Source organism: Bacillus aquiflavi, from assembly GCF_019915265.1.
Classification (GTDB): Bacteria; Bacillota; Bacilli; order Bacillales; family Cytobacillaceae; genus Bacillus_BT; species Bacillus_BT aquiflavi.
This window is the reverse complement of record NZ_CP082780.1, coordinates 2,652,886-2,710,556: the sequence shown is the minus strand read 5'-3', so window position 1 is coordinate 2,710,556 and position 57,671 is coordinate 2,652,886. Positions and strand designations below refer to the sequence as shown.

49 protein-coding genes, 5 pseudogenes and 1 other annotated feature (1 of these 55 running past the window's edge) are annotated in these 57,671 nt (G+C 34.8%); of the genes and pseudogenes, 42 read left to right on the top strand and 12 right to left on the bottom strand.

Annotated features, from left to right (window positions below; genetic code table 11):
- The 12 genes and pseudogenes from K6959_RS13070 to ccpA form a co-directional block, all read left to right on the top strand.
- A protein-coding gene (locus K6959_RS13070; protein ID WP_163242353.1) for a PTS sugar transporter subunit IIC crosses the window boundary here: on the top strand, positions 1–531 show its 3' portion. 492 nt of this gene lie to the left of the window's left edge; only the last 531 of its 1,023 coding nucleotides appear in the window; the start codon falls outside the window, past its left edge; its stop codon occupies positions 529–531.
- On the top strand, positions 528–842 hold the full coding sequence (locus tag K6959_RS13065) for a thioredoxin family protein (RefSeq protein ID WP_163242352.1): 315 nt from the start codon (positions 528–530) through the stop codon (positions 840–842). Before K6959_RS13070 ends, K6959_RS13065 begins: the two co-directional genes overlap by 4 nt.
- 196 nt (positions 843–1,038) lie before the next feature.
- A complete protein-coding gene (locus K6959_RS13060) occupies positions 1,039–1,818 on the top strand; it encodes a DUF1444 domain-containing protein (RefSeq protein ID WP_262421791.1) in 780 nt (259 codons plus the stop codon).
- A 14-nt stretch (positions 1,819–1,832) separates the two neighbouring features.
- Positions 1,833–2,438 carry a YtpR family tRNA-binding protein gene (ytpR, locus tag K6959_RS13055; protein ID WP_163242350.1) on the top strand — a complete coding sequence of 202 codons (606 nt, stop codon included), beginning with the start codon at positions 1,833–1,835 and terminating at the stop codon, positions 2,436–2,438.
- A gap of 222 nt (positions 2,439–2,660) precedes the next feature.
- A complete protein-coding gene (locus tag K6959_RS13050) occupies positions 2,661–4,859 on the top strand; it encodes a DNA translocase FtsK (protein ID WP_223086715.1) in 2,199 nt (732 codons plus the stop codon).
- Positions 4,860–4,967: 108 nt separating this feature from the next.
- Entirely contained in the window at positions 4,968–6,065 is a 1,098-nt protein-coding gene (locus tag K6959_RS13045; protein ID WP_223088389.1) for a nicotinate phosphoribosyltransferase, read from the top strand.
- Positions 6,066–6,428: 363 nt separating this feature from the next.
- Entirely contained in the window at positions 6,429–7,733 is a 1,305-nt protein-coding gene (gene murC / locus K6959_RS13040) for a UDP-N-acetylmuramate--L-alanine ligase (protein ID WP_163242349.1), read from the top strand.
- Positions 7,734–8,021: 288 nt separating this feature from the next.
- Positions 8,022–8,501, top strand: coding sequence for a DUF948 domain-containing protein (locus K6959_RS13035; protein ID WP_163242348.1), 480 nt, complete (start codon positions 8,022–8,024; stop codon positions 8,499–8,501).
- A gap of 28 nt (positions 8,502–8,529) precedes the next feature.
- A complete protein-coding gene (locus K6959_RS13030) occupies positions 8,530–8,958 on the top strand; it encodes a YtxH domain-containing protein (RefSeq protein ID WP_163242347.1) in 429 nt (142 codons plus the stop codon).
- 110 nt (positions 8,959–9,068) lie between these two features.
- Positions 9,069–9,383, top strand: a pseudogene (ytxJ, locus tag K6959_RS13025) (bacillithiol system redox-active protein YtxJ); the annotation flags it as partial.
- A 354-nt stretch (positions 9,384–9,737) separates the two neighbouring features.
- A pseudogene (locus tag K6959_RS13020) lies at positions 9,738–10,812 on the top strand (bifunctional 3-deoxy-7-phosphoheptulonate synthase/chorismate mutase).
- A 315-nt stretch (positions 10,813–11,127) separates the two neighbouring features.
- Positions 11,128–12,129 (top strand): catabolite control protein A, encoded by a 1,002-nt coding sequence (gene ccpA, locus K6959_RS13015; protein ID WP_223086711.1) that lies wholly within the window; start codon positions 11,128–11,130, stop codon positions 12,127–12,129.
- Positions 12,130–12,291: 162 nt separating this feature from the next.
- Here the strand turns inward: ccpA and K6959_RS13010 are convergent, their stop codons facing one another.
- The 3 genes from K6959_RS13010 to K6959_RS13000 all read right to left on the bottom strand — a co-directional run bounded on the left by K6959_RS13010 (position 12,292) and on the right by K6959_RS13000 (position 14,847).
- On the bottom strand, positions 12,292–13,470 hold the full coding sequence (locus K6959_RS13010; protein WP_163242343.1) for an acetoin utilization protein AcuC: 1,179 nt from the start codon (positions 13,468–13,470) through the stop codon (positions 12,292–12,294).
- Complete coding sequence (locus K6959_RS13005; RefSeq protein ID WP_163242342.1) at positions 13,467–14,114, bottom strand: acetoin utilization AcuB family protein; 648 nt, start codon at positions 14,112–14,114, stop codon at positions 13,467–13,469. Before K6959_RS13005 ends, K6959_RS13010 begins: the two co-directional genes overlap by 4 nt.
- A gap of 100 nt (positions 14,115–14,214) precedes the next feature.
- Positions 14,215–14,847, bottom strand: a complete 633-nt coding sequence (locus tag K6959_RS13000; protein WP_163242341.1) for a GNAT family N-acetyltransferase — start codon at positions 14,845–14,847, stop codon at positions 14,215–14,217.
- Between the two features lie 375 nt (positions 14,848–15,222).
- Here K6959_RS13000 and acsA point away from each other — a divergent pair.
- Positions 15,223–16,940, top strand: a pseudogene (gene acsA, locus K6959_RS12995) (acetate--CoA ligase).
- A gap of 160 nt (positions 16,941–17,100) precedes the next feature.
- On the opposite strand, the gene K6959_RS12990 reads toward acsA, so the two are convergent.
- Positions 17,101–20,136 carry a transglycosylase domain-containing protein gene (locus tag K6959_RS12990; protein ID WP_223086709.1) on the bottom strand — a complete coding sequence of 1,012 codons (3,036 nt, stop codon included), beginning with the start codon at positions 20,134–20,136 and terminating at the stop codon, positions 17,101–17,103.
- Positions 20,137–20,284: 148 nt separating this feature from the next.
- Positions 20,285–20,505, top strand: a binding site (T-box leader).
- Positions 20,506–20,645: 140 nt separating this feature from the next.
- Here K6959_RS12990 and tyrS point away from each other — a divergent pair.
- Entirely contained in the window at positions 20,646–21,908 is a 1,263-nt protein-coding gene (gene tyrS, locus K6959_RS12985) for a tyrosine--tRNA ligase (RefSeq protein WP_316252552.1), read from the top strand.
- Between the two features lie 64 nt (positions 21,909–21,972).
- Here tyrS and K6959_RS12980 read toward each other — a convergent pair.
- A pseudogene (locus K6959_RS12980) lies at positions 21,973–22,838 on the bottom strand (DMT family transporter).
- Positions 22,839–23,440: 602 nt separating this feature from the next.
- Between K6959_RS12980 and K6959_RS12975 the strand changes: the two are divergent.
- Complete coding sequence (locus K6959_RS12975; RefSeq protein ID WP_262421790.1) at positions 23,441–24,586, top strand: erythromycin esterase family protein; 1,146 nt, start codon at positions 23,441–23,443, stop codon at positions 24,584–24,586.
- A 120-nt stretch (positions 24,587–24,706) separates the two neighbouring features.
- Here the strand turns inward: K6959_RS12975 and rpsD are convergent, their stop codons facing one another.
- Positions 24,707–25,309 (bottom strand): 30S ribosomal protein S4, encoded by a 603-nt coding sequence (gene rpsD / locus K6959_RS12970; RefSeq protein WP_163242337.1) that lies wholly within the window; start codon positions 25,307–25,309, stop codon positions 24,707–24,709.
- 368 nt (positions 25,310–25,677) lie between these two features.
- Here rpsD and megL point away from each other — a divergent pair, with 368 nt between their 5' ends.
- From megL to K6959_RS19685, 3 genes are all read left to right on the top strand, one after another.
- Positions 25,678–26,871: a methionine gamma-lyase gene (gene megL / locus K6959_RS12965; RefSeq protein WP_223086705.1), complete on the top strand. Its 1,194-nt coding sequence runs from the start codon at positions 25,678–25,680 to the stop codon at positions 26,869–26,871.
- Positions 26,872–27,104: 233 nt separating this feature from the next.
- Positions 27,105–27,362: a TetR family transcriptional regulator gene (locus tag K6959_RS19690; RefSeq protein WP_316252492.1), complete on the top strand. Its 258-nt coding sequence runs from the start codon at positions 27,105–27,107 to the stop codon at positions 27,360–27,362.
- Positions 27,363–27,365: 3 nt separating this feature from the next.
- On the top strand, positions 27,366–27,734 hold the full coding sequence (locus K6959_RS19685) for a hypothetical protein (RefSeq protein WP_316252491.1): 369 nt from the start codon (positions 27,366–27,368) through the stop codon (positions 27,732–27,734).
- Positions 27,735–27,738: 4 nt separating this feature from the next.
- On the opposite strand, the gene hisJ is transcribed toward K6959_RS19685, so the two are convergent.
- Complete coding sequence (hisJ, locus tag K6959_RS12955) at positions 27,739–28,533, bottom strand: histidinol-phosphatase HisJ (RefSeq protein WP_223086704.1); 795 nt, start codon at positions 28,531–28,533, stop codon at positions 27,739–27,741.
- A gap of 445 nt (positions 28,534–28,978) precedes the next feature.
- Here hisJ and ezrA point away from each other — a divergent pair, with 445 nt between their 5' ends.
- From ezrA to K6959_RS12935, 4 genes are all read left to right on the top strand, one after another.
- Entirely contained in the window at positions 28,979–30,676 is a 1,698-nt protein-coding gene (gene ezrA, locus K6959_RS12950; RefSeq protein WP_223086702.1) for a septation ring formation regulator EzrA, read from the top strand.
- A gap of 81 nt (positions 30,677–30,757) precedes the next feature.
- The gene (locus tag K6959_RS12945; RefSeq protein ID WP_223086701.1) at positions 30,758–31,903 is read left to right on the top strand and encodes a cysteine desulfurase family protein; all 1,146 of its coding nucleotides are present in this window, start codon (positions 30,758–30,760) and stop codon (positions 31,901–31,903) included.
- A gap of 1 nt (position 31,904) precedes the next feature.
- On the top strand, positions 31,905–33,095 hold the full coding sequence (thiI, locus tag K6959_RS12940) for a tRNA uracil 4-sulfurtransferase ThiI (protein ID WP_163242332.1): 1,191 nt from the start codon (positions 31,905–31,907) through the stop codon (positions 33,093–33,095).
- A gap of 85 nt (positions 33,096–33,180) precedes the next feature.
- Positions 33,181–33,384, top strand: a complete 204-nt coding sequence (locus K6959_RS12935) for an alpha/beta-type small acid-soluble spore protein (protein ID WP_163242331.1) — start codon at positions 33,181–33,183, stop codon at positions 33,382–33,384.
- Positions 33,385–33,457: 73 nt separating this feature from the next.
- On the opposite strand, the gene K6959_RS19280 is transcribed toward K6959_RS12935, so the two are convergent.
- Positions 33,458–33,727 carry a DUF5391 domain-containing protein gene (locus tag K6959_RS19280; protein WP_258561184.1) on the bottom strand — a complete coding sequence of 90 codons (270 nt, stop codon included), beginning with the start codon at positions 33,725–33,727 and terminating at the stop codon, positions 33,458–33,460.
- A 28-nt stretch (positions 33,728–33,755) separates the two neighbouring features.
- The gene (locus K6959_RS19275; RefSeq protein WP_258561183.1) at positions 33,756–33,878 is read right to left on the bottom strand and encodes a DUF5391 family protein; all 123 of its coding nucleotides are present in this window, start codon (positions 33,876–33,878) and stop codon (positions 33,756–33,758) included.
- Between the two features lie 177 nt (positions 33,879–34,055).
- Between K6959_RS19275 and mbcS the strand changes: the two genes are divergently transcribed.
- From mbcS to K6959_RS12870, 13 genes and pseudogenes are all read left to right on the top strand, one after another.
- On the top strand, positions 34,056–35,642 hold the full coding sequence (mbcS, locus tag K6959_RS12925) for an acyl-CoA synthetase MbcS (RefSeq protein ID WP_163242330.1): 1,587 nt from the start codon (positions 34,056–34,058) through the stop codon (positions 35,640–35,642).
- Between the two features lie 685 nt (positions 35,643–36,327).
- Positions 36,328–37,102: pseudogene (locus K6959_RS19890) on the top strand (reverse transcriptase domain-containing protein); the annotation flags it as partial.
- A gap of 15 nt (positions 37,103–37,117) precedes the next feature.
- A complete protein-coding gene (locus K6959_RS19260; RefSeq protein ID WP_262421993.1) occupies positions 37,118–37,618 on the top strand; it encodes a group II intron maturase-specific domain-containing protein in 501 nt (166 codons plus the stop codon).
- A gap of 401 nt (positions 37,619–38,019) precedes the next feature.
- Positions 38,020–39,027, top strand: a complete 1,008-nt coding sequence (gene sppA / locus K6959_RS12915; RefSeq protein WP_163242599.1) for a signal peptide peptidase SppA — start codon at positions 38,020–38,022, stop codon at positions 39,025–39,027.
- An 89-nt stretch (positions 39,028–39,116) separates the two neighbouring features.
- Positions 39,117–39,554 carry an RDD family protein gene (locus K6959_RS12910; RefSeq protein WP_163242639.1) on the top strand — a complete coding sequence of 146 codons (438 nt, stop codon included), beginning with the start codon at positions 39,117–39,119 and terminating at the stop codon, positions 39,552–39,554.
- An 85-nt stretch (positions 39,555–39,639) separates the two neighbouring features.
- Positions 39,640–40,344, top strand: coding sequence for a DUF2953 domain-containing protein (locus tag K6959_RS12905; RefSeq protein ID WP_316252490.1), 705 nt, complete (start codon positions 39,640–39,642; stop codon positions 40,342–40,344).
- A 14-nt stretch (positions 40,345–40,358) separates the two neighbouring features.
- Positions 40,359–40,823, top strand: a complete 465-nt coding sequence (gene ytfJ / locus K6959_RS12900) for a GerW family sporulation protein (protein WP_163242601.1) — start codon at positions 40,359–40,361, stop codon at positions 40,821–40,823.
- A 290-nt stretch (positions 40,824–41,113) separates the two neighbouring features.
- Positions 41,114–41,614: a thiol peroxidase gene (gene tpx / locus K6959_RS12895; RefSeq protein WP_163242602.1), complete on the top strand. Its 501-nt coding sequence runs from the start codon at positions 41,114–41,116 to the stop codon at positions 41,612–41,614.
- Between the two features lie 1,020 nt (positions 41,615–42,634).
- Complete coding sequence (locus K6959_RS12890) at positions 42,635–43,630, top strand: class I SAM-dependent methyltransferase (protein WP_223086698.1); 996 nt, start codon at positions 42,635–42,637, stop codon at positions 43,628–43,630.
- 571 nt (positions 43,631–44,201) lie between these two features.
- Positions 44,202–45,389 (top strand): acetate kinase, encoded by a 1,188-nt coding sequence (locus tag K6959_RS12885; protein WP_223086696.1) that lies wholly within the window; start codon positions 44,202–44,204, stop codon positions 45,387–45,389.
- Positions 45,390–45,624: 235 nt separating this feature from the next.
- Complete coding sequence (locus tag K6959_RS12880; protein ID WP_223086694.1) at positions 45,625–46,464, top strand: EcsC family protein; 840 nt, start codon at positions 45,625–45,627, stop codon at positions 46,462–46,464.
- Positions 46,461–46,988, top strand: coding sequence for a MogA/MoaB family molybdenum cofactor biosynthesis protein (locus K6959_RS12875; protein WP_223086693.1), 528 nt, complete (start codon positions 46,461–46,463; stop codon positions 46,986–46,988). The genes K6959_RS12880 and K6959_RS12875 overlap by 4 nt, the downstream gene beginning before the upstream one ends.
- Before the next feature lie 174 nt (positions 46,989–47,162).
- Complete coding sequence (locus tag K6959_RS12870; RefSeq protein WP_246234758.1) at positions 47,163–47,354, top strand: hypothetical protein; 192 nt, start codon at positions 47,163–47,165, stop codon at positions 47,352–47,354.
- A 241-nt stretch (positions 47,355–47,595) separates the two neighbouring features.
- Here K6959_RS12870 and K6959_RS12865 read toward each other — a convergent pair whose 3' ends face one another.
- The gene (locus K6959_RS12865) at positions 47,596–47,907 is read right to left on the bottom strand and encodes a hypothetical protein (protein WP_163242607.1); all 312 of its coding nucleotides are present in this window, start codon (positions 47,905–47,907) and stop codon (positions 47,596–47,598) included.
- 253 nt (positions 47,908–48,160) lie between these two features.
- On the opposite strand from K6959_RS12865, the gene K6959_RS12860 reads away from it, so the two are divergent.
- The 4 genes from K6959_RS12860 (at position 48,161) to K6959_RS19250 (ending at position 52,643) form a co-directional block, all read left to right on the top strand.
- A complete protein-coding gene (locus tag K6959_RS12860) occupies positions 48,161–49,366 on the top strand; it encodes an argininosuccinate synthase (protein WP_163242608.1) in 1,206 nt (401 codons plus the stop codon).
- Positions 49,363–50,733 carry an argininosuccinate lyase gene (gene argH, locus K6959_RS12855; RefSeq protein WP_163242609.1) on the top strand — a complete coding sequence of 457 codons (1,371 nt, stop codon included), beginning with the start codon at positions 49,363–49,365 and terminating at the stop codon, positions 50,731–50,733. Before K6959_RS12860 ends, argH begins: the two co-directional genes overlap by 4 nt.
- 1,076 nt (positions 50,734–51,809) lie before the next feature.
- Positions 51,810–52,217, top strand: a complete 408-nt coding sequence (locus tag K6959_RS19255) for a reverse transcriptase domain-containing protein (RefSeq protein WP_316252551.1) — start codon at positions 51,810–51,812, stop codon at positions 52,215–52,217.
- 150 nt (positions 52,218–52,367) lie between these two features.
- Positions 52,368–52,643 (top strand): reverse transcriptase, encoded by a 276-nt coding sequence (locus K6959_RS19250; RefSeq protein ID WP_262421788.1) that lies wholly within the window; start codon positions 52,368–52,370, stop codon positions 52,641–52,643.
- A gap of 77 nt (positions 52,644–52,720) precedes the next feature.
- Here the strand turns inward: K6959_RS19250 and K6959_RS12845 are convergent, their stop codons facing one another.
- Positions 52,721–53,170 (bottom strand): universal stress protein, encoded by a 450-nt coding sequence (locus K6959_RS12845; protein WP_163241809.1) that lies wholly within the window; start codon positions 53,168–53,170, stop codon positions 52,721–52,723.
- Positions 53,171–53,281: 111 nt separating this feature from the next.
- On the opposite strand from K6959_RS12845, the gene K6959_RS12840 reads away from it, so the two are divergent.
- Together K6959_RS12840 and ald are read left to right on the top strand one after the other, a co-directional pair.
- Entirely contained in the window at positions 53,282–53,443 is a 162-nt protein-coding gene (locus K6959_RS12840) for a hypothetical protein (protein ID WP_163241808.1), read from the top strand.
- A gap of 294 nt (positions 53,444–53,737) precedes the next feature.
- Positions 53,738–54,862, top strand: a complete 1,125-nt coding sequence (gene ald / locus K6959_RS12835; protein ID WP_163241807.1) for an alanine dehydrogenase — start codon at positions 53,738–53,740, stop codon at positions 54,860–54,862.
- A gap of 55 nt (positions 54,863–54,917) precedes the next feature.
- Here ald and K6959_RS12830 read toward each other — a convergent pair whose 3' ends face one another.
- On the bottom strand, positions 54,918–55,982 hold the full coding sequence (locus K6959_RS12830; protein WP_394373039.1) for a M24 family metallopeptidase: 1,065 nt from the start codon (positions 55,980–55,982) through the stop codon (positions 54,918–54,920).
- Between the two features lie 181 nt (positions 55,983–56,163).
- Here K6959_RS12830 and K6959_RS12825 point away from each other — a divergent pair, with 181 nt between their 5' ends.
- The gene (locus K6959_RS12825) at positions 56,164–56,844 is read left to right on the top strand and encodes a metal-dependent hydrolase (RefSeq protein WP_163241805.1); all 681 of its coding nucleotides are present in this window, start codon (positions 56,164–56,166) and stop codon (positions 56,842–56,844) included.
- Positions 56,845–57,671: the final 827 nt, after the last annotated feature.

Below are 57,671 nucleotides of genomic sequence, written 5' to 3'. Positions count from 1 at the left end.
ATTATGGGCATTGTTGTTGCCGTTTTAATGGGGCTTGCGTTAACGGCTCCGATTTCTAGTGCAGCGATCGCATTTATGCTTGATTTACATGGCTTGGCGGCAGGAGCAGCAACAATTGGTTGTAGTGCTCAAATGATTGGCTTTGCAATTAGCAGTTATCGGGAAAATAAATTAGGTGGTTTATTTGCACAAGGTATCGGTACATCAATGCTTCAAGTTCCTAATATTATTAAAAATCCACTTATTCTTGTTCCTCCGACAGTGGCTGCCGCTGTCGTTGCTCCATTTGGCACAACAATTTGGTTAATGGAAAATAATGCAGCTGGTGCTGGGATGGGAACGAGTGGTTTTGTTGGACAAATTATGACTTTTACTACGATGGGGTTTAATCTGACAGTCCTTGTCCAAGTTATTGTGTTTCATATTGTTGCACCAGCAGCTATAAGCCTGTTATTATCTGAGTATATGAGAAACAAAGGCTGGATTAAATATGGAGATATGATGCTGCAAATAGGAGGAGAGAGGAAATGAAACAATTAAGCTCTGTAGAAGAATTTGAAAAATTACAAAATAATGGTAAAATTATGTTTTTATTTTCCACAGATTGGTGTCCAGATTGTCGCGTAATAGAGCCGTTTTTACCAGAAATTGAAGCAAAATATAGTGAATTTACGTTTGTGTATGTTGATCGTGATAAATTTATCGATTTATGTTCTCAGTTTGATATTTTTGGAATCCCGAGTTTTCTTGCGTTTGAAAATGGCAAAGAGTTAGGCCGTTTTGTTAGTAAAAATCGTAAAACGAGAGATGAAATTGAACAATTTATTGAGAGCATAAGATAAACTCATCGTCACATTTCTTCAATTTTGTTCGTTTGTTCTATGTCCCCTCCGTCAATTTATTAGATGGAGGGTTTTTTTATTCGTTTGCTCATCATGATGAAGATAAATAGGTGAAAGAAGTTTTACTTTATTGTAAAATGAATAACGGAACATGCCCTTAAAAGGAAGGGAGTATTTAAAAAAGGATAATAACAAAATGAGAAGACAATTAGAGAAACGGCTTGCCCATCCAAATAGGGTGATCTCATATGATCGAGAGCAAGATGAATTACGAATTGAAAGTAAAGAAACAGGAAAAGGGGTTACAATCTCAATCCCTAATATTACAGCTAAATGGCACGAACTCAATGAAAAGGCAATCGAAGAAGTTATTTATTATGTCGAACAAGGTTTAGAAGCAATGAAAGAGCCTCTTCATTTTGCTGGAAAGGAAAGGAGTATTTTTCCTGTCATTCGTTCTACTTCATTCCCAAAGGAAGCTCGTGATGATGTCTCGTTTTTATTTGATGATCATACTGCTGAAACAAGGATTTATTATGCCCTTGACTTAGGGAATACATATCGGTTAATTGATATGGAGATGGTAAAACAAGAGAATTGGGATGTTGAGAGAATTAGGGAAACCGCATTGTTTAACGTACGCTCCCTACCAACGGAATTAAAGGAAGATCACGTTGCTAATAATATATTTTATTTTTTTAATACAAATGATGGATATGATGCCAGTAGAATCTTAAATGAGTCATTTTTGAAAAAGATGAAAGAAAAGGTCAAAGGGACAATGGCGATTGCTGTTCCGCATCAGGATGTTTTCATTATTGCTGACATTCGTAATGATATCGGCTATGATGTACTGGCCCAAATGGCAATGAGTTTTTTTGCTAATGGCCGTGTTCCAATTACAGCTTTATCATTTTTGTACGAAGATGATGAATTAGAACCTATCTTTATTTTAGGAAAAAATCGTAAAAGGTGAGAGGAGAAACAAGAATGAATGTGTTTTATAATTTTCATGGAATTGGTGATACGTTAATTATTTTTATGAAGGATATTGAAAAAAGTGTGTTAACATATGAAAAAAAAGGGGATGCTGTTCGTATTTTTGATACAAATACAAACGAAACAGCCGGCTTTAATTTATTTAATGTAAGCTCTTATTTTAAAGTAGAGGGAAATGGCAATATTGAGTTAAATGAAGAGCTTTTGCAAAACATAAATGATTCACTTGAGAAAAATGGATTTACAACTAAGTTAGAAGCTGATCTCTCTCCGAAATTTGTTGTTGGCTTTATTACAGAAAAAGAAAAACATCCAAATGCTGATAAGCTAAGTATTTGTAAAGTGAATGTCGGGGAGGAACAATTACAAATTGTTTGCGGTGCTCCTAACGTTGAGGCTGGCCAAAAAGTTGTTGTGGCTAAAGTGGGTGCTGTTATGCCGAGTGGAATGGTTATTAAAGATGCAGAACTTCGCGGTGTACCATCAAGTGGAATGATTTGTTCCGCCAGAGAACTTGAGCTTCCAAACGCACCGCAAGAAAAAGGCATTCTTGTTCTTGAAGGTGATGATGAAATTGGAGAGACTTTCACCTTTTAAGATAAGCATTTTTAATTTGTAAAAATAAATTTAAAATTGTTGATTTTATCTATAATCTTGGAATTGGTTTATTTAACCAATTCCTTTTTTAAAAAGGTTGACAGTTTAAACATAGTTATTTCAATTATTTTTTCTCGAATTATAATAATGAACTGTTAAAATAAAAAGGAGATCTTATTCATTTCAACAATCTCTAGAAGCTTAGCAGAAAGAGTGATAAATTTGAGTTGGTTTAAAAAGCTTTTTCAAAGATTTATGGATGACGGTGATCATGAGGCTAATAATATGAATAACCATAATGGAGAAAGCGATACATATAAACAATCTCATTATAAAAGTAAAGAGATCGATGCTCGGATCATGTATCAATACCCAAAAGGGAATTTCCGCTTCCCAATTAAACTTGACGAAGCACAGGGAAGTGAACGTCGTATCCAATCTGCCTCTATACTTAAAGAGGAAAATAATGAAGAGACGATAAGTATAAAAAGAAATGAGCCAGATCAGAAAATCATTAGTAAAAAGATTCGCAGCCCATTTCGGCCAACTGAAATTCCTTCTCCTATTCATGGTTTTGAACGACCGAAAGAAAAAAAGAAGATTGAATACGAATTAACAAGTTTTCAGTCTTTCGAAGAGCAAACTAATATGAAAAGCAGGGAAGAAGTACAGAAAGATCAAACAGCTTCAATAAGTCAGCAACAAAATGTTAATAAAAAACATGATAGTGATATCAAGCAAAGTGATTTTATTGAACAGACTTTACCAATAGAAGATGAGCAGAGTAAGGAGAATTTAAAGCTGTCTCAAAGTCAGATCAAATTGGAGAAAAAACAGGAAAAGTCAGTAACCCGTAATCAAGAGACTATTAAAGGAAGGTCTCATTTGCCTTTTAATGTAATAATGTTAAAGCAAGACAAACGTAGGCTTGAAGAACGGAAAAAAAGAAGAAGTGAAGAGCAAAGGATAAATAATAACATAAGTGAAAGGAAACAGAACTCAGCAAATCATTTTGTACATCATGAAGTGTCAGAAGGATACGAATTCCCCTATGTTCATTTTCTTCATCCACCTATTTTAAATAAACCTGACGCAAACTGGCTTAATGAGCAGGGGGAGCTTTTAAATGAAACATTAAAGAACTTTAATGTAAGCGCTAAAGTAGTGAATGTCACACAAGGACCTTCAGTGACTCAATTTGAAGTTCAACCAGATATCGGTGTAAAAGTAAATAAAATCACAAATTTGGCCGATGATATTAAACTAAGTTTGGCGGCACGCGATATAAGGATTGAGGCACCAATACCAGGGAAACATACAGTAGGTATTGAAGTTCCAAATAAAAATAGCCGCCCAGTACTTATAAGTGAAGTAATCAATAGTTCCGAGTTTAGAAATTTCTCATCTCCTCTTGCTGTTGTATTAGGGTTGGATATTTCCGGTAAACCAGTTGTTGCAGATTTAATCAAAATGCCTCACGGATTAATTGCTGGAGCAACAGGTTCAGGAAAAAGTGTTTGTATCAATACAATGCTTATTAGTCTTTTATATAAAGCTGATCCAAATGAGTTGAAATTATTGTTAATCGATCCAAAAATGGTCGAATTAGCTCCATATAATCGTATTCCTCATCTTATAAGTCCTGTTATTACGAATGTAAAGGCTGCTACAGCGGCATTAAAATGGGCTGTTGAGGAGATGGAGCGGCGTTATAAACTGTGTGCACATGAAGGTGTGAGGGATATTTCACGTTTTAATGCTGAGGCTGAAAATAAATTACCTTATATTGTCATTGTTATTGACGAATTAGCCGATTTAATGATGATGTCGCCAGCAGATGTTGAAGAAGCTATTTGTCGAATTGCTCAAAAAGCAAGAGCAGCCGGAATACATTTAATGATTGCAACACAGCGTCCATCAGTCGATGTTATTACAGGTTTAATTAAAGCAAATATTCCAACAAGAATAGCCTTTTCTGTTTCATCTCAAGTTGATTCTCGAACGATTATTGATATGAGCGGCGCAGAAAGATTATTAGGACGTGGCGATATGCTTTATATGGGGAACGGATTAGGAAAACCAGTTCGTCTACAAGGTACATTCGTTTCTGACGAAGAAATTGATCAAGTTGTTGCCCACGTTAGAAATCAACAGAAGCCAAACTATTTGTTTGAACAAGAAGAATTATTAAAAAAATCTCAGATAGCGGATGAAGAAGATGAATTATTTTTTGAAGCATGTGAATTTATCGTAAACCAAGGCGGTGCTTCCGCATCAAGTTTACAACGCCGCTTTCGAATTGGGTATAATCGAGCCGCCCGCTTAATTGATCTAATGGAACAACAAGGGATTATTTCCGAAGCAAAAGGAAGCAAGCCACGAGATGTGTTAATATCAGAATCAGATTTAGAATCAATATAATGTCTAGTACAATATTTAAATCCATGGTATTCTTTACATGCATAATTAAAATACGATAACCACATAAAAAGATATAGGGAATAATTGATACGAGGGGTCATTAGGATGATGAAGGAAATCGAACTTAAGCTACAAGGAAAAATCAAACGATTAACGAATAAAACATTTAAATTTGACGAAAGAATTAGAGATGGTTGGTTTTCTTCTGTATATTTTTTTAAGACCAGTGATATTATTCGTAAGTACCATAAAGACAATATTGTCACAATGCAATTTTTTCAAAAAGAACATGCGGTTTTGTGTGGAACAGATGAAGTAATTGCACTGGTAAAAACGTTTGCTCACAACCCTGAGGAACTTGAAATTTACTCTTTAAAAGATGGAGACAAAATAAAACCTTTTGAAACAGTATTAACGATTACAGGTCCATATCAAAACTTTGGTTATTTAGAAGGAATTATCGACGGTATTTTATCAAGACGCACTTCTGTGGCAACGAATGTATATAATGTTGCAAGAGCTGCTGGGATCTCTGGAAAGCAAAAGCCGATTATTTTTATGGGTGATCGTGACGATCATTATACTCAACAAGCGGGGGATGGCTACTCTGCATATATTGGAGGATCAACAGCTCAAGCAACTCATGCAATGAATGAGTGGTGGGGCAAACAAGGGATGGGAACGATGCCTCATGCGTTAATTCAACTGTTTAACGGTGATGTTGTAGAAGCTACAAAAGCATATGCAAATACATTTCCAGAAGATGAATTAATTTCTCTTGTTGATTATAATAATGATGTCATTACGGATTCTTTAAAGGTTGCACGTGTATTTGGGGACAAGCTTAAAGGAGTAAGAATTGATACTTCTAGAACGTTAATTGATCAATATTTTTTAAGAAATCAACATTTACTTGGCACGTTTGATCCACGCGGTGTAAATATAGAGTTAATTTTTGCATTACGAAAAGCGTTAGATGATGAAGGGTTTCATCATGTGAAAATTGTAGTCAGCGGGGGTTTTAATGAAGAGCGCATTCAGGAGTTTGAAGAACAGAATGTTCCTGTAGATATGTATGGAATAGGGAGCAGCTTATTAAAGATAAATATTGGATTTACTGGTGACAATGTGATGTTAAATGGGAAACATCAGGCTAAGGCTGGACGCAGGTATCGTCCAAATCCGCGTTTAGAAAAGGTAGAATAACTTTTCTTAAGAGAAGTTATTAGATTGTTGACATTTTTGTCTATCTCTCCCCACTAGAAAGTGGGGTTTTTTCATCACCGTTTAACTTTTACTCATTTTTTTAATTAAAAAAAGTGTAATAAATTGAAATGATACTAATGGTTTTATGGTTTATTTATCATGTTTTATGTACAAAGAAAAGTTATTTTTCTGTTTAGAAAATTCAGTAAAATAGTTTTTAAGGATGAAAAGTGATATAATATTAAATTGTGTAAAGATCAAATACATAATGTTCATCTAATGGGGGAAATATGTGCATCCTTACAAGCGTTTTTAGATGAATGTCATATACTGTTTACAGATAGATCGTTGGAGGTTCTTTATATGACTATTTACCATTTTGTGGGAATCAAAGGATCTGGAATGAGTGCATTAGCACATATTCTTCATGATATGAATTATCATGTTCAAGGGTCAGATGTGGAGAAGCGTTTTTTCACACAGCAAGCACTTGAACAATCAGGAATAAAGATCCTTCCTTTTCAAAAAGAAAATATAGAACCTGGCATGACAATTATTGCCGGAAATGCATTTCCAGATACACATGAAGAAATTGAAGAAGCGATGAAACTTGGTTTGCCTATCGTTCGATATCATCGTTTTTTAGGTGACTTTATGCAAAATTTTACAAGTATTGCAGTTACTGGTTCGCATGGTAAAACATCAACTACCGGTTTATTAGCCCATGTGATGAAGGGAGCAAAACCAACCTCCTTTTTAATTGGAGATGGAACTGGGAGAGGAGAAAGAGACGCTAAATATTTTGCTTTTGAAGCATGTGAATATCGACGTCATTTCTTATCATACTTTCCTGACTATGTCATTATGACGAACATAGATTTCGATCATCCTGATTATTTTGCTAATATCGATGATGTTTTTTCTGCCTTCCAAGAAATGGCTTGGCAAGTGAAGAAGGGTATTATTGCTTGTGGTGATGATGAGCAGCTCCAGAAAATCCAAGCTAAAGTACCAGTTATCTTTTACGGCTTTAATGAAGATAATGACTTTCAAGCTAGAAATATTGAAAAATCAGAAAAGGGTACAGTATTTGATGTATTTGTACGAAATACATTTTATGGTACGTTTTTGATCCCGACTTTTGGCAGTCATAATATCCTAAATGCATTAGGTGTGATAGCGCTATGTCATTATGAAGAAATTGATGTAAATGTTGTGCGTAAACAATTAGAATCGTTTCGAGGTGTAAAGCGCAGATTCAGTGAGAAAAAAATTGGCTCACAAATTATTATTGATGATTATGCGCATCATCCGACAGAAATTAAAGCAACTATCGATTCTGCAAGACAAAAATATAGTGATCGTGAAGTTATTACTGTGTTTCAACCACATACGTTTACAAGAACACAAACATTTTTAAATGAGTTCGCAGAAAGTTTGAATATGGCTGACAAAACATATTTATGTGAAATTTTTGGCTCAGCTCGTGAAAATCATGGAAAACTCTCGATTGAAGATTTGCAAAATAAAATCGAAGGCTCGGAAATATTGCTTGAAGAGGATACATCCCCATTAAAAGAACATGAGAACGCAGTGATCATTTTTATGGGGGCTGGTGATATTCAAAAGTTCCAAGGAGCTTATGAAAAATTGTTACAAGGAAAATGATCATTCTGTTAAATTTAAAAGTAAATCGAAAAGGATGCTGGGTGTGGTGTTACCTCATCCTTTTTTAGAATCGATTCTTCAATTATTATTACTGCGTAAGCGAATAAACTCTCAAAAGAAAGCGCCTTCAATTGTTTAAAAATGTGTTCTTTTTTTGATACCTCCCTCATTTTCTTTAAAACGCTAAAGCAGGAAATTTTAAATATTATTTTGAAAATATTTTATAAAATGAATTGTTAATAGAAAGTGATTTACTGTACAATCAAATAGAGGGGGAGGGAATGATAAGTGGAAATTATCTTATATGCGAGTATTGCATTAATTGCAATTGCATTTTTTATACTTGTTATTTATTTAGTTCCAGCATTAAAATCACTAAAATTAACAATGAATAGTGTTCCAAAGACATTGGATGGTTTGGAGAAACAACTGGAAGGTGTTACGAGAGAGGTTGCTGAGCTTTTACATAAAACGAATGCTCTTGCAGAAGACATTCAACAAAAGTCTAAAGATTTAAATACTGTTGTCTACGCTGTAAAGGACGTAGGACATACGGTTCAAAAATTTAATCAATCACTTTCTACTGTTTCTCAATCTATCTCTAACGGGATGGTGCAAAATAAAGAGAAAATTTCTCAAGTGGTGCAATGGGGTACTGTTTTAGCTGAACTTCGGAACAAATGGAAGAAAAATAAGCAAGAAAAAGAATTATCTAAACGTGACCACATTTATGAGCTAAAACGAAAACGGGAAAAAGCAAAATCATAAGAGCAAAGCTTATTAGGAGGAGATTTGTATGACGAAAAAAGAGCGAAATCAATTAGAAGAAAAAGAGGAGCGTAGTAATGCGAAAGACTTTTTAGTCGGATCTATAGTCGGAGCAGTTGTTGGGGCAGCTACAGCTTTGTTATTAGCACCAAAATCAGGGAAAGAACTCCGTAAAGATTTAAATGAACAAGCTAGTTTATTAAAAGAGAAAACAGAAACCCTTAAAGATACCGCTATAACAAAAGGAAGCGATCTTGCTGCAGCAGCAAAAGAAAAAACGAATACATTAACAAAGGCTGTTTCGGAACAATCGTCTCAATTATTGAATAAAGTAAAGAGCATTAAAAAGTCTGAGAGTAGTGAAACAACTGATGAAGCAACAGGAGCAGATAGTGATATTAAAACAAAACTAAAAGAGACACAAAAGGCATTTGAAGAAACTGAAGCGAATTTATAAGTATTATAAATTCTCTCAATATTTTGTTAAAGTATCATAAGTTTGAGTTACGAGCAGTGAAGTGATATTGTTGGCTTCACTGCTTATTAAATGGTGGGAGGAGATAGAAAATGGAAAAAATAGATTCAGTTACTCAATTCGAAAAAGTTCTAGAACAAAACGAACGGGTTATTTTGTTAAAACATAGCAATACTTGTCCGGTTAGTCAAGGAGCTTTTGAAGAGTATGAAAAATTTTTTAAAGAACATTCTAATTTAACAGGATATTATTTAGTTGTTCAGGAAGCACGTCCATTATCAAATCATATTGCAGAAACTTTTCATATTAAGCATGAATCTCCACAAGCAATCATATTTTTAAATCATCAAGTTGTTTGGCATGAATCTCATTGGAACATCACGTTTGAATCTTTGTTGGAGGCAATAAAAAAATCAATAACAATTTTTTATCATTTGAGGGCGTTCAGTGTGAACGCCTCAAATTTATCTACAAACTTTTTTAAAGTCAATATTTGAAGTGATGCTCTTAGATTGACAGTAGTAATAAAAAATATTTATTATTTGTAGCCAAATTGAAGATTGGTTTTAAATTGGTTGTTCCAAATACTTTATTACATAAAAGCGTTCAATTAATAAAGAAATTTGCGTGACAAGTAAACTCATTTGCTTTATAATGAATGCAATTATAAAAAATCACCATATCTCCAGACTTTATTAAAGATAAGACGTTCAATTAGAAATATTTCCCCAAATATTAAATTTGAAAGGAAGCGTTGAACTTTGAGTTTAAATGAATTAGATCAACTTCGAAACCGAGTAGATGAATTAAATCTTCAGCTTTTACATGCTATTAACGAAAGAGCAAAGCTTGTTCAAGAAATTGGAAGAGTCAAAGAAGGTTTATATCGTTATGATCCAGTACGTGAAAGAAAAATGCTTGACCATATTAAAGAGAATAACGATGGTCCATTTTTGAGATTCAAACGATAGAACATATTTTTTTAAAGAAATATTTAAGGCGGGATTAGAACTACAAAAGGATGATCACCGCAAAGCATTACTTGTGTCCCGCAAGAAAAAACCAGAAGATACCGTTATTGATTTAAAAGGTGAAAAAATTGGTAATGGTAATCCGAGTTTTATTTTTGGTCCATGTGCAGTAGAATCATATGAGCAAGTTGCAACAGTTGCAAAAGCTGTTAAGGATAAAGGCTTTCAACTTTTACGTGGCGGAGCGTATAAACCTAGAACGTCTCCATACGATTTTCAAGGACTGGGTGTTGAAGGGTTAAAAATTTTAAAACGAGTAGCAGACGAATACGATATGGCTGTGATTAGTGAAATTGTCAGCCCTAATCAGATTGAAACTGCACTTAATTATATTGATGTGATTCAAATTGGTGCACGCAACATGCAAAACTTTGAGCTATTAAAGGCTGCCGGCGCTACTAATAAACCAGTACTATTAAAACGAGGACTTGCGGCAACGATTGAAGAATTTATTAATGCTGCTGAGTATATTATGTCACAAGGAAACGGACAAATTATTCTTTGTGAACGAGGTATTCGTACGTATGAACGGGCAACCCGCAATACATTAGATATTTCCGCTGTACCGATTTTAAAACAAGAAACTCATCTTCCTGTATTAGTTGATGTCACTCATTCAACTGGTCGACGGGATTTGCTTCTTCCAGCGGCAAAAGCGGCCCTGGCTATTGGAGCTGACGGTGTAATGGCGGAAGTACATCCAGATCCAGCTGTTGCGCTATCTGATTCAGCACAACAAATGGATTTAAATCAATTCGATAAATTTATTAACGATTTAAAATCTGCATCTTTTGTTCATATTTAAAGTGGATATTTAAAATAGGTTTGTATGAATTGGAACTGACTAACTGTCAGTTCCTTTCTGTTATGCGAAAATTGGATCTGCTAGCTTTAAAAACTAAATTTCGAATAGGGAGGTTATTCTATTAGTGAACTTTATTTATTATGTAAACTTTTTTTAAATTTTCGTGAAAATAATGGGCTTTTCGTTGCGGGTTTTTTCCGTCTATAATATGATTAAATACATGATTATACAAGTTAATTACATCACAAACTTTGAAATATGATTAGTAATCCTTATCTTGAAGCAAAATAGAAAAAAATAAAGGAGTAGATCCGAATGAATATAACGATCTATGATGTTGCGAGAGAAGCAAATGTATCAATGGCAACAGTCTCTCGTGTCGTTAATGGAAATCCAAATGTAAAACCAGCAACAAGAAAGAAAGTATTAGATGTTATTAATAAGCTTGGTTACAGACCGAACGCTGTTGCACGCGGATTAGCAAGTAAAAAAACGACAACTGTTGGAGTGATCATTCCCGATATTTCAAGTATATTTTTTGCGGAGCTTGCTAGGGGAATTGAAGATATTGCGACAATGTATAAATATAATATTATTATAAATAGTTCAGATCAAAATAAGGAAAAAGAATTACGTCTGTTTAATACGATGCTAGGAAAGCAAGTCGATGGGCTCGTATTTATGGGAGATAATATTACTGAAGACCATGTTGCAGAGTTTGAAAAATCACCTGTTCCGATTGTTCTCGCTGGATCAATAGAGGAATCTGGAAAAATACCATCTGTAAATATTGATTATGAGCAAGCTACATTTGATTCAATCCAAACTTTTATTGAAAAAGGTCATAAAAATATTGCCTTTGTAATTGGTCCTTTACATGAACCGATTAATAAAAACAAAAAATTAGCTGGATATAAACGTGCCTTATCCCATGCAGGAATTGAGTTTCGCGAGGAGTTAGTCGTAGAAGGGGATTATACATATGACTCTGGAATTGAATCATTTGAAAAGCTTATTGAATTAGAAAATAAACCAACTGCTATTTTTGTTGGTTCAGATGAAATGGCTTTAGGGGTTGTTCACGGGGCTCAAGATAAAAGCTATGAAATCCCACGTGATTTTGAAATCATTAGTTCGGATAATACACGATTATCGTTAATGGTACGTCCTCAATTAACGACAATTGTTCAGCCTTTATATGATATTGGAGCTGTTGCTATGCGACTATTAACGAAATATATGAATAAGGAAACAGTGACGAATCATATAGTCGTTCTACCGCATCGGATTGAACAAAGAAGTTCAACATTGGGTTAAGAGTAAAAAAGAGTAAAACCTTATTTTATACATGGTTTACTCTTTTTTTAAAAAAAAAATAAAAGGATTTTAGTCGAATGTTACAGCTTGAAAAGTTAGGTCCTCTTTACAAGCTATCATAGCCAATGTAACAACAGTTAAAACTATTTAAGCGCTTTCCTTTTAGAATACTTCCTTTCTTGAATTTTTTTCATTCCTGATTAACGAAAGCGCTTTTTCAACTGTTCGAGCATTTTTTTCGGTAATTTCCGCTCTTCGAGGAATTGGTCGATATAAATCTATCGGATCATCCCATTCTTTCGGTAAGCTTACTGGTGCCTCTTTTTGCCATGTTTCTAACCAGCTTTCTGGCAAAGGGCCGTAGCAGTTTGAGTTTTCAGTCATTTCAAGCCATATTAATGCCCAGGCACGAGGAACAACGCGCCATATATCATATCCTCCACCACCTACAGCAATCCATCTACCGTCACAATATTTGTGTGCTATTTCATGAGCTAATTTAGGAATTTCGCGGTAAATATTCATCGTAGCTGATAAATGAGTTAATGGATCGAAGTAATGTGAGTCTGTACCGTTTTGTGTTAAAATTACATCTGGTTTAAAAAAGTCGGCTACTTCGATTAAGGCAGTTTTATAACAATTAAGCCAAGACTCATCTTCAGTAAAAGCATCTACTGGAATATTAAATGAATACCCATAACCATTTCCTTGTCCCCGTTCATTCACATTCCCCGTGCCTGGGAATAAATAACGGCCGGTCTCGTGGATTGAAAAAGTACAAACATTTGGATCATCATAAAATGCCCATTGAACTCCATCTCCGTGATGAGCGTCTGTATCAACATATAGAACACGAACATGATATTTTTTCTGCAAATATTTTATTGCAACTGAACTATCATTGTAAATACAAAATCCCGAAGCCTTGCCTCTAAAACCATGATGCAGTCCGCCACCAAGATGGAGGGCGTGTTTTGCTTTACCTGTCATCACGCAGTCAACAGCTGTTAGTGTTCCTCCGACGAGAAGAGAACTTGCTTCGTGCATATTTGAAAAGATAGGTGTATCTTCTGTTCCAAGTCCATAGTTTTCGGCTTCATCTTCAGTCAACTTTCCTTGACTAGCCAGTTTTACAGCATTTATATAGCTTGGATCATGAGTAAGATAAAGTTCTTCATCAGTAGCTGAACGTGGTGGAATTATTTGATGTTCATTAATTGCATTTATTTTTCTTAATAAATCTAATGTTAACTTGAGTCTATATTGATTAAAAGGATGATGGTTATTAAATCTGTAGGTTAACAAAGCATCTGAGTAAACAAATATTGAATCACCATTCATGATGATATCCCCGGCATGTTGGGCCATAGTACGTGAAAGCCTGCCTTTTGCAAGTCCTGTACTAAGCCAATGGGATTCATCGTTTGCACTCTAATGACAAGAATTTTAAAGTTCTCATCATTTTTGTCTGGATAAACAAGAACACTTTGGATATTTGCTTTTCGATTACGCATGACAGATGCTATGTTACAGAGCATTCCGGTTTTATTAGGAACCTTCACTTCAATTTGTGAGCCTGGCTGATGTGCACCAGTTAATTGAATGAGCGTATGTAATAAATCAGTTTCTGTAATAATTCCTACAAGCACGTGATCTTTCACTATTGGTAAACAGGAGATGTTATGTTCATAAAAGAGAGCGGCAACTTCCTCAACAAAATCTAGTGGATGACCGATAATTACGTTTGTTTTCATAACAGTTTCCAACGGTTTATTTAAATCTTCCTTTTGTTCTTCATAACGGAAGATAGATGGTTTTGCGTCACGGATATCTCGATCGGTAACAATACCCAATACATGATTTTCTGAATTAACGATTGGAAGATGGCGAATTTTTTTCTCGTTCATTAATCTGATTGCGTCAGCAATTGTGTTACTAGGAAAAAGTGTTTCTACATTTGTTTTCATAATTTCTTCTACAATCAATCGAAATCCTCCTTTAAATAGTTTTTAGACTTAGAAAAAGTTTATTAGTCATGTAAGGGCTTACAAACAATCATCCTTCTTTAAATCCTCTAATAGACTGCTAATACATAAATCTGTTCATAAAGCGAAGCTGATCAAACCGTTGGATAGAATCAAGATCAACTCTTTCACCAATCCTCACCATTAAACAATTTGCTGGATGGGAGCTAATTTCAGGATCATCAGTTGCATACCAAACAAGACCACCTGCATTCATCATTTTCTCCATCACTTTTCGATATTCCCAAACGTTTAAGCCAGTCCCTTTCAAATCCCAATGCCAATAATATTCTGTTGTAATAATGATATAATCTTCCATTGCATCATCCATCATTGAGACGATTAGGAGGTTTTTACCTACTGAGCATCCTCGGTATTCTGGAATTACTTCAATTGCGCCTAATTCTATTAAATTTTCCATATTACCTTCAGACCATCTTTCAAGAGGATCGGGATATAAAAAAGTAACATATCCAACGATTATATCTCTATTTCTAGCAACAATAATCCTTCCTTCAGGAAGTTCAGCAATTTCAATTAATGCTCTATGCTGTTGTTCAGGCGGACGAAAAGCTACTAAGTCTTCATGGAACTGGAAACTAGCTAACTTTTTTGGCGAAATAGGTCCCTCGATTATAAGGCTCCCTTTAGGGGTTTTTAATTCTTTCGCATTATACGTTTTTTTGTGTTCCATTTAACACACCCCCTTGAAATTTAAATTTCTAATAATTTATTTCTATTATACATAAAATATAATAAATTATATATCATCAAGTCAACACAATATTCACGTTAATTAAAATATCTTTCTTTTTAATTTAAAGCATTTGATAAACTTTATCGGGTTAACGGCTCATTTCCCTTTTAAACGATATGAATCGGAGATGAAAGCAAGCATTCTTTCTAGATACAAACGAATAAGACTAAAAAATATTGCCTAGCAGAGCAAAAATGATGGAAATCCCAATAATAGAAATAGTTTTTTATATTTTAAAAAATGAGAATTAACTATTTTTATATTATAATATAAAAAAAAATTGCTATTTTAAGGGGGATATGTTTCATGAAAATGATGGAAGCGTTATCAGCAACAAAGGGGAATCATAATTTAGAGAACTATGAAGAGATGTATGAAATGTTTAATTGGAGTGATGCTGAGAAAAAAATTTTTCATGGCATGAAACGGGACGTGTTAACATGGCCTATGAAGCGATTGATCGCCATGTAGAGACTTTTCGAAAAAATAAAGTTGCTTTATATTATGAAGACGGTTTAGAAAAAGAAAAATATACTTTTAAAGAAATGAAAGAACTATCAAATAAAGCAGCTAATGTTTTAAAAGCTTATGGAGATGTAGAAAAAGGAGATCGTGTTTTTATTTTTATGCCAAGAACGCCTGAGCTTTATTTTGCTTTACTCGGTACTATTAAATTGGGAGCAATAGCTGGTCCATTATTTGAAGCTTTTATGGAAGGAGCTGTTCGCGACCGTTTAGAAGATAGTGAAGCAAAAGTACTTATTACAACGCCTGATTTGCTAGGTCGTGTACCTATTGCTGATCTGCCAAATTTAAAGCATATTTTTTTAGTTGGTAATAACATAGAGGAAAAAGATCAATACATCGATTTTAACAAGCGAATGGAGGAAGCGAGCAAAGAACTTAAAATTGAATGGGTTGATCGAAATGACGGCCTCATTCTTCATTATACTTCAGGCTCAACTGGAAAGCCGAAAGGAGTATTGCATGTTCATAATGCAATGATACAGCATTATCAAACAGCAAAGTGGGTTCTTGATTTAAAAGAAGAAGATGTTTATTGGTGTACTGCCGATCCTGGCTGGGTAACTGGGACTTCGTACGGCGTCTTTGGCCCTTGGCTTACAGGGACATCTAATGTCATTATTGGCGGTCGTTTTAATCCTGATAACTGGTACAGAATGATCGAAGAGTATATGGTAACAGTTTGGTACAGTGCACCGACAGCTTTTCGAATGTTAATGGGAGCTGGAAATGAAATTGTTAAAAAATATAATTTAAGCAGTCTGCGTCATATTTTAAGCGTTGGTGAGCCGTTAAATCCTGAAGTAGTAAGATGGGGATTAAAAGTGTTTAATTTAAGAATTCATGATAATTGGTGGATGACAGAAACAGGCGCACAAATTATAAGTAATTTTCCGTGTATGGATATTAAGCCTGGATCAATGGGTAAGCCAATTCCAGGCATAACGGCAGCTATTGTTGATGATCAAGGGAACGAGCTTCCTCCGTATAGAATGGGTAACTTAGCTATTAAAAAAGGCTGGCCGTCAATGATGATTAAAATTTGGAATAACCAAGAAAAGTATGAATCTTACTTTATGCCTGGGAACTGGTATTTATCTGGTGATTCAGCATATATGGATGAGGATGGGTATTTTTGGTTCCAAGGCCGTGTTGATGATGTTATTATGACTTCGGGAGAACGGGTTGGTCCGTTTGAAGTAGAAAGTAAGCTTGTTGAACATCCATCTATTGCTGAAGCTGGAGTAATCGGAAAGCCTGATCCTGTACGCGGTGAAATTATTAAAGCCTTTGTGGCATTAAGAGATGGCTATGAACCTACAGAAGAGTTAAAAGAAGATATTCGTCAATTTGTTAAAAAAGGACTTGCAGCGCATGCAGCTCCTAGAGAAATTGAGTTTCGCGATAAACTTCCAAAAACGAGAAGTGGAAAAATTATGCGCCGTGTCTTAAAAGCATGGGAACTTGATTTACCAACAGGTGATCTTTCCACAATGGAAGATTAATATAAAAATTTGTCAAGATGAACTGCACTAAGTTGTTATGTATAATGAACAACTTAGTGCAGTTTTTTTAATTAAGAAACAAAAGAAAAGGATTGAACCCTGTACAATCCAGAGTTCAATCCTCAATCCTCTAAAATATTGATATGTTTACTTTACTTAATCAGTTAACTTCACCTTGAGGCGGCGGAGACGGTGGTACAGGGTCTTCTGGTTTCGGCTCAGGTTCAGGTTTCGGTTCAGGAGTTGGTTCAGGCTTTGGCTCAGGTTTCGGTTCAGGTTCAGGAGTTGGTTCAGGCTTTGGCTCAGGTTTCGGTTCAGGTTCAGGAGTTGGTTCAGGTTCAGGAGTTGGTTCAGGTTTTGGTTCTGGTTCCGGATTATTTTGATCATCTTTTGGTTTTTTTGCGTTTCCTTTTTTATCATCCGGATTCTTAGTAACAGGCTGCTCCTTAACATTACCAATTTTAACAACATTTGAGCGAGGTGATTCCTTTCCAGCGATATCTACAGCAGATACATAGTATTCTCCATTTCCTGCATTAAATGAATATGCCTTACCTGCTGGAATACTTCCTACCTTTTGTCCTTTGCCTCCGGAAAGCTTGTAAACTCTATAGCCAATAATATCATTTTCCGGATGTTGACCCCATGTAATTGTCGATCCTGATACACTAATCGAAAGGGCACTAGGAACTTTGCCGTTATCAGTCATTTTCGCACTAGGTACTAAAATACTTGCCCATTTTTCATTATTTGGAATGAGTTGCTGTAAGTCTTTAATATTTTTTCCGCCTAATTTTTCTATATAATCAGGGTTAAGCATTAATCCTGGGAATGAAAACTCATCAGGTGTTGTACTTAATGCTAAATATTTTTTATCACCAATTTGTACATATTTGCCACTTATTAGACTATCATCTACTTTCGTTGGGACAAACTTGGCATTAAATAAATCTGTTTGTACTAGCCCAACTTTAGAACATGCATCAGATGGAAGTAGGCCTGATATTAGACAATATGAGCGGCGAACGATGCCACCTGGCATTTGAAAACGTTCCTTTGGTGCAACGAGATTAGGATTAACTTCATAAGCAGCATTCATTAAATCGGCCCATAAATAAATATTTCTTACCCCGTATGAAATTCCTTTATAAGATTTTTCCAACGGTTTAGGTGTATCGTAACCCATCCAAACACCAAATGTAACATTAGGATTAGTGGCGACAAACCAGGCATCGTGATAATCTTGTGCTGTTCCCGTTTTTCCAGCCCAATCAGCTTTAAATTTCAGTCTTTTGTTAAGGGCTGTTGCCGTTCCTTGGCTAATAACGTCTCTCATCATATCGATCGTCAAATAGGCAGTTTGCGGACTAAATACAGTGACAGGTTCAGCTTTATGTTCGTATATCGTGTTCCCGTCGTGGTCCACTATTTTTTCAATCATGTATCCATCAATAAACTGTCCGTTATTACCAAACGTTGCGAATGCATTGACGTTTTCTTCTACAGTCACTCCGTTTGTAAGAGCACCTAGTGACAGAGCAGGGATTTGGTAGTCCAAATCAGCTAAAGATGTAAACCCCATTTTATCTAAAAATTGGACTGGTCGCTGATCAAGTATATCTAAATATACTTTTGCAGCAGGAACGTTATAAGATTTAGCTAAAGCAACGCGTGCAGTAGTTAGTCCATGGTAACGCCCATCATAGTTTTTTGGACTCCAAGTTTGCCCGCCACTGGTTGGGATACTCATATCAATATCAGCAATAACCGATCCTGGTGAAATTTTCCCTAATTCCATCGCAGGTGCATATACAGCTAATGGTTTCATCGTTGAGCCGTTTGATCGTTTTGCATATGTTGCATGATTCGTTTGCTCTCTCTTATGATCTCTGCCGCCGACAAAGCTAATAATCTTTCCTGTTTTATTTTCAATTAAAACAGCACCGAGTTCAACAGGCTCTTGAATTGTAATTTTTTCTCCAGTATCTTTATCTTTCACAACTTCATTTTTTGTATTTCCGTAATAAGGAAATTGATCTTTAACAGCTTGCATTTTATCATAAATATCTTTATCAATCGTTGTATAGATTTTGTAACCATTTTGACGAAGATTTCGATCAGCAAGTGTTAAATATTCCTTATTTAAGTTACTATCTTTCTTTAAATCACTTTCTTCATATCCGTCTTTTTCTGCTAAAATTTTTGATAATATTTCGACAGCTCTTTTTTCAACTTCAAAAGTTAAAAACGGATATTTTTCAAGAGGATTTTCATTTGCAGGAATAAAGTCTTTCACAATATCATAGCTTAAAGCTTCTTCATACTCTTTATCATTAATATAGCCTTTTTCATGCATTCTCGATAAAACAGTTTTCATTCTTTTTAAGCCGGGTGTAAGATCTTCCTTTACTTTCCCATCACGTGAAAATGGTGTGTATGCTGATGGACTTTGTGGAAGCCCCGCGATAAATGCAGCTTGAGGGATCGTTAACTCACTAGCATTAACACCAAAAATACCTTTGGCAGCGGTTTGAATACCAGCAATATTTCTTCCAGATGAATTTCTTCCAAATGGTGAAACATTTAAATATGCTTCAAGGATTTCCTCTTTTTTAAAAAAACTTTCTAGGCGTAACGCTAATAATATTTCCTTCGCTTTTCGATCAAAGGAAACTTCGTTTGTTAAAATTTGATTTTTTATTAATTGTTGTGTTAATGTACTTCCGCCTGTTTGAACTGAAGCGTTTGTTACTTCTTGATAAATTGCTCGCAAAATTGCTTTTGGAACGATTCCTTTATGTTCATAGAAATGTGCATCCTCAGTAGCGATTACTGCATTAATTAAGTGTTTTGAAACTTTATCAAGGCTTATTTCTTCACGTTCAAGATCTGTTCTAAGCTTTCCTAAATAAACTTCATTTGCAAAATATAGCTCAGAAGTTTCCTCGTAATTAATATTAGCCTTTTTCATGTCTTCGTAAGAGCGCAGTGGTTCATCTTTTACGAGAGAGGCAAAATATCCCGCACCAACACCGCCGGCAAATATGCCCCCAAGTATAAAAATGACTACGAAAAGAAGAAATATGTTCCAAGCAACTTGATATGTAATGCTTGCCCTTTTTACAGTATTTTTATTTGTAAAAAAGTCTTTTAACGACTTTTGCATTTCTTTCCATTTCTTTTTTAGATCTTTCATTGCAGCATCATTCCCCCTAAAATCACATTACATTATAGCATAAACAGCGTGCCGAAAAAGACACCGTTAAATATTTTTCTTAATTTTTCTATTTTATTTGACAAAAGATTTTTCTTATGATAAAAATGCTTTAAACTTAAAAATTGTAAAAATAGCTTTGATAGGAATTAGTAGTACTTCTGTCCCTGTTATAGAGAGCTGGCGGGTGGTGAAAGCCAGTACATACGGAAAGACGAATTACCTCCTTGAGCTTTCATTGTGAACTGTTATAAATGTACTAAGTAGCGATGAACGGGAAAACCGTTATTTTTTTAGAGTGGGGGTCTTTGTCCCCAAGTTGGGTGGTACCGCGATTTAATCGTCCCTTCGAGAGTTCTCGAAGGGATTTTTATTTTGGCTATGTTCACAATTTAATAGTTCAATCCTCTTTTACGATCTTTTTCGCAAAAGGGGGACTATCCATCACACAGATGAGCTTAAAACAACAATAAATAAAAAAGGAGTGGCGGCTGATGAACTTATTAGAAGATTTGCAGTTTAGAGGCTTAATTAATCAAATTACAGATGAAGAAGGACTTAATAAATTATTAGAAGATGAAAAAATCAACTTATATTGTGGCTTTGATCCGACGGCTAATAGTTTGCATATAGGTCATTTATTACCTATTTTAATGCTTCGTCGTTTTCAACTTGCAGGACATCATCCAATTGCTCTTGTAGGTGGTGCAACGGGTATGATTGGCGATCCGAGCGGAAAAAAAGCTGAACGTACATTAAACTCCACTGATACTGTTGCAAATTGGAGTAATCAAATTAAAAGTCAGTTATCACGTTTCTTAAATTTCGAAGCAAAAGAAAATCCTGCACAATTGGTTAACAACTATGATTGGATCGGCAAACTAGATCTAATTACTTTTTTACGTGATATCGGGAAAAACTTCGGTTTGAATTACATGTTAGCAAAAGAAACTGTCCAATCTCGAATAGAATCCGGGATTTCATTTACAGAATTTAGCTATGTGATTTTACAATCAATTGATTTTTTAAAGTTATATGAAGAAAAGAATGTGAGACTCCAAATTGGAGGAAGCGATCAATGGGGGAACATTACAGCAGGTCTTGAATTAATTCGTAAGTCAAAAGAAAATGCCAAAGCTTTCGGACTAACAATTCCGCTAGTTACTAAGGCTGATGGAACAAAATTTGGCAAAAAAGAAGGCGGAGCTATATGGTTAGATCCAGAAAAGACGACACCATATGAGTTTTACCAATTTTGGATTAATACAGATGATCGTGATGTTGTTAAATACTTAAAATATTTCACGTTTTTATCGAGAGAGGAGATTGAGCAGCTTGAACAAGAAACGAAAGAAGCCCCAGAAAAACGAGCTGCCCAAAAAGCGCTAGGAGAAGAACCAACGAAGCTTGTTCATGGAGAAGAAGCATTAAAGCAAGCTATGAAGATTACTGAGGCATTATTTAGTGGTAACATTAAAGAACTAACAGGTGCAGAAATTGTCCAAGGCTTTAAAGATGTCCCTTCATACGAGCATCGAACTAAGGAAGAGATCGGCTTAATCGATTTACTTGTAGCAGCAAAAATTTCACCGTCTAAACGACAAGCACGAGAAGATATTTCCAACGGGGCAATATATATTAATGGAGATCGTGTCACTGATTTACAATATATTCTCAGTGAAAAAGATCGAATTGAAGATCAGTTTACAATCATTCGCCGTGGTAAAAAGAAATATTACTTAATTAAATACTAATCGTTACAAAGGAGAGCACATATTAAATGCAATAATATGGCTCTCCTTTTTTTCAGGAATTTTATTAAGAAGTAGAGGCTGTAGATTTTTTATCTGATGTATCAAATGATATAAAGCAAATGGCGCCAATCACGAGTGATATACCTAATATATGGTAAAGTAAAATCTCTTCCTTTAAAATAAAAAAGGAAAGAATAATTGAACTTAAAGGCAATACGCTTGTCAGTGCTCCTGCTGAGGCGGCAGAAACTTTTGCTAAGCCTTGATAAGGATAAATGCTATTACTGTGACAACTACTCCGAAATATAAAATATTCACCCAGTCTAAAATACGAACACTAGAAAAATAAAAATGAAAAGCTTGATAAATAGAAAAAGGAAAAAATAGTATTAAGCCAAATAAATTTATAATCGTTGCAATGGTTAACGGCGATAATTTATTAGAAACTGTTTTCCCTAAAGTGATAAATAAAGCTTCTCCAATAACGGCTCCAAAGACTAATAGATTCCCGAAAAAGGAAGCCGAGCCATTAATGTCATTTTCACTTAGAAGATTCATTAGTAGAACACCTAAAACAGCAAATGTAATACCGAATCCTTTTTGGATCGTCAATTTTTCTTTTAAAAAGATAAAGGCGATCACACCTATGACTGCAGGAAGAGTACTTGTAATAATCCCTGCTTCAATTGCAGACGTGTACTTTAATCCATAAAGCATAAAAATATTAAACAAAAAAACATCTGTCAACGCTTGAAGAAAAAGAACGATTATATACTTTAGCTGAATCGAAGGGAAGCTCTTCTCTTTATAATATAATAGAAAAATAAAGATCACTGTTGAAATGATAAATCTCAGTTCTGATGCTAAAAAAACAGGGAAACTTGATGTAATTAACTTTCCAAAGACAACAGAGCTACTAACGATCGCCATCGCCAAACCTATTTTCATCTGTGCTATAAAGTGAGCTCATTTACTGCCTCCTTCGTTGACGAACGCCCGGAAAGGATTTTACCGTTTTTGTATAATACGAAATACTAAAGGATATCGAGGGGGGAAAAATGTTAGAGTGAAAGAATTTATAATTGTACAAGTTTTATAATTGAAAATTGAAATAAGTAAAGAATTGAAAGAAATACGTTAATAGGATATTCAGCAATATTGGGTCTGCTGGATGAATTGGTCGGTTCATGTTCATAAAGTTGGCAAGAGATAAATTTGAAAAAATAGCTATTAAAATAACTTAGAAAATCATTTTAAAAAATGAAAATAAATGTTAATATTAGTCTGCATGATATTTAAGATTATGGGTATAAAGGGAATAGATGTAAAATTTAATGAACCCTTTAGGATACTTCATTTTTTTTAAGTGATTAGTAGATCATATCGTTTTAAAGAAAACTACATCGTGATGTAATGTTCCATACTAATGAATAAATTTTAGATTTAAGGGGTGCAAGTTGTGTAAAATCAAGAGTTTGTTCATTTTTTACGATAGAAGTTTTGATAATACGGATACAACGAAGGGGTTAATAATGGATATTTTTATAAATGAAATTAAGAATGATAGTATAAACATCGGTCATCAAGATTATTATGACGATTTTCATTTTTTGAAACCAATTTTAGAAAAAAAAAAGTTTGTCTTTCTTGGAGAAAGTAATCCTTGCGTTAAAGAGTACGACGTGGCTAAAGTCAACTTAATTAAATATCTTCATCAACAATTAGGATTCAATGTACTTGCTTTTGAAGGTGATTTCGGTGATTGTATTATCGGCGACTTTCTTTCAACAGATCTTGATTCAATGAAGTTTATGTTCGGATCAATCGGGCGTATTAGGAGTAATGAGTATATCCTTGAATTATTTGATTATATTAAAGAAACGAAGCAGCAACAGCCTTTACAATTAACAGGTATAGATCTTAATCAAAATGAAGATGGACATCTTTCCTCCTTTTTACGATCACAGTTGCCAGATAATTTAAAGCTAATACTTTTGGAATTTGAAAAACGTGCAAATGAAATTATATTTGATACTCGTATGATGAAACGTCTAAGGCTACGGAAAGAAGTAGAAGAAATAGAGAGCATAGGTAATGAATTCATTAAAGCGCTTGAAAAAAACTCTTTTCCCACTATGACGTTGCGTAAAATCACCATTCGGACAGTGAAAAACAGGTTAAAATTAGTAAAAGGAGCGGTTAAAAAAAGTATTTTGAAGCTGTTCAACTATTGGGATGAATTAAAGGCTGAGAACCTAAAATATTTATCTCAAGTTTATCCTAACGAGAAATTTATGATTTGGGCTAATAATTTAGACATTATGAAAAAGGGTTCCGCAAGTTGTTTTCCTTCATATAAATCAACTTTTGAAAATCTCCCCCACTTTATAAAAGAGACTAGCTATGTTTTGGGATTATATGCAAAAGAAGGCCAGATGATAGATGATGATGAACATCATTATCCAATTAAAAAAGCTAGTAAAAAACATTTAGAATGGCTACTAAATCACACACCTCATCAAAACTGTTTTATCCAATGTGGACTAAAATGGGGACAAACTAAATGGAAGGCGTTTGAAGGAGGGAATTTACGTATTTCTTTTAAACCAGCTGAACAATACGATGGGATATTATATTTTAAAAAAGTAAGCCCTGCTTATTTCAGTATGAAAAAATAAATATGATAAATACAAAATTCTTCAGAAGGTTGAATTAGGTTATTACTAAATAGATATGAAGAGAAAAACCCTTAGAAACAGTATTGTTTCTAAGGGTTTAACAATAAGGAAACAAGTCATTTAGCGTGAGTAGAACTCAACAATTAGAGATTCATTAATTTCCGCTGGAAGCTCAGAACGCTCAGGTAAACGAGTGAACGTACCTTCTAGTTTTTCAGCGTCAAATGTAAGAAAATCAGGAACAAAGTTGTTCACTTCAATTGCTTCTTTAATGATGTCTAAGTTGCGAGATTTTTCACGAACTCCAATTACTTCTCCTGCTTTTACACGGTATGATGGAATATCAACGCGTTTTCCATTTACAGTAATATGACCGTGATTAACAAGTTGTCTCGCTTGGCGGCGAGTACGAGCTAAACCAAGACGATATACAAGGTTGTCTAAACGTGATTCTAAAAGAATCATAAAGTTTTCACCGTGTACACCAGTCATTTTACCAGCTGCATTAAACAAATTGAGGAATTGGCGTTCATTTACTCCGTACATATGACGAAGCTTTTGTTTTTCTTGTAATTGTAATCCGTACTCAGAAAGTTTTTTTCTTTGATTTGGACCGTGTTGTCCAGGTGCGTAAGGTCGCTTTTCTAATTCTTTACCTGTACCTGTAAGTGAAATCCCTAAGCGACGAGAGATTTTCCAGCTTGGACCAGTATAACGAGCCATAAATGACTCCTCCTTCTTGTTTTTATTTTGGTAAAATAAAAACAGTTGTAAAACAACAAATATGTCCATTTTGTTTTCATGTACCTTCGCCCTAGCAGCTAAGGGTTACACGATACACCTCTTATTTTAAAATGAAATATGAGATATTGAGGAACAAAATGTAAAACATAAAGGTGTTTACATAGGCTGCAATATTTTACACAAAGAACATTATATTATTATTCATGTATTAAGTCAATAACGATGTTTTCTTTATAATAAATATAAAAAATTTTACTTCCCAAAAAGACTAAATTGTCATATGCTGTAAATAATAAGAGAGTTTTTATAAACATTTTTGAAAGCGTTTACAAAGGGGAGGATTTAACATGGGAGAAAGAAAAACTTTTCAATTTGAAACAGAGGTTATACATGCAGCATATGAATCAAGTGAATATGAAGGTAGCTTGACACCTCCACTTTATCAGACCTCTACTTTTACTTTTAAAGATGCGCAAATAGGTGAAAAACGATTTGCTGGCGAAGAGCAAGGATATATTTATACTAGATTAGGAAATCCGACTGTTCATGTATTGCAGGAACGTATGGCAAAACTTGAAAATGGAGAAGCAGCGCTCGCGTTCAGTTCTGGAATGGGGGCTGTTTCAGCTATACTTTTAGCTCTTACGAAAACAGGCGATCATATCCTTTGTTCACAAGGAGTGTACGGCTGTACATTTGGATTATTACAGCTAATGAAAGATAAGTATAAAATTGACCATGCTCTTTCGTCCATGGCAACGAAAGAGCAGCTGCTGGAAAAAATTCGTCCAGAAACAGTCTGTATTTATGTAGAAACACCGATTAATCCGACGATGAAGCTTGTTGATTTACAGATGGTAGCAAATGTTGCAAAGGAAGCTGGAATTCCTGTCGTTGTTGATAATACATTTTGTTCTCCATACTTACAAACTCCTCTTTCGTTAGGGTGTGATATTGTCGTTCATAGCGCAACAAAATACATTTGCGGTCACGGTGATGTAATTGCAGGTATAGCTGTAGGTAAAAAAAAGTTTATCGATCATGTTTCCATGACGACGCAAAAAGATATTGGCGGTGTCATTTCTCCATTTGACGCATGGTTATTATTAAGGGGATTAAAAACCTTGCCCATAAGGATGGATCGTCATTCTGACAACGCGAAAAAAATAGCAAAATTTCTTGCTGGTCACCCTAAAGTTGAAAGTGTTTACTATCCTGGAGATGAACAGAGCGATGATTACGATATTATGAAACGTCAAATGAAAAAACCAGGAGGGTTAATATCCTTTACACTAAAAGGGACGAAAGAAACAGCGCAAGCGTTCATGAATCAGTTAAAGTTAATTAAAATTGCAGTTAGTTTAGGTGATGCAGAAACGTTAATTCAACATCCTGCCACAATGACTCATGCAGTTGTTCCGAAACATGCCCGTGAAGAAATGGGGATTCTGGACGGACTGTTACGGTTATCAGTCGGTCTAGAGGCGTGGGAAGATATTCAAGCTGATTTAGCGCAGGCACTAGAACAAATAAAGAAGTGACATTTAAATCGTGGGGCTTCAATTAGAGGAGAGGTATTGATCTTCTCTAATTGAAGTGAAGAAGATTCGACTATAAATCATATTTTTCAACGGGCTCTGTTAAAAAATAAATTTTATTATATCAAAAGAAGCTGATTAAGGAGTGACTTTGTCGGAAAGTTTTTACAGGAAATAGTACATTCATAAAAGAATATTTATTAATAAAAGCAGTAAGTGCTTTAAAAGAGGTGAGGATGAAGATGCGGAAAAACTCTAAAAAACATATCGTGGACGTAGCCGTCTCCCTTTTTAATATGAAAGGGTATAGCGGTACATCTGTAAGAGATATCGCAGGGAAAGCGAATGTGAATGTAGCGAATATTTCGTATTATTTTCAAAGCAAACACGGATTGTTGGAATATTGTTTAACATCTTTTTTTGAAAATTATTTGTCCGAGATTGAAAATGGATATTCTTTGCTAGGTCAGAAGGAGGCAAGTGAAGTTTTATAAGTGATGGCAAAAAACATTCTCTACTTTCAAACGGCTCATCTTCAGTTAACACGCTTCGTATTAAGAGAAGTCTCTATCGATTCACAAGTCATTCGAGAAATTATGTCGACATACTTTATGAAAGAACGTTACTATTTTAAAAAAGTTTTAGAAAAGGGAATAAACGAAAAAGAGTTTAAACCTATTTCTATTAATTATATCATTATGCAGTTGAAAGGACTTCTCACGATGCCATTTTTAAACACATATTACGTGACTGAAGTACTTCACGTGCTTCCTTACGAACAATACTTTGCCGAGAAATATTATCTCGAAATTGAAAGCTGGATTGATCAAGTTTTATGTGAAAAAGATGTTCATATGGTTGTTTAAGCAATTAAAAAAAATGCATTTTGTCCCTTCCTTGGCCTAGTTCTTTCACTTGATGAGCATCAGATCCATAAATAAGGGGGATCCCGAGCTTAAAGGCTTCCTCTGCAATTTTTGCAGGTGGATAAGGTTCGCGGCAAAGAGGTTTCGCTGTTCCTGCCCCGTTATAATCTAACTCGTAATGATGTTTTTTTTTCGCTAATAAAATGGATCGTATTTCTTGATTAAAATTTTTCGAAACAGGAAATCGATGTTGAAATTTGTGGATTAATGTTATATGACCGATCCGCTTTGGTTTATTGTGGCCTAAATTAGAATGAACAGATAGAGCAACTGTACGAAAATAGTTTTCATACACGGCTTCTACAGACCCGTATTTTTTTGTCATCGTTTTAAACAAATCTGGACTATAATCAACACAATCATACTCATCCCCGATTTTCAAGAAATGAACAGAGAGAATTGCATCGTCAATAAAAGAATTGAATTGATTAAGAAAATCCGTCGTTTCTTTCTCAAATCCTTCAATATAATCAACTTCTAGCCCCGCGTTAATTTTTATATATTTTTCGTATTTTCTTTTTATTTTGTTAATATCGGCAAAATAATTTGGTAAACATTCTATTTCCATCGCACTGTCTTTTGTAGGAGTAGAATCTTCAAAGCCTTTTGGTAAGGGGGCATGTTCGGTAAAAGATATTTCTTGAAACCCAAGAGATATCGCTTTTTCTATATATTCCTCAAAAGAATTATTTGTGCCGTGCGGGCAATAACGAGAATGAATATGGCCATCTTTTTTCATTTTATTGTGAACCTCCTTGAAAGTATCTTAAATTTAATGGTGAATTAGTTGAATTCTCCTAGTTTCTATAGTTCAATTATGTGTAAAGGCATTTATCATAGTATTTATTCAAACTGACAAACGCTCGCATTCTCGTTCAGTTCGAAACGGCAGTTGATAAATTACTTAAAAAGACCAAATTAATAGTTAAAAAATGTCGTTTACATGTTATCATAAAAACATTGAAATGAATATTTATTAAGATGGTTATGTTATAAAATTGTGTTGATTTAACGGCTTATATTACCAGAAGGATCCTCCAGTCATAGCTGATAGGATCTCATACATTAAGCCTAAAACAACAATAATGTTTAACATAGCCCCATTAAAATAAAAATGCAATAAAAAGTGTCATATTTTAAAATTGCAATACATATAATCTTCGGCTATGAACAGGGGGCTTAACATGCTATACTACATAATTGGTGTTATCGTACTCTTGCTAAGCTTATTTTTAGTAGGATATATAACGAAAAAAAAGCATACTAAAGAAATAGAACGACTTGAAACTTGGAAAGTTACTATAACGGATCGCCCTGTACTCGATGAAATGTCAAAAGTAAAACAGCTTAACATGATGGGCCAAACAGAACAACTATTTGAGCGCTGGCGTAAAGAATGGGATGAGATTGTTACTGTTCATTTACCTGAAGTGGATCAGTTATTTTCAGATGCTGAGGGATGTATAAATAAGTTTCAGTTTAATAAAGCTAATGCTATTCAAGAGAAAATGGAACAACAATTAACGAAAATAGAGGAGATGGTGACCTCTATCTTAACAGAGTTAAAAGAATTAGTTAGTAGCGAAGAAAATAATCGAATTGAAATTGAAGAGTTAAAAGATTTATTTCGGGAGTTAAAGACGTCTTTATTAGCCAATAGTCATTCGTTCGGAAAGGCGGCAGTCCAATTAGAGCTTCAAGTTGATGAAACTAATAAAAAATTCCAATTATTCCACGAAGAAACGACTAATGGAAATTATCTGAAGGCACGTGAAATTGTAAATCAAATCGAAGAAGATTTAATAGGCATTAATGAGAAGATGGAAATTATTCCGGGTGTTCTTATAGAATGTCAAACAACAATCCCTTCCCAACTAGCAGAATTAAAAGAAGGCTATAAAGAAATGATAAGCCAAGGATATCCCCTCCATCATCTTGAGATAGAAAAACAATTTGAACTATTTAAAAGTGAATTAAACAATTGTCTCATTTATATCGAAAAAACAAATGTTGAAAATGTAAATAAAAAAGTGGAAGAATTAAAAGAAAGTATTGAATTAATTTTTTATCTGCTCGAACAGGAAGTTGTTGCTAAGCATTACCTTATAAAAAATAAACAAGAGACAGACTTAGTGTTAGAAGCGGCTCATGAAGAATATAATAAATTAAAAGCAGAAACTGAGCTTGTTCAGCAAAGCTATCGTTTAGGTGAAAAGGAGCTGGCACAGCTCGATCAAACGGAAAAACAACTTATTCAATTGTATAAAAGGTTCGAGATGCTTTTAATAAAAATATCTCAACAAGAAACTGCCCAAACTGAGCTTTCAAAAGAATTAAAAGAAATTAAAGAGAAGCTTGATTCTGTTAGAAATGGGCAGAAACAATTTGCAAAAAGACTTCGAGCCCTCCGCAAAGATGAAATTTCAGCACGAGAAAAAGTGAGCGAATTATCTAAGCAAATTAAGGAGCTCAAGAGACTGATTTCTAAAAGTAATTTACCTGGATTACCGCAAGATTATCAATATTTAATGGAAGAAGCAAAGAAAAATATACAAGTTGTTATTCAAAAAATTGAAGAAAAACCTTTAAATATGAGCGCAGTTCAAGAAAATTTAAAAGCCGCCTTGTTGACAGTTGAAAAGTTATCAAATTCAACGGATGAAATGCTTGACGAAGTGATGCTGGCAGAGAGAGTCATTCAATATGGGAACAGGTATAGAAGCCAGTACCCATCTGTAGCAAAAGCATTGGAACATGCTGAAACAGCTTTTCGTCTTTTTGATTATCGCAGTGCTTTAGAGCAAGCTGCAACAGCGGTAGAAGAGGTTGAGCCGGGCGCTTTGAAAAAAATTGAAAACATCATGTCTGAAGAACAAGACTAGAAACAGGCTAATGTTGGCCTGTTTTTTCTAGTTAAAACTGATCCTATAAAAAACTAAATTGAAAAGATAGGGGTGATGAAAGTGATTTATTTTGATAATAGTGCAACTACAAAGCCTTACAAGGAAGTCATTGACGCATTTGTAAAAGTATCAAATGATTACTTCGGGAATCCGTCATCTCTGCATCGAATTGGCGGAGCTGCGGAAAACCTTTTAATCGAAGCAAGATCGCAAATTGCAAAGCTTTTAAATGTAAGGGCAAATGAAGTTTTTTTTACATCAGGGGGAACAGAAAGTAACAACTTAGCGATAAAAGGTACAGCACTTATGTATAAAGGCAGGGGAAAACATATTGTGACGACAGCAGTTGAGCATTCCTCAACTCGAGAGGCCATTGAACAGCTCAAAAAACAATTCGGGTTTCAAGTTACATATGTGCCTGTTGATACTTCAGGAAGAATTTCTCCGATAGATGTTAAAAAAGCAATCCGTGATGAGACGATACTCGTCACAATTATTCATGTTAATAATGAAATAGGAACCATTCAGCCAATCCAAGAAATTGGTCAATTATTACGAGACTATCCGAAAATATTATTTCATGTTGATCATATTCAAGGAGTTGGCAAGGTTCCGCTTAATATGCATGAAGACAATATTGATCTCTACTCAATTTCAGGACATAAGTTCCATGCTTTAAAAGGAACTGGTGCATTACTAATAAAACAAGGAATCAAAATTTCACCATTATTTTCAGGCGGCAGCCAAGAATTAAAAATTCGCAGCGGAACAGAAAACGTTGCTGGAATTGTCGCAATGGCTAAGGCATTGCGGCTCACTTTTGAAAAAAAAGCAGCGACATTAGAAAAATTAACATCAATCAAGAATATATTAAAAAAAGAACTTGAAAAAATTGAAAGGATTATTGTCCATACGCCATCAGAACAGGCAGCACCGCATATATTGAATTTTTCTGTTCGCGGGATAAAAGCTGAAGTGTTTCTTCATGCTTTAGAGGAAAAAGAAATATATGTTTCCACAACAAGTGCTTGTTCTTCAAAAAATAAGGCAGCAAGTAATACGTTATTGGCAATGGGAGTTAATCAAGATATTGCAGAAAGTGCAATTCGAATAAGCTTAACATATGACAATACAATCGAAGAAGCCAAAGCTGTTATAAAGGGAATAACAGAGACGGTAAAACAACTTGGAGAGGTAATGAATTAAGATGAACTATGATCGTATTTTGATCCGTTATGGAGAACTTTCATTGAAAAAAAGAAATAGACAAAAATTTATTAATCAATTAAGGCATAATGTGAAGAATGTATTAGCTGATTTTCCCACTGTTAAAGTGGAAGCCAATCGTGAAAGAATGTATGTACTTTTAAATAATGAAAATGGTGAAGCTGTTGTCAATAAATTAAAGGGCGTTTTTGGAATTCAAACGTTTAGTCCTGCGATAAAAGTTGAAAAAAATCTTGAAAATATGAAAAAAACAGCGTTAGCACTTGTTAAACGGCTTTATCGCGAAGGAAATACATTCAAAATAACGACCAAACGTGCCGATAAAGCTTTTCCGTATAATTCAGATGAATTAAACAATATTTTCGGAGGTTTTTTACTAAAAAATATTCCTAATTTGAAAGTAGATGTTAAACAGCCAGATATAAACTTACGTATTGAAGTGCGCAAAGAAGCTGTTTATTTATCTTGTGAAAACATTGAAGGTGCTGGAGGATTGCCAGTTGGTTCAAGTGGAAAAGGAATGCTCATGTTATCGGGAGGCATTGATAGTCCTGTTGCAGGTTATTTAGCAATGAAGCGGGGACTTGATATCGAAGCAGTCCATTTTTTTAGTCCTCCCTATACAAGTGAACGGGCAAAGCAAAAAGTGATTGATTTGACAAAAAAACTTGCAGAGGTAAGCGGTTCTATTACACTTCATGTTGTGCCTTTCACCGAAATCCAACAGCTCATTCGCAAACAGATTCCTGAAAACTACACGATGACGACAACAAGAAGAATCATGCTGCGAATTACTGATGAACTTCGTAAAAAAAACAATGCTTTAGCAATTATTACAGGTGAGAGTCTTGGACAAGTGGCAAGTCAAACACTTGAAAGTATGTATACAATTAATGAGGTGACAAATACACCTATACTGCGTCCTCTGATCGCGATGGATAAAACAGAAATTATCGATATTTCAAAACGAATAGATACCCATGATATTTCAATTCGTCCTTATGAAGATTGCTGTACTATTTTTGTCCCAGCAAATCCTAAAACAAATCCTCGTCGAGAAAGAGCCAATCATTTTGAAAGCTTTACTAATTTTGACCCATTCATTCAAAGTGCTGTCTTAAATACGGAAACGATTTTACTTAAACCTGAAACACTGAATGATTTATTTTAGTAATGATGTGAACAATTACCATTGAAAGCTTTGTATGAAGGCATGTGATTCTACACACTCTATACTCACAAGGAGGTGAAGTCACATGCCACGAAGCAATAACTCTAACCAATTATTAGTACCTGGAGTACAACAAGCTCTTGATCAAATGAAAACTGAAATTGCCCAAGAATTTGGTGTTCAACTTGGTGCAGAAACTACATCTCGTGCAAACGGTTCAGTAGGTGGTGAAATCACTAAGCGCCTTGTTCAAATGGCTGAACAACAATTAGGTGGTTTCTCTCAATAAAAAAATATAATATGGCTACGAGGAGCAGGCTGTTTTGCCTGCTCCTTTTTGAATGTCCAAAACATCATTCACTTTAATTAGTGTGAACAGATGATTGATGATCTTTTGAACGAAACATGATAAAAAACCAAATTATATTCATAATCGTTGCAACACAACAGATTATGAGTACAGTAACTAGCATTGGGATTAGATTTTTTACTGTACCTATAAAAACAGTAATAAACATGAATGATATAAAAATAATGATTCCTAAAGCACAAAAAATAGCCATAATGTATTTCATCCATTTCAAGCCAGCGATGTACATAAATAATGGAACAATGTAAAAAGTGAGTATCATCCCTATTGAAAGCCACATACCAAGCGAGTTAAATTGATTTGCCTTTTTGACCAAATTGTGATAATGGTGACAGGGAAGTAACAACTATTAAGGTACAAAATAATAAAGCAGAAATGAATGTAATGATGATCATTTTCTTCTTTGTATCCAAAAAGATCCCCCATTTTTAAAAGTCATTTCTAATATTATCCTCTTCATATTATATCTAAAAAAGGGAAAACATTTAAATTATATTTTTTATTAAAATTATTTATATAAAAATAATTTAAAATGTTATGATAATTTAGTATAATTATTTTGTATATAGATGCTAAAAGGGGGATAAATGATGAATAGGGAAATGTTAATTGCTCCAGAAAAATATAATTTAGTAAGTGAAATAGAAAAATTTGCAGAAGATCCGAATAAAATTGCAATAAAATGGACAAATGACTCAGGAGAGAAAAAAGAAATTACGTATAGCAGTTTAATTAAAAATGCAAACAAAATTGGAAACGTTTTCAAGCAAAAAGGTTTACAAAAAGGGGATATTATATTAATCATTGTTCCCCGTTTAATAGAGGCTTATGAAGTATATTTAGCTGCTCTAAAGTCCGGGCTTGTCGTAATCCCTAGCTCTGAAATGCTGCGAACGAAAGATATTCAATACCGTATTAATCATGGTGATGTGAAGGGAATCGTAAGTTACTTTCCATATATTAATCAATTTTCTGGTATTAAAGAGGCTGAAATATTGCCTAAATTTGTAATAGGCGATCAAGTTGAAGGATGGATTCAGCTTGATGAGGAAATGAAAACAGCTTCTGATGAAATGGAGATAGCAGCGACAAAAAGAGATGACATGGCCTTTTTATCATATACATCAGGGACGACTGGAAATCCTAAAGGTGTTGTTCATTCACATGGATGGGCATATGCACACTTAAAAACGGCAGCAAAAAATTGGCTTTGTATTCAAGAGAATGATACTGTTTGGGCTACAGCAGGACCTGGATGGCAAAAGTGGATTTGGAGTCCATTTTTATCTGTATTAGGTACAGGTGCAACAGGATTTGTATATAATGGGAAATTCGAACCGAAAAAATATTTGCAGTTTCTTGATGACTATAAAGTAAATGTGTTATGTTGCACGCCTACTGAATATCGCTTAATGGCAAAGGTCGACAATCTTCATGATTTTAATCTGGTAAATTTGCACAGTGCTGTCTCTGCAGGAGAACCTCTAAATAGAGATGTAATAGATACGTTTAAAAAGTATTTTAATGTGACTGTCCGCGATGGTTATGGACAAACAGAAAATACGCTTCTCGTTGGTGTCACAAAAGAGATGAAATTGAAACCGGGTTCAATGGGAAAACCAACTCCTGGTAACCGAGTAGAAATTATTGATGAAGATGGTTATCCATGTGCAGTAGGAGAAGTTGGTGATATCGCAGTTCATAGTGAGACACCAGCTTTGTTTAAAAACTATTATAAAGATCCTGAGAGAACAGCAATGCAGTATCGTGGAGAGTATTATATAACTGGTGATATGGCCAAAAAGGATGAAGAAGGATACTTCTGGTTTGAAGGCCGCGGCGACGATATTATTATTAGTTCTGGTTATACCATTGGCCCCTTTGAAGTAGAAGATGCACTTGTTAAACATCCATTTGTTAAAGAGTGTGCTGTTGTTGCTAGTCCAGATGAGGTTCGCGGCAATATAGTAAAAGCTTTCGTTGTTTTACGTGATGGAGTGACACGAGATACACCTAATTTAACGGAGGTACTTCAAGAGCATGTAAAAGAATTGACAGCTCCTTATAAATACCCTCGGCAAATTGAATATTTAACAGAGCTTCCAAAAACAACGTCAGGTAAAATTCGCCGAGTTGAGCTACGAAAGCGTGAGCTAGAGACTTTTGAAAAAAGCTAATTTTTTAAAATGTATTTTTAATCATCATTTTAGTTAATGACCAATGAAAAGCTGGTTAAAGTTAAGATTTGATTTCCAAGAGATTAGAAAATGCTTGAACGTCGAGGCGGAAGCGAATATCATTCTTATGAGCTGACAATAAGAATGCGAGCGTTTGTCAACGATCTGGACTGGCTAAAAAGCCAGTTCTTTTTTTGTTCGCCCAGCATGGGCGAACTCTAACGGGTGAAAGTCCCGAGTACGACCTTGTAGCGGTAAGTACATAGCTGAAAGCAAGGGTGTCCACGGTAACGTGGAATCTGAAGGAAGCTCGAGGCAAACCTTCGGTCTGACGAACAGAAATCATATAAGAGGCAACGTATGAGGATAAGACTGCAAAAGAAGTCGAAGTCCCATAGCTACTGTATCATACGGTGTATATATGGCAGATAGATGAAGGGAAAGAGTTCGCACCTTAACTGGGGAGGTCTCACTCGTCTGCCCCAAAATCTTTTAGTGATACAAGACTGGATAGTGAGAAGTCAGCAGAGGCCGTAGTAGTGAAGACGTCTAACGAAAGCTAGAAAGAGCGAAGGGCTGAACAATTTTATGGTTATAGAAATCTTTAATTGGGGAAGGAAATAGACCACTGGCAAATCGCAAGAAAGTGGATACCAACCTACGAGAAAGAAAGGAAATAACAAGCATGCACGAGAGGAAACTACTTGACAAGATACTCGACAAAGATAATCTTGACCATGCAATCAAACAGGTTAAAAGAAACAAAGGCTCAGCCGGTGTTGATGACATGACTGTAGATGAGTTGGTTGGATATATGGCGATGAATAAGGATGAAATGATTCATCAAATCCGAAATAGAAAATACCATCCAAAACCAGTACTAAGGGTCGAGATACCAAAGCCAAACGGCGGAACACGACTTTTAGGAATTCCGACTGTCCTAGATAGGGTTATTCAACAGGCGATTGCCCAAGTTCTCACACCGATGTTCGATAAACAATTCAGCGAATATAGTTATGGTTTCAGACCAAGACGCTATGCCGAGATGGCTATTTTGAAAGCCTTAGAGTTTATGAATGATGGATACGACTGGATTGTAGATATCGACTTGGAACGTTTCTTTGACACCGTACATCACGATAGGCTGATGAATCTCATATCAAGAACGATAGATGATGGAGATGTTATTTCACTCATTCGTAAGTTCTTTGGTAAGCGGTGTACAAATAGACGAGGAATACCAAGAAACAGTAATCGGCACTCCGCAAGGTGGAAACTTATCCCCGTTACTTAGTAATATTATGCTTAATGAACTGGATAGGGAGCTAGAAAATCGAGGGTTGCGTTTCGTCAGATACGCAGATGACTGTGTTATCATGGTCAGAAGTGAGATGTCGGCGAAAAGAGTAATGAGGTCTGTGACAAGATTCATTGAAGAGAAGCTAGGATTAACCGTTAATGTGGAGAAATCAAAAGTGACGAAGCCGAATGACCCCGATATGAAGTTTTTAGGGTTTGGATTCTTCAAAGATTACCAAGCTGATTTATACAAAGCGAGACCACACCAAAAAAAATCCTTAGAAAGTCTTAAATTCAAACTTAAACAATTAACAAGGAAAAATTGGAGCGTCGATACGAAGTATCAGGTAGAACGAATCAATCAATTAATAAGAGGATGGGTCAAATACTTTAGGGTCGGTTATATGAAGAAGACAGCACTTGGGAAAATAGATGCTCATACAAGATTTAGACTGCGAATGTGTATCTGGAAGAAATGGAAAACTGCGAAGAATCGCAGGAGAAATCTGATTAAACTAGGCATGGATAGATACAGTGCATACAAAAATAGCCACACAAGTAAGGGTGTTGCCCGTACAGCTTATTCTTGGATACTCACCACGACAATAACCAATGAGAGATTAGCCAAATTTGGTCTAATCTCCGGTGAACAACACTACATCAAAGTGCATACTTAATATAAAATTGAACCGCCGTATACGGAACCGTATGTACGGTGGTGTGAGAGGTCGGGGGCTAATCACCCCCTCCTACTCGATATCATTCCCTTAGCATAGCCGAAAGGCGTGTAAGACTGGGGTTCTTTGTAAATGAGCCCAAAAGTAATTTAGGACGTCGCTTTTTAGATGATTTACATGAATGAACAGTTCATACAAATCTTTAAAGCATTTACTCATTAGTTAAGCTAATTGAAGTAACACTTTTACTTGTAAAAATGTCCTGTCTTCCCCTATACTAGTAAATGATGTTTGCATTTTGTTCTAACTTCTGCCAACTTTCTTATTAGTGGTATTTATAAAATATTTTTGCAAATATTCTCGTTTAATTTTTTTTGATAAGAAGGAGGACGTATTAAATAATGAATGGAAAAAGGTGGGCAGCATTAGGGATTGCAGCTGCATTATTTGTTGTTTCAGTATTCACAAGCTTTGCAAGCTCGATTTTATCGGGAAACTTTCAAACATTTATGGATGAATTCATAGTCCCTGCAAAACCATATGTTGAAGAAGTAGTTGAAGAAGGGAATAGTTTTAATAGAATTGCTGTTCTTGAACTTAATGGGATTATTCAAGATTCGGGAAATACATCGACTTTATTACAGTCTGAGACATATAACCATCGTTTATTTATGGACCAACTTGAATATGCTAAAGAAGACACAAGCATTAAAGGGATTATTTTACGTGTGAATACTCCTGGTGGCGGAGTGGTGGAAAGTGCTGAAATTCATGATAAAATAGTTGAAATTATGGAGGAAGCTAAAAAGCCTGTCTATATATCGATGGGATCAATGGCAGCTTCCGGAGGATATTATATAGCTGCTCCAGCAGAGAAAATATTTGCTGCCCCAAATACGTTAACCGGTTCCCTTGGAGTCATCATGCAAAACGTAAATTACAAAGAACTAGCAGATAAAATTGGAATAGATTACGTTACGATTAAAAGCGGACCTTATAAAGATATTATGAGTCAAACGAGAGAGATGACAGAAGAGGAAAGAGACATATTATACTCGATGTTAAATAATACATACGAAGGATTTGTAAAGGTTATCTCTGAAGGGCGAGGAATGTCTGAGGAAGAAGTACGAAGAATTGCCGACGGTCGAGTTTATGATGGAATTCAAGCGAAAGAACTAAACTTAATAGATGATTTTGGATATTTACAAGATGTTATAAAACAAATGAAAAAAGATTATAAATTAAATAATGCACAAGTTGTCCGTTTTACAGAATATGCCGGCTTCAGCTCTTTATTTAGTTTAGGGGCACAAAAAATGATGGGGAATGATCTTCAATTAACCAACTTTGTTAATGCACTATCTGAGCCTAACTCTCCCCGTCTAATGTATTTATATACTGAGTAGGAGGAGAGGCAGCAATGACAAATACAGGATCATGGGATTTGTTAGATGATGAGGTACCATATAAAGATAGTGTAGAAAAAAATAACGCTATGTTACAAAAAAATAAGCAAACTGTTCATTATGCGGGGTTTTGGATGCGTTTTTGGGCTTATGTAGTGGATTTAATCGTAATTTCAAGTATTAATGGGATACTTGTTAAACCGGTATTTAGAATGTTGGATCTCCCCTTAGTAGAAAATAAGGTATTTGCACCGCTTACAATAGCCACTGCCATCGTTTTTTATTTATATTTCGTCTTAATGACGAAATACTTTGGACAAACGTTAGGAAAAATAATTTTTGGTTTGAAGGTAATTAATCTTAACGGGGATCAGCTTTCGTGGGGAACGATTTTGTTTCGGGAGCTAGTAGGCCGATTTATTTCCGAAACTGTATTAATTAGCTATCTCATTATTGGGTTTTTACCAAAGAAGCAAGGTTTACATGATTTATTTAGTGACACTACTGTGATACAAGAACGAAGTTAAACGATATTAAAGGGAATAAACCTGTCAACTCTTTTGACAGGTTTATTTTTTTGCAAATTTGTCGATAATGACAGCCTGAAAGGTTGTGAACAAATTGAAGTGGGTCCTTCTTGTTCTAATATTTTTATTTCTTATTGTAATTGTCATTATATTTACACGGCTTAATATTGTCCTTGATTATAAGCACAGCGAAGATAATGATCGGCTTACTATACAATTTAAAGCTTTTTTTGGGTTAATAAAATATCGTATTGATACGCCGTTAATTAAAATTGATGATAATTCCCCAACGTTAGTGACAAAAAAGAAAACAAAAAAAGGACCTACAGACAAACTGACAAATGAAAATGTAAGTCAATTCTCAGCTGAAGACTTACTTTCAAGTCTTCACGATACAAGGGAAATTATAAATCACGTAGTAAAATTGCATCGAATTATACGTCTATTTTTAATAAAGGTTAAAGTAACAAAATTTGAATGGCAATCAGTTGTAGGTGTGGGTGATGCAGCTTATACAGGAATTATAACAGGAGCATTTTGGGCTATAAAGGGAAGCTTATTATGTATTATAAGTAAATATCTAAACGTTATAACAGAGCCATACATTATGATTACTCCTAATTTCCAAAAAGCAGTTTCACAAACAAGTGTAAAGTGTATGATTCATTTTCGAATCGGGTATGCTATATTAGCAGGGATCAAATTGTTAAAATATTGGAAGGGCGGAAAGCCTCATTTTAAATCAAAGCCACTGTCTACTTTGAATAATAGTGAAGAAAAAACTGTCTAAGAGGAGGATTTTAAATGTCCGATCATCCAATTCAAGGCTTAATGACAACAGCCATGGAAAACTTAAAAGAAATGATTGACGTGAATACAATTATTGGAGATCCTGTGGAAACCCCAGATGGTAGTGTAATTTTAACGGTTTCGAAGGTTGGCTTTGGGTTTGCGGCAGGTGGAAGTGAGTTTGGTTTAGATAGTACAAATCAAGGACAATCGCAAGAAAAGAAACTTCCGTTTGGCGGAGGAAGTGGTGGTGGTGTTTCAATCACTCCAATTGCTTTTCTCATTGTTAATTCCCAAGGAGTAAAAATGCTCCATCTTGATGAAAATACTCACCTTTATGAAAAAATATTAGAGCTTGCACCTGCAGCAGTTGAAAAAATTCAACAAATGTTTTCAAAGAAAAATGGATCAAATGATACGATGAACAATCAAAGCAATCCTCAGGCATATAATGGGCCTAAAAAAGATTTAGAGTTTTAATAAGCATAAACAGTTCAGACAGTTGATAACGCTAGCATTTATTGTTGTTTATCCTTCATTGAATGCTAATGAACTATATGTTCTATTCGCCTCGATTGACAAGCGTTTTCTAGTCTATCGAAATTCGATTCAAATATTAAAGTTGTTTACATTTCAGTTAACTTTCAATTCAAATTAGAAAGTTAACTTTTTTAATATTAGAAAAAGAAAAGTATAAAACATTGCAAAAAGTTGCTTGAAAAGATATGATTTACACTGTACCCATGTTGTTTAAGAGGAGGAAAAAGATAATGGCATCTGTAACATTTAAAAATAACCCAGTAACATTATTAGGTAACGAGATTAAAGTGGGAGATAAAGCTCCTCATTTTAAAGTCTTAGCAAATGATCTATCTGTAGTGACTCTTGACGATACGAAAGGCCAAGTTCGCTTAATAAGCGTTGTACCTTCCCTAGATACAGGGGTTTGTGATGCACAAACACGCCGTTTCAATGAGGAAGTAAATAACTTAGGAAATGTAAAGGTACTAACAATAAGTGTGGATCTTCCATTTGCTCAAAAGCGTTGGTGCGGTGCTAATGGCATTGAAAATGTCCAAACACTTTCTGACCATCGTGAGATTTCATTTGGCGAAGCATACGGTGTACATATGAAAGAACTCCGTCTATTAGCTAGAGCAGTATTTGTTGTTGATTCAAACGATACAGTCACTTACGTTGAGTATGTAAGTGAGGGAACGAACCATCCTAACTATGAAGCGGCTATCGAAGCTGCAAAGGCTGCAAAATAATATACAATTTAGGAACAGTCCTCACGTAATGCAGGACTGTTCTTTATTGCTCATTCGCATTCGTATGAGACGACGGTTCGATACGATAAGCTTATAATAACAAAAGCCTATTTTCTTTTATAATAGAATTTGTGATTAACTATGTGCCTGTTAAAATAAAGTGAAAGAAGAACGATTGGTGAACAGATGTAACACTTAACTATGATATAAATTTAAAAAAGTAAACGTTTATAAATAATAAATAAAATCACAGTAAAAATGCAGGAGTATCTTTACTCCTGTTTCGCCTTTTGAATAAAATATTATATTTGTTTTCAAACCTAAACTTTAATAAGGATTGAAATAAAAATATACCATTGTAGTAGCAATGATAATCAATACAATTACTGAAGCTATCATCAAAATTTTATGCTTTTTTGCTTTCCCATAGATTATACCTATAAGTGCAGCGTAGAAAGAATAATAAACAAAAGCATACCTTATCACTCCTTTATTTATTAATATCTTTTCCAATATGTATAGTGTTTTGTTTTTATAACTACTATATTTCAAGATGATCTCATCTTCAGCCTTTAAAAGATTTGAATTCTCCCCATATTATTAAGTAAAAAATGTGAATTTATGAAATAAATAAATCATAAACCAGTTACTCATTCAGCTCCGATTGATTGCCTGCTGGGGGGTGGCTTATTCAGTTAATATTTGCTCATCATAACTTTCAAGGGATGCTTTTTAATGAGCTGCTGCGTATTAGCCGCTACCTTATAATAGATTTTAACTTCGTCAAGTAACTGATTGTTCTTTATTTTTAAGCCCATTTGTATGAGGCTGCAGTCCGAGACGAATGAGCTTATAATAACAAAAGCCTATTTTCTTTTATGAAAGAATTTGTGATTGAACTATGTGCCTGTTACAATAAAGTGAAAGAAGAACGATCGGTAAACATAATGTTAACATGATATGTTCTCATGTTGACACTAGGATTTGCCGAGGATATTACAAATTTTGGAGGAATGAAGAATGTCTATTTCTCCTACGGAGAAGTTATTTTCGATTTTTGATCAAACAGCACTTATGTTAGAAAAAGAGCTTTCTTGCTCTTATTTAGAAGCAATAGCCGAAACGGGTGAAAACTTATTTCATAAAGCTGTACTTCAAGATGAGATAAGTGAGATTACGGTAAAGAGAATAAAAAAGCAGTACGAGCAAATTAATTTAGACTCTATGACAAACGAGGAAATTCGTAAAGCATATCAGCTGGCTATCTTAAAAGGGATGAAACAACAAGTTCAGTCTAATCATCAAATGACTCCTGATGGAGTGGGAATGCTTGTAAGCTACTTAGTTAGTAAGTTTATGGGCGCTTGTCCGCGTTATAGGTTACTTGACCCCGCGATTGGGACAGGAAATTTATTAACAACTGTGTTAAATGGACAAACTAATAAAGAAATTGAGTCCATTGGAATCGACATTGATGACGTACTTATTAAGCTTGCTTACGTAAATGCAAATTTACAAAAGCATTCAATTGAACTTTTCAACCAAGATAGTCTTGAGCTGTTATTTGTTGATCCAGTAGATGTCGTTGTTTCCGATTTGCCAGTCGGTTATTATCCAAATGATCTTCGAGCTAGTGAATTTAAATTAAAAGCAGATGAAGGCCATTCTTTTGCCCACCACCTTTTCATTGAACAAAGTTGTCGTTATGTAAAACCTGGAGGATACTTATTTTTCATCATTCCTAATCATATGTTTAAAAAATCTGAAGCTCCAAAGCTACATCAATTTATTCAAAACAACTTGATAATTCAAGGTTTATTGCAATTACCTTTATCGATGTTTACGAACGAACAGGCAGGGAAAAGTATTTTTATTTTACAAAAAAATAAAGAGGGAATAATACCTCCAAAGCAAGTACTTCTTGTAGATCTACCTAGCTTCTCCAATTCAAAAGCAATCGAAACGATATTGTATAAAATTAATAATTGGTTCAAGGAAAACAAGCAAGTAAACTAAAAGAACAAAAGCCGATGTCTATAGAGATATCGGCTTTTCAAAGAGATCGTTTTTAATTTGAATGAAAACCTGATTAATAGCATCGTCCTGGTTATGGTTGGATCGGAGCCAGGGCGTTTTGTGCATGGTGAAAAAACACCTGTTTGTTCTTGATTATAAAACAGATATTTAACCTGAAAGCTTCGTGCATATAAAAATAACTTGGACGATTGCATTGACAGCCTTTAAGGAAAGGAAAAAGTGACTTTTTTAATATATTCCATTGGGCTGACCCGTCTTAAGCTAATATCGAACGAGAAAAAAAAAAAAAACAAAAACAAAGTAAAAAGATTAATCGCAGATAGCAGCAATACGGCAGTTTTTGTTCATATTAAAAATGCTGCAAAGGTATAAGCATACCCGAATAAAGCTACACTTTTAAAGATAGATATAGGTGCTTGAATTGTCATGAAAATAATCATGTGAGATAGAATTGTACGTTATGATAAACTTAAGCAATGTAGCAATTGATTCTGTATGCAATATTTTTTTTTGTATTAAGACAGCATTAGAAAAAGGAGTCGATTCAATCATGACCAAAATGATCGCGATTAATGCAGGAAGTTCTTCATTAAAATTCAAATTGTTTAGTATGCCTAGTGAGCAAGTTCTTTCAAAAGGGTTAATTGAAAGAATAGGAATGGATGACTCCATATTTAATATGATAATCAACGATGAAAGTATAAGAGAAGTAACAAATATACCGAATCATGAAGCAGCGGTAACAATTTTACTTAAAAAATTAACAACACATGGAGTCATTCAAAGCTTTAATGAAATTGATGGAATTGGTCATCGCGTTGTTCATGGCGGAGAAAAATTTAATGATTCTGTCTTAATTAATAAACGGGTTTTATTAGAAATTGAAGCACTATCGGAATTAGCACCACTCCATAACCCTGCTAACGTTATTGGAATCAAGGCATTTAAACACGCACTGCCTGATGTTCCTGCTGTTGCTGTCTTTGATACAGCTTTTCACCAAACAATGCCAGCAAGTTCTTACTTATATAGCTTACCATATGAATATTACGAGAAATACCGTATTCGCAAATATGGTTTTCATGGCACCTCTCATAAATATGTGACAAATAGGGCAGCTGAAATGCTTGATCGGCCTATTGAGGAGCTTCGGCTTATTTCTTGCCATATAGGAAGCGGGGTAAGTATTGCTGCGGTATCTGGGGGAAAATCAATAGATACCTCAATGGGGTTTACTCCTTTAGCTGGTGTAACGATGGGAACTAGGTCAGGAAATATTGATCCAGCATTAATCCCTTATATTATGAAAAAAACAGGAAAAAATTCAGAAGAAGTGTTGGAAATTTTAAATAAAAAGAGTGGATTACTAGCTATTTCTGGGTTTTCTAGTGATTTACGAGATATTAAAATAAAAGCACTAGAAGGAAACGAACGAGCAAAGTTGGCACTTACAGTATTTGCTGAAAAAATACATAAATATATCGGTTCTTATGCGGCGCGGATGAGTGGTTGTGACGCAATTATATTTACAGCCGGCATTGGTGAGAATAGTGAAATAGTACGTGCAAAAGTGTTAACAGGTTTAGAATTTATGGGAGTGTATTGGGACCCTCTTTTAAATAAAGTAAAAGGAAAAGAAGCATTTATTAATTATCCCCATTCACCTGTGAAAAAACTAGTCATACCCACAAATGAGGAAGTAATGATCGCGAGAGATGTAGCAAGACTTTGTTTTTAATTAGGGAAATACAGCGTTGATCTATCAAGAAAAAGCTTGATAGATCAACGTTTTTTAATAAGATGAATTGAATAATTTTATAAATATAATAAAATAAAAATAATGAACAAGAGTGTTTTTATTGAAATGTAGAGGGTTTCCTTTATTTGTGTCGAATAAACTTTAAAGTAGTCATCGAAAAAAAGAAATAATCATTAAAATTAACTGGAGCTTTCGTTAGGGGAGGAACTATTGAATGTTGACAGTACGGGAGAAAAAAACGTGGGAAGAAATATTAGAATGGGAGCACCAGCTATTTTCATATGATTCGAATGATTTTGAACGAACATTTGAAAAATGGCTTGAGCAATCATTTTCAATGTTGCCTGAAAAGATACAGCAGCAATTTTTTTCATTACTTGACAATTGGCTTTTTCATCTGCACTCAATGATTCAAGGCTCCCAGCTGCAAATAGATGCAAAAGAAAGAATATTAACTGCAGGCAGAATTTTTAATTCAAATATAGAAACAGTTGAGGAGCTAACAAAATTAAATATTGATCAATTACAATATATTGCTAATCAGCAAATAACACGCCATCGTTTCTATTCATTTGCTCAAGGAGGGGTGTCGGGGACAGGAGGTACACTTCTTCTAGGCGCAGATATTCCCGCAATGGCGATCATCAATTTACGTGTGATCCAGCTAATTGGTATGACTTATGGACATGAAGTAAATACTCCATTTGAAATGATGGCTTCTTTAAAAGTATTCCACGGAGCAACTCTTCCTGCAAGGTTAAAGAAGGAAGGCTGGCAAGTATTAAAAAAAGATTTAGAAGACGCTGATGATTTTTATTTTTATAATGGAGACGACGAGTTCATGACTGTTCCTTGGCTTGAGCAGCCATTAAAGCAGTTATTAAAATGTATTGTCATCGTCTTATGTAGAAAAAAGCTTTTTCAAGGAATTCCTTTCATTAGTATGGCAGTAGGTGCAGGTGCAAATTATCAATTAACAAGGAATGTTACTGAATTTGCCCATAAATATTATCAATACCGATTTTTGTTAGAAAAACATGGAGGTTTATCGTGAGTACTTATGAACATAAAAAAAAAGCTCCAAAACAAGTCGGATGTAAAATTATTACAGTAAGTGACACGAGAACAAAGGAAACAGACAAAAGCGGGCAGCTTATCATTGAATTGCTACAAAAGGCAGGGCATAAAGTGATTGATTATGTGATCGTTGAAGATGAACAGTCAGCTATTAAATCGGCTGTGTTAAACGGTTGTCATCATGATACAATCGATGTGATTTTAACAAATGGCGGTACTGGGATTGCTAAGCGTGATGTTACAATAGAAACAGTTCAACCGCTGTTTGAAAAGGAAATAGTCGGCTTTGGAGAACTCTTTCGTATGTTAAGCTATACAGAGGATATCGGCTCAGCAGCCATTCTCTCAAGAGCGGTGGCTGGAGTGATTAAAAACAAAGCAGTATTTTCAATGCCTGGATCTTCAGGTGCTGTTCGCCTCGCAGTAAACAAGCTCATTATACCCGAATTAGGTCATGTCGTAAGAGAACTGCGTAAAGATTTATCTAATGAACGATTGTAGACTCTTATTTGTGGAAAACTAGATTTTGTGATACTTAGCATAATAACTGAAAGAATTGTAAAAATGCAAGCCCGCATTAATTGGGCTTGCTTCATTTTTTTTTAGCTACCTGTGTTTAAGGGTATGAAAAGTGCCTAAGTAAAAAGCAAGAGTCGCTTTATTAATGGAGTGTGGATGATAAAGCTCTATTTTTTAAATGAATGTTTAGGAGAAATAAAAAATATTAGTGTCGAAAATATGTGGATGAATGGAAAGCTCATTCATAATAAAAACATTAATGAGGATTATGAAACATGGCTAGAAGATAAGTATTGGTTTATGATTGACGATAAAAAAAGGAATATCTTTACCCGCTGTTTATTCTAATGGGGATATTAACTGGAAATGGATTTCTCATAAAATAAGGCAGAAAATGATATGTTAAAAGTTTTAGGAATAATCGTAAAAAATATAAAAGAGCATGAATAGGAAATACTTTACGAGGCGTTGCTCTACATCTAAGTTTAACGTTTTATATCGGTGGCTCTGTTCCTTCATTTATAACAATTAAAGCTTGTTCTTCTAAAAGAAGAATCAGCTTTAATTGTTAGAGATTTTGGAATAGCATTTAATGATGTATTTTTGAAATATCTTGGTTTATCCGGTACCAAATCCATAAGTCATTAATAATAGAAGCAAGCTCGGCAATGTCATGATTAAGTTCACAGCAGCGTTCAAAGTCGCTCTCATCATTTAACTTCTCTTGCTTACTGTTTATCCATTTTTCTAAAATAGCAATTCGATCAGGTATTTTTCCGCGGATTTTTTCCCAATAAAGTAGAATGAGCTGGCGAGTTTCTTTACTATATTCCTCCCATTCTTTTTCAAGTATAGGAATAGAGATTCCTAGTCGTTCATCATATGAAAAATAATCTTTCATTTTTATCCCCCAAGATCGAGTTTTTCTCCATTCTACTATATTATAATAAATTGTTCGACTTGTTTTCATTTCATTCAAAAATACGACTGTCTTTCCCTACCAATCATTTTTAAAAAATGGCTCATAAATTTTTATTCATAATTGCGAATAAGTATTGATTAATTTTAAAAAAAATGTTAAAGTATTTTAAAGAACTTGTATAAATATTTTCAACTGTGAATTTTTATTCATTAATCATAGAGGAGGAACAAACGTGACAGACAAAAAAATAGTGCTTGCCTATTCTGGAGGCTTAGATACATCAGTTGCAATAAAATGGCTTGAAGAACAAGGATATTCTGTTGTTGCATGTTGTTTAGATGTTGGAGAAGGAAAAAATCTGGAGTTTATTAAAGATAAAGCATTGAAGGTTGGAGCAGTAAAGTCATATGTCATTGATGCAAAGGAAGAGTTTGCTAACGATTATGCTTTAATGGCATTACAAGCGCATACTTTATATGAAGGAAAATATCCATTAGTTTCGGCTTTATCTCGTCCGTTAATTGCGAAAAAGCTAGTTGAAGTAGCTGAAAAAGAGGGTGCAGTTGCCGTTGCACATGGCTGTACTGGTAAAGGAAACGACCAAGTACGTTTTGAAGTAGCTATTCAAGCTTTAAACCCTAATTTAGAAGTAGTTGCCCCAGTTCGTGAATGGAGTTGGTCACGTGAAGAAGAGATTGAATATGCAAGAAAAAAAGGAATTCCAATTCCAATTAATCTCGATAGTCCATTCTCAATCGATCAAAACTTATGGGGAAGAAGCAATGAATGTGGAATTTTAGAAGATCCGTGGGCAGCTCCGCCAGAGGAAGCTTATGAATTAACAGCTAGCTTAGAAAATACACCTAATGAGCCTGAAATAATTGAAATTGGATTTGAACAGGGTACTCCTGTTTCATTGAACGGGGAAGAATATACTTTAGCTGAGATGATATTAGAATTGAACAAAATAGCAGGTAAACATGGGGTAGGACGAGTTGACCATGTCGAAAATCGTCTTGTCGGTATTAAATCACGTGAAGTATATGAATGTCCTGGAGCATTAACATTAATGACAGCTCATAAAGAATTAGAGGATTTAACACTTGTGAAGGAAGTCGCTCACTTTAAACCAGTGATTGAGAAGAAATTAACTGAACTTATTTATGAGGGACTTTGGTTTTCACCGCTTAACGATGCCCTAACAGCTTTTTTGAAAGAAACTCAAAAATATGTTACGGGTACGGTTCGCGTGAAATTGTTTAAAGGTCATGCAATTGTTGAAGGCCGAAAATCTCCTTATTCTTTATATGATGAAAAACTTGCAACATACACTTCTGAAGACGAATTTGATCATAGCGCTGCAGTCGGATTTATTAAGTTGTGGGGCTTACCGACGAAAGTACAAAGTATTGTTCATCAGAAGAAGGTGACAGAGTGAAAAAGCTTTGGGGAGGCCGCTTTACAAAAACAGCTGAGCAATGGGTAGATGAGTTTGGTGCATCGATTTCCTTTGATAAAGAACTTGTGATGGAAGATTTAGAAGGAAGTATCGCACATGTAACGATGCTTGCAAAATGCGGAATTATAACAGCTGAAGAAGGAAATACAATAAAAAACGGCTTACTCAGTTTAAAAGAACGTGCCAAAAAAAATGAACTATCTTTTTCAGTACAGTTAGAAGATATCCATTTAAATTTAGAAAGTTTTTTAACAGAAGAGATCGGTCATGTCGGAGGAAAACTGCATACTGCAAGAAGTCGTAATGACCAAGTAGCGACTGATATGCACTTATACCTTCGAAAGCATGTAAATGAAATGATTCAATTCATTACAGAAATGCAATCAGCTTTAATTGAGCAAGCTGAGAAACATGTAGAAACAATTCTTCCGGGATACACTCATTTACAGCGAGCTCAGCCAATTTCGTTTGGACACCATTTAATGGCCTATTTTTGGATGCTTGAAAGAGATAAAGAGCGGTATAAAGAAAGTTTAAAACGGATTAATATTTCTCCATTAGGTGCAGGTGCTTTAGCGGGAACAACGTTTCCTATTGATCGTGAATATAGTGGGAAACTTCTAGGCTTTGAAGGAATATATGAAAACAGTTTAGATGCAGTAAGCGATCGTGATTTTATTATTGAATTTTTATCAACTAGCTCTATCTTAATGATGCATCTATCACGTTTCAGTGAAGAAATCATTTTATGGTCAAGCCAAGAATTTAATTTTGTTGAGTTAGATGATACTTTTGCAACTGGAAGTAGTATCATGCCACAAAAGAAAAATCCTGATATGGCTGAGTTAATTCGAGGTAAAACTGGAAGGGTATACGGTAATTTGGTTGGATTGCTAACAGTTTTAAAGGGATTGCCACTTGCTTATAATAAAGATATGCAAGAAGATAAAGAAGGGATGTTTGACACAGTTAAAACTGTAACAGGATCCTTAAAAATTTTTACAGGTATGATTGCAACAATGAAGGTGAATCAAAATATAATGGAATCTTCTGTAAAGAAAGATTTTTCTAATGCAACTGAGCTTGCTGACTATTTAGCAGCAAAAGGCTTACCTTTTAGAGAAGCACATGAAATTGTCGGAAAGCTTGTATTAAAGTGTGTTAATAAAGGCTGTTATTTATCAGATTTACCACTAAACGAATTAAGGGAAGCTTCAACGTTGTTTGAAGACGATATTTATGAAGCTTTAGATCCTTATACAGCGGTAAAACGCCGTAATAGTGCAGGGGGTACTGGTTTCGATCAAGTTTTAGCTGCGATCGAAAAGGCAAAGAAGCTTTTATAGTTGTTGATTTTATTTATTAAGAGGAAGCTACAAATCTTCGATGATCTATTATGAATAAAGTATAAACAAATGAGAAGGGACTATCCCTTTTCATTTTATTTATGGTGCGCCCAGCATGGGTTATAACTTGGTGGTGAAAGTCCACTACGGGCTTGGCAGTAGGAACTGTTAGCTGAAAGCAAGGGTGTCCATTGTGAAATGGAATCTGAAGGAAGCTGGAAGCAAACTCCTGAACTGACGAACAGAAACTGCATAGAAGGCTGACTTGGAATGGACGAGTCTGCCAAACATGACAAAGTCCGATACTGCACGAGTTCCATACAGTAAATGCAGCGGTTACATGGGAGGAAGGTTGTAACTCTTACCTGGGGAGGTCTCACAAGGGTTATTGAATTAACAATGGTATTAGTGATAATCCAATGAATTGTGAGGAGTCAGCAGACGCCATAGTAGTTTCTAAGGAAATGAAGGGCTGAGCAATCTTAAATCTTGAAGAACAAGGAGATGCAGACATCCCGCCTAAACACAGAAAATCATCATGGCATTTGCCAGAGAGATGACTACCTATGAAGAGATACGTTGGAAACGGAAGGGTACATAGGAGAGTGTAGAGATGTCGCATGGGTATGAAGAAACAAGATGGTATCAACTTAATTGAGAGAATAACCTCTGACAATAATCTTTGGACTGCATACAAGAAAGTATATGCAAACAAAGGTGTACCGGAATCGATGGAATTACTGTCAAAGAACTTGAAAGTCACATGCTTAAATATGACGACCAATTGAAACGAAAGCTTAGAGATGGAACATACAGACCTCAACCAGTAAAGAGGGTAGCCATTCCAAAAGCCGACGGTTCAAAAAGATACTTGGGAATTCCCAGCGTTCTAGATAGAGTGTACAACAAGCAATACTTCAAGTAATTGACCAATTATTGACCCCCACTTTTCGGAACATAGCTTCGGGTTCCGTAAAGGAAGAAACGCACACCAAGCGGTAGAGAAAGCCAAAGAATATTATCGAGAAGGATAGAGAGTTGTCGTTGATTGTGATTTAAAAAGTTACTTTGATACTATACACCACCAACGAATCAGGGCATACCTTGAATATTTTATTAAAGATAAAATAGTATTGAAACTAATTTGGAGTTTCTTACGTTCAGGCATACTTGATAAGGATATCTACATTGAAACAACGAAAGGTGCTCCGCAGGGAGGACCATTATCGCCCATCTTAGTAAATGTCTATCTAAATATGTTAGATAGAGAATTGGAAAGAAGGGGACATCGTTTCATCAGATATGCAGATGATTTCGTTATTTACGTTAAAAGTAAACGTGCTGGCGAAAGAGTCATGGAAAGTATGACCGAATTCCTTGAAAAGGACTTAGGACTCACGATAAACCAGAAGAAAAGAAAAGTGTGTGGGGCGACATCGGCCACTTTCCTAGGATTTAACATACAAAATTTAATGGGAAAGTGAAATGCCGACCTAGTAGGTCGGCGAAACGAAAATTTAAAGATAAGCTAAGGAAACTAACCAGTCGAAAACGACCAGGAACATTCCACGAAATAATCACAAAAAATAAATCAAACGACATCAGGATGGATTAACTATTATGGTATCTCAAATATGAAATCATTCATAAAAGATATTCAACAGTGGTTACATCATCGATTAAGACAATTGATATGGAAACGTTGGAAGTTAGTACGTACAAAGTACAAAATGCTTCGTAAATATGGAATTAATCATGAGGATGCGATGAAATTAGCCAATACCCGTAAAGGATATTGGCGAGTATCACTTAATGACATCATCCATCGTGCCATACCAAATGAAAAGCTCAGAAAATGGGGATTAAAAGATTTGTCCACACTCTATGAGCTTCGATACTTAAAAGGTTGAACCGCCGTATACGGAACCGTACGTACGATGGTGTGAGAGGTCGACTAATCAATTAAAGATTAGTCTCCTACTCGATTTTAAACGTCTTTTTCCGTACGCACTACAAGAACATCACAAGGTGCATAGCGGGTAATGTGCTCAGATACACTACCAATTAAAAACCTTTCGACAGCATTTAAACCTGTTGCGCCACAAATAATTAAGTCAACTTCAAGTTTTTTGGCAATTCCTTTTGGGATTTTTACTTTAGGAGAGCCGTAGTCAATCACAATTTCAACATCATTTATACCAGATTCAATTACTTGTTTTTTATAATTTTCCATTAATTCATTTGCAAAGCGTTCCGCTCTTTCTGCAATTGTTCGGTCATAGGCTTCAACTGTTGCGAACGTTCGAGTGTCAATAATATGTGTTAAAACAAGGCTGGCGTTATTTCGTTTCGCAATTTCAATTCCTTTTTTTAAAGCCCATTCCGCCTCTTTTGAACCGTCCACAGCTACTAATATATGTTGATACGTTAATCCCATTTACCTCTCCTCCTTTTTTATATTATACCTCATTTTACAGTGTATATATGTAACAAAATAACTAACAATAAAGTGAAAACTTTATGAAATAAAAAAGGAGACGAACTTTAGATGAAAAAACGAGAGATAAAAGAAAACATTTATTATGATGAAGAAGGAGCAGAAGAAATTAGTGAGCAAATCAAAAATTCTTATACAAGCGGGGTTGTCAATCAGCCTGATGCTCAATTTGATATTGATGAACTAACAAAAGATTCACATACTAAAGAGTAGGGCTGTCTTTTTTAGACAGCTCTGATTGTAAAATTAAAATTTTGTTGCTTGTACTTCGTTCGCTGACTGGAACTGGTAAAAAAGTGTTTTCGATTTCTTGAGGAAATTTGCTTGAAATAATGATTATGCATTTAATATATGTCTCCCTTCTTTATTCTTCCTCTTTTTGTAGATCCTCTTATGATAAGAAAATATTTTCTGCTTCAAAATAAATTTGATTTTTTAAAAAATATTCTACTTTTATATTAAAGGTGATATATTAAAATAGAAGGATAGAACAGGAGGTAGATGATAATGCGTATCGGAATACCAAAGGAAATAAAAAACAATGAAAACCGTGTTGCAATGACACCTGCTGGCGTGGTTAACTTTGTTCATTTTGGGCATGAAGTTTTCATTGAAACAGGGGCGGGAGCTGGGTCTGGCTTTACAGATGACGATTATATTAATGCAGGCGGCAAGATTGTAAACACTGCAGAAGAAGCATGGTCAATGGATATGGTCATGAAGGTAAAAGAGCCCCTCCAAAGTGAGTATAAATATTTTCGTGAAGGATTACTTTTATTTACATATTTACATTTAGCCGCTGAACCTGAATTAACAAAAGCACTTATCGAAAATAAAGTTATTGCTATTGCCTATGAAACTATTCAGCTACCAAATCGAGCACTTCCACTTTTATCACCTATGAGTGAAGTAGCCGGAAGAATGGCAGCTCAAGTTGGTGCACAATTTTTAGAAAAAGTTTACGGCGGTAAAGGTATTCTTTTAGCGGGAGTGCCTGGTGTTCAAAGAGGTAAAGTAACAATTATTGGCGGTGGAATGGCCGGTACGAATGCAGCTAAAATGGCAGTTGGTCTTGGAGCAAAAGTGACAATTATCGATTTAAATCCTGAACGGCTTCGCCAGCTAGATGATATATTTGGTTCTGATGTAACTACACTTATGTCAAACCCATACAATATAGCAGAAGCTGTAAAGGAATCTGATCTTGTTATCGGAGCAGTATTAATTCCTGGAGCTAAGGCGCCAAAATTAGTGACCGAAGAAATGATTAAGTCAATGAAGCCTGGCTCAGTAGTTGTCGATATTGCTATTGATCAAGGTGGGATCTTTGAGACAACTGATCGGATTACAACACACGATAATCCAACGTATGAAAAGCATGGAGTTGTTCATTATGCAGTTGCAAACATGCCTGGCGCTGTTCCGCGAACATCGACGCTTGCTTTAACAAATGTTACGATCCCATACGCTGTACAAATTGCGAATAAAGGATTCAAACAGGCATGCCTTGAAAATGAACCATTGTTAAAAGGAATCAATACACTGGATGGATTTGTTACGTTCAAAGCAGTTGCTGAAGCACTACGTTTTGAATATGCAGATGCTAAAACAGTGCTAGAAAAACTTTCATAATGTAAAAGGCTTTGAATGGATGAAAAGTCCATCAAAGCCTTAGCTTTAGCAAACTTTACTTAATGATTTGCAATTCTTTTGGGTATTTCGTTAAAACTTTAAAGCTATCCTTCGTAACGACTACATCATCTTCAATTCTAACACCAGCTACAGTTGGCACATAAATTCCTGGTTCAATTGTAAAAACCATTCCTTCTTCAAGTGGCAATGGATTCGTTTCATTTAACGAAGGATATTCATGAACACTAATTCCAAGTCCATGACCGAGTCTATGTGGAAAAAAACGGGCATACCCTGCTTCAGCAATGATTCGTCTAGCGGTTAAATCGACTTCAGCGCAAGTAATTCCTGGTTTGCATCTATTGAGTGCTGCTTTTTGAGCTGTTAATACCGTTTCATATATTTCCTGTTGCTTTTCATTTATATCATAATATGCAACTGTTCTTGTCATATCAGAGCAATAGCCATCAACAATAACACCTAAGTCAAATAAAACAAAATCCCCTTTCTGAATTTTGGTTAGACCGGGCGCTCCATGTGGTGAAGCGGCATTAGCCCCTGTTAACACCATCGTGGAAAAAGACATTTCGCTTACACCTTTTTGCTTTAAAGCAAATTCGACAGCAGCTAATACATCTAGTTCAGTTTTTCCCTCTTTAATTTCATTAACACCTGTTTCAATTGCGAAATCAGCCAGTTCACAAGCTTCTGTTATTTTTTGCAATTCTTGATCATCTTTAATAAGCCGAAGTTTGCGCATTTTTTCCTCAACAGATAAAAAAGTTGCTCTTTCAAATCGATTTGTCATTTGTTCGAATCGTTCTACGTTCATATGTTCTTTTTCAATCGCTATTTTTCGAACATTTTTTATACGTTTTGTCACTGCTTTATGTACAAGTTCCCAAGGCTGGTCAATATCACTGTATCCGATAATTTCATCATCCCATCCAGCGTTTTTTGCATCATGCTTTTCCATTGCTGGACATATTAAAAATGGTTCACTTTCTTGAAAAACAGCTAAGCCTAATAGTCGTTCATGGGGATCGCTATAAAAGCCGCTTAAATAAAATACATTTTCAGTTGATGTAATAAATGCTGCATCAATAGAATATGATTTCATCCATTCTGTTAATGTTGTTAATCTTTTTTTCAAACTACTTACCCCCTTTAAAGCATGATACTATGAGATTAGCAATTAAATAAGGAAATGTAAACTTTTAAAGCGTTGTCAGGCAGGATTTTCTTAGTGTTTTGTCGAAGATTTACTAACACTCTTAATGAAACGAAAGGAGAGGTTTTAATTGAAAATATCATATCACGGTCATTCTGTTGTGAAAGTTGAAACAAATGGAAAAACGATTATATTTGATCCGTTCATTACAGGAAATGAGTTAACTGATTTAAAATTAAATGATGTTAAGCCAGATGTGATTATAGTAACACATGGTCATGGCGACCATGTTGGAGATACAGTTGAGTTGGCTAAAAAGAATGGATCGCTTGTCATTGCTAATTTTGAATTAGCTACATATTTAAGTTGGCAAGGAGTTAAAACCCATGGCATGCACATTGGCGGAGCATATGAATTTGATTTTGGGAAAGTTAAATTAACTCCAGCTTTTCACGGAACAGGTTTAATGACTGATCATAAAGAAATTATTTATTTAGGAATGCCAGCTGGTGTTTTGCTTACAGTAGAAGGAAAAACAATTTATCATTCAGGCGATACAGCGTTGTATTCTGATATGAAACTGATCGGCGAGAGACATCCAATTGATTTAGCATTTTTACCGATTGGTGATAATTTTACAATGGGGCCTGAGGATGCAGCACTTGCGGCAAAATGGCTGCAGGCAAAAATGGTTGTACCTATTCATTACAACACATTCCCGCAAATAAAGCAGGATCCAGAAAAATTTATTGGCATGCTCGAAGCCGGTGTTGGTAAAATACTTAAACCAGGTAACTATATAAATTTATAAATGAATAGCGGTCAATAGAGCGTTTCAGCTTGTGCACAAATTCAATAAATGAAGTCATCTATTTAAAGATTGGTTGAAAATACTAATCCCTTTTTTAAACTTTTCTTTAGCAAATCATGTAAAGGATCTTAAAGTGTTTAAGATCCTTTATAAAGTATTCGGGAATTGTATAATAATCAAATGATCAAAAAGGGAATATTTTAAATTATTTGGGAGTAGTTATCTGTTTTTATAGAGTCATTCTGAATTGTATTTTCATCTATTATACTTTTCATAGATTCTAATTTTTAATCACTCACTAATTCATCATTAAAAAAGAGTTGATCCTTTTTTATGATAAAATTGGTTTCGATTGATTTCATCATCTATTGTTTGCTTCTGAAAAGCACCTTCTACCTTCAATATTATAAAGTATATGTGACATCTTCAAATTCAAATGAGATGAATCAGTATGATTAGAACTCATCATGCGATCAATTTCGCTTGATTTTGTCTTTGTTGCAATGATGTTTTGGTTTAAATACAAATACTAGAAAAATGTTTATAAATCAATATAAATTAGGAAGATGTGTAATAAGATGATGAAAAAAAAAATAATTCACTATGTAACTTTTATTGGAATAATTTTGTTTATTATTCCTGCTAGTATGAATAGTTTTTATATCCCCATAATTTTACTTTTAATGGGAATTAATTTATTTAATCATTCACTTACAAACTACAAAGGTATAAAAGTAATTATACTGACTATACTAGCTTTATTACCTGTACTGTTATATTTCATGCTAAAAAATATGAATTGGTCATCGTATTGAGTCATTCGGTGT

Excerpts from the sequence above, each read along its gene's own strand:
- ytfJ (WP_163242601.1), top strand. The coding sequence starts at position 40,359 with ATGTCCGATCATCCAATTCAAGGCTTAATGACAACAGCCATGGAAAAC.
- K6959_RS19685 (WP_316252491.1), top strand. The coding sequence starts at position 27,366 with ATGGCAAAAAACATTCTCTACTTTCAAACGGCTCATCTTCAGTTAACA.
- K6959_RS13060 (WP_262421791.1), top strand. The coding sequence starts at position 1,039 with ATGAGAAGACAATTAGAGAAACGGCTTGCCCATCCAAATAGGGTGATC.
- K6959_RS12845 (WP_163241809.1), bottom strand. The coding sequence starts at position 53,170 with ATGGGATTAACGTATCAACATATATTAGTAGCTGTGGACGGTTCAAAA.
- K6959_RS12975 (WP_262421790.1), top strand. The coding sequence starts at position 23,441 with ATGGATATTTTTATAAATGAAATTAAGAATGATAGTATAAACATCGGT.
- K6959_RS12990 (WP_223086709.1), bottom strand. The coding sequence starts at position 20,136 with ATGAAAGATCTAAAAAAGAAATGGAAAGAAATGCAAAAGTCGTTAAAA.
- K6959_RS12885 (WP_223086696.1), top strand. The coding sequence starts at position 44,202 with ATGACCAAAATGATCGCGATTAATGCAGGAAGTTCTTCATTAAAATTC.
- K6959_RS19280 (WP_258561184.1), bottom strand. The coding sequence starts at position 33,727 with ATGATACTCACTTTTTACATTGTTCCATTATTTATGTACATCGCTGGC.
- megL (WP_223086705.1), top strand. The coding sequence starts at position 25,678 with ATGGGAGAAAGAAAAACTTTTCAATTTGAAACAGAGGTTATACATGCA.
- murC (WP_163242349.1), top strand. The coding sequence starts at position 6,429 with ATGACTATTTACCATTTTGTGGGAATCAAAGGATCTGGAATGAGTGCA.
- tpx (WP_163242602.1), top strand. The coding sequence starts at position 41,114 with ATGGCATCTGTAACATTTAAAAATAACCCAGTAACATTATTAGGTAAC.
- K6959_RS13000 (WP_163242341.1), bottom strand. The coding sequence starts at position 14,847 with ATGGAACACAAAAAAACGTATAATGCGAAAGAATTAAAAACCCCTAAA.
- sppA (WP_163242599.1), top strand. The coding sequence starts at position 38,020 with ATGAATGGAAAAAGGTGGGCAGCATTAGGGATTGCAGCTGCATTATTT.
- K6959_RS12830 (WP_394373039.1), bottom strand. The coding sequence starts at position 55,982 with ATGAAATCATATTCTATTGATGCAGCATTTATTACATCAACTGAAAAT.
- K6959_RS12865 (WP_163242607.1), bottom strand. The coding sequence starts at position 47,907 with ATGAAAGATTATTTTTCATATGATGAACGACTAGGAATCTCTATTCCT.
- K6959_RS12870 (WP_246234758.1), top strand. The coding sequence starts at position 47,163 with ATGATAAAGCTCTATTTTTTAAATGAATGTTTAGGAGAAATAAAAAAT.
- K6959_RS13045 (WP_223088389.1), top strand. The coding sequence starts at position 4,968 with ATGAAGGAAATCGAACTTAAGCTACAAGGAAAAATCAAACGATTAACG.
- thiI (WP_163242332.1), top strand. The coding sequence starts at position 31,905 with ATGAACTATGATCGTATTTTGATCCGTTATGGAGAACTTTCATTGAAA.
- K6959_RS12935 (WP_163242331.1), top strand. The coding sequence starts at position 33,181 with ATGCCACGAAGCAATAACTCTAACCAATTATTAGTACCTGGAGTACAA.
- K6959_RS12840 (WP_163241808.1), top strand. The coding sequence starts at position 53,282 with ATGAAAAAACGAGAGATAAAAGAAAACATTTATTATGATGAAGAAGGA.
- K6959_RS12890 (WP_223086698.1), top strand. The coding sequence starts at position 42,635 with ATGTCTATTTCTCCTACGGAGAAGTTATTTTCGATTTTTGATCAAACA.
- ezrA (WP_223086702.1), top strand. The coding sequence starts at position 28,979 with ATGCTATACTACATAATTGGTGTTATCGTACTCTTGCTAAGCTTATTT.
- ald (WP_163241807.1), top strand. The coding sequence starts at position 53,738 with ATGCGTATCGGAATACCAAAGGAAATAAAAAACAATGAAAACCGTGTT.
- rpsD (WP_163242337.1), bottom strand. The coding sequence starts at position 25,309 with ATGGCTCGTTATACTGGTCCAAGCTGGAAAATCTCTCGTCGCTTAGGG.
- K6959_RS13065 (WP_163242352.1), top strand. The coding sequence starts at position 528 with ATGAAACAATTAAGCTCTGTAGAAGAATTTGAAAAATTACAAAATAAT.
- K6959_RS19250 (WP_262421788.1), top strand. The coding sequence starts at position 52,368 with ATGAAATCATTCATAAAAGATATTCAACAGTGGTTACATCATCGATTA.
- K6959_RS19690 (WP_316252492.1), top strand. The coding sequence starts at position 27,105 with ATGAAGATGCGGAAAAACTCTAAAAAACATATCGTGGACGTAGCCGTC.
- K6959_RS12880 (WP_223086694.1), top strand. The coding sequence starts at position 45,625 with ATGTTGACAGTACGGGAGAAAAAAACGTGGGAAGAAATATTAGAATGG.
- ccpA (WP_223086711.1), top strand. The coding sequence starts at position 11,128 with ATGAATATAACGATCTATGATGTTGCGAGAGAAGCAAATGTATCAATG.
- mbcS (WP_163242330.1), top strand. The coding sequence starts at position 34,056 with ATGAATAGGGAAATGTTAATTGCTCCAGAAAAATATAATTTAGTAAGT.
- ytpR (WP_163242350.1), top strand. The coding sequence starts at position 1,833 with ATGAATGTGTTTTATAATTTTCATGGAATTGGTGATACGTTAATTATT.
- K6959_RS13030 (WP_163242347.1), top strand. The coding sequence starts at position 8,530 with ATGACGAAAAAAGAGCGAAATCAATTAGAAGAAAAAGAGGAGCGTAGT.
- K6959_RS12910 (WP_163242639.1), top strand. The coding sequence starts at position 39,117 with ATGTTACAAAAAAATAAGCAAACTGTTCATTATGCGGGGTTTTGGATG.
- K6959_RS13010 (WP_163242343.1), bottom strand. The coding sequence starts at position 13,470 with ATGAATGGTGATTCAATATTTGTTTACTCAGATGCTTTGTTAACCTAC.
- hisJ (WP_223086704.1), bottom strand. The coding sequence starts at position 28,533 with ATGAAAAAAGATGGCCATATTCATTCTCGTTATTGCCCGCACGGCACA.